Genomic DNA, 57,671 nt, shown 5'->3' with positions numbered 1-57,671 from the left:
GGCTTCGGTCGGTCAGGCGCTGAAGGCGATCGAGCGCGCGGTGCCGGGCTTCGCGCTGCTCGACATCAACCTCGGCGCGGAGAGCAGCCTGCCGGTCGGGCTCCGGCTGAAGGAGCTCGGCGTGCCCTTCATGTTCGCCACCGGCTATGGCGAGCGCGCGCCGATTCCGCCCGAGCTGTCCGACGCGCCGATCATTCAGAAGCCGTACACGCGCGAGCTGGTCGAGAAGGCGTTGACGAAGATGATGAAGTGAGCGGGGCGCGGCGTGTGGTCGATGTGCGCGTCATGTTCGCGACGGCCATGGCGAGCGTACGTCGATGAAGCGGCGAGTTTGTCCGACGCCGTCGTACACGCGTGGGACCGTCGAGAGTCATTGACTTAGATCAAGTGAGGCGCACGCGCATCAATCTCTGGACTACGCCTTGCGGTGATTGGCATTCAGGATTTCAGTCTTGGGTTTTCTCACATCCGCGTGTTGTCTCGAATGGCACAGCACGCGTGTCGTCGTCGTATCAACGCGAATTCCCACTGTTGCTGCGACAAAACAGCCCAAAAATATTGGAACGCATCCAAAGGACACCGCTGTTCTAACATTGTTTCGACAAATGGAACCTCCGCAGCCTTATTCCGAACGAAGTCATCGCCGAAACGGCGCAGCGGGGGCGCGTTGAATCGTCGGAGGTGTGATGACGAATCGAACGACGAGTTTGTTGCCGCGCGTTGCTGTCGCCGTGCTGGCGGGAGTGGCTGCGGCGACAATCGAGTTTACACCGGCATCGGCTGCTGACGAATGCCTTGCAAAGCCTGCGGGAACGCCGGCGGGGAAGCACTGGTTCTATCGCATCGATCGCGCGACGAAGAAGCAGTGCTGGTATCTGCGCGACGACGATCGCGAGGCGAAGGGCGCGTCGCTCGTCACGCGCAAGCTTGCCTCGCAGAAGGAACGGGCTCAGCTCTCGTCGACCGCGGCCAATGCACGTGCCGAGATCCAATCGTCGTCCAAGGACGCCGCCGATGAGGTGAAGGTCGTGTCCTCGACACCGACCGCCGCGCCGTCTGTGCCGGCGACGTCTGCGTTTCCGTCGGTTGCCGCATTTCCGGCCGCGCCAGCGCCCGTCGCGTCAGCGCCGGCGGCGCCCGACCCGGTCGGTGCGGCCGTGAACGAATCTGCTGTTGCGACGCGTTGGCCCGACCAGTCCGGCACGCGGCCGGCAGCGGTGGAGCCCGCCGCGCCCCGCGCGTCCTCCTACACGCTCGCGGCCGCCAGTGACACGAGCGCCGCGGAAGCGGCTGCTCCCGCGACGCCGGCGCTGGCCGCTGCGGATGCCTCGCCGGCCGTGACGATCGGCATGTCCGGGGATGATGCGTCCAGGACGCGGATGTTTGCGTTCCTCGGCGCAGTCGCGATTGCGGGCTTCTCGATTAGCGTGCTGTTTGCGCGCGCCCGGGGCAGGCGGCAGCTTCGCATCGAGCCGGTGGCCGCCCGGCGCGTCACGCGTTGGCCGGCGGAGCCCGAGCTCGATCGCATGCACCTGCCGCCGGTGGACAGCTACTATCCGGCCCTGGCGGGACGCAGGGGTAAATCGTCGCAGTCCACCGCGCAGGTCTCGGTCGTGCCGCGCGACGACGTTCGCTACGACGAGCAGTACGAGGTCGAAGACCTGCTGGCGCGCTATTCCGGACAGGAGCGCCGGAATTCGTGAGCGTCAGGCGGCGGACATCTCGGAGCGGATCTCGGCGCGCAACTCGTCGATCAGCCTGAGGCCGCCCTTGGTCTCGACGTGCCAGAAGGTCCAGCCGTTACAGGCCGGCAGACCTTGCGCCACCGCGCCGATGCGGTGGATCGAACCGACCTTGTCACCCAGCATGATGGCCCCATCGGCGCGCACCAGCGCGCCGTGGCGGCGCTTGGAGTCGACGAGCTTGGTGCCGGGCGCGATCATGCCGCGCTCGATCAGCTCCGAGAAGGCGACGCGCGGCGCTTCGCGCGCCGTCATGAACGGTGCCAGCGTTGCCTCCGGCAGCGGCTCGACCGCGGCGATGCGCTGCTCTGCTGCCTTCGCATAGACCTTGTCGCGCTCGAAGCCGATGTAGCGGCGGCCGAGGCGTTTTGCCACGGCTCCGGTCGTGCCGGTGCCGTTGAACGGATCGATCACCAGATCGCCGGGTTTCGAGGATGATAGCAGCACCCGCGCCAGCAGGCCTTCCGGCTTCTGCGTCGGATGAATTTTCTTGCCATCGCCATCCTTCAGCCGTTCCTCGCCCGTGCACAGCGGAATGAGCCAGTCCGAGCGCGCCTGGACGTCCTCGTTGGCGGCCTTCAGCACTTCGTAGTTGAACGTGTAGCCCTTCGCCTTCTCGTCCCGCGCGGCCCAGATCATGGTCTCGTGCGCGTTGGTGAAGCGGCGGCCGCGGAAGTTCGGCATCGGGTTGGACTTGCGCCAGACGATGTCGTTGAGGATCCAGAAGCCGAGATCCTGCATGATCGCGCCGACGCGGAAGATGTTGTGATAGGAGCCGATCACCCAGATCGTTGCGCTCGGCTTCATCAGGCGGCGCGCGGCGAGCAGCCAAGCGCGCGTGAAGTCGTCATAGGCGGAGAACGAGGAGAACTTGTCCCAATCGTCGTCGACCGCATCGACCTGCGATTCGTCGGGACGCTTGAGCTCGCCCTTGAGCTGCAGATTGTAGGGAGGATCTGCAAACACCAGGTCGACCGATGCGCCTGGCAGTTTCGACATCTCGGCGACGCAGTCGCCGACGATGATTCGTTGCTCTTCGAGGGTCTGAAATTTAGTGCGGGGCGCCCTTGCAGACGCCCCGCGACGCGACTCTACCATGACTCAAGAACTCTGACTCAGGCGACGCTGTCGGCGACGCGGGACCTAACAACCGACTGCCCACACATTGACCCGGCAAAGTAAAAATGGACTTAACCCGGAAAATTATTCGCATCGATGCGCACGCTTTCATCACGCGCACCAGCGACGAATTCCGTTCGTCGATGCACGATGGTCTCTGCGCAAGACGCCGATTGCGATGGGTTTTTCGCGCCGGTCGCGCGCGAGCGCAGCCGATCGAGGTTCGGCGCGGGCCGGTTTTTTTGGCGGCGCTAGGCAAAATTTGCCGGCCGGGTTATTGATTAACACAGTGGAAATTTTACCTGTTTGCCGCGTTAGGCATTTCGCGCAGAGCCGCGCAAGAATCGTGAGGAAAGGCCGCCCATGCGTTACGATGATTTCCGTCGCAGCGACGACATCGACGACCGTCGCGACGAAGGCGGCGGGATGGGCGGTGGTATGGGTCTGCCGATCGGCGGCGGCGGCCTCGGCATCGGCACCATCATCGTGCTCGGCCTGATCGGCTATGCCTTCGGCATCGATCCGCGCATCCTGATCGGCGGCGCCGAGATGCTGAGCCATGGCGGCGCGCCGACCCAGCAGGCGGACCGGCGCTCGCCGGGCCGGACGGGCGCACCCAAGGACGAGATGGGCGACATGATCTCCGGCGTGCTCGGCGAGATCGACGACCGCTGGAGCGAGATCTTCCAGGCCAGCGGCCAGAATTATACCGGGCCCAAGATCGTGCTGTTTCGCAACAGCACCAATGGCGGCCGCTGCGGCATGGCGCAGTCTGCGATGGGACCGTTCTACTGTCCGCCGGACCGGCAGATCTTCCTCGACACCAACTTCTTCCGCGAGGTCGAGACGCGCTTCCGGGGCTGCTCGGGCAGCGCCTGCAAGTTCACCGCGGCCTACATCATTGCGCACGAGGCCGGGCACCACATCCAGAACCTGCTCGGCATCCTGCCGCGCGTGACGCGGATGCAGCAGCAGTCGGACAACAAGGCCGAAGCCAACGCGCTGCAGGTCAAGGTCGAGCTGCAGGCCGACTGCCTGTCCGGGGTCTGGGTCAATCGCGAGGCCAAGAAGCGTCCGGGCTTCCTCGAGGAGGGCGACATCGACGCCGCGCTGACGACGGCCTCGGCGATCGGCGACGACACCTTGCAGCGGAAGGCGACCGGACGCGTGGTGCCGGATTCGTTCACCCATGGCTCCGCCGCGCAGCGCAAGCGCTGGTTCATGATCGGCTACCAGCAGGGCACGGTGCAGGCCTGCAATACGTTCAGCGCCAGTTCGCTGTAGGGAGACGCGATGATGGCGATCGACGAGAGCAAGAGCTTCATTCCCCTCAACATCGCCGTGCTGACGGTGTCCGACACGCGTTCGCTTGCCGACGACAAGTCCGGCACCACCCTGAGTGACCGCCTGACCGCTGTCGGCCATAGGCTCGCGGCGCGCGAGATCGTCACCGACGACGTCGAGAAGATCCGCGCGGTGGTGAAGTCGTGGATCGCCGATCCCGGCGTCGACGTCGTCATCACCACCGGCGGCACCGGCTTCACCGGCCGTGACGTCACGCCGGAAGCGATCGAGCCGCTGTTCGAGAAGCGCATGGACGGCTTCTCGATCGCCTTCCACATGCTGAGCCACGCCAAGATCGGGACGTCGACGATCCAGAGCCGGGCCACGGCCGGCGTCGCCGGCGCGACCTACATCTTCTGCCTGCCGGGATCACCGGGGGCCTGCCGTGACGGCTGGGACGGCATCCTCGCCGCCCAGCTCGACTACCGCACGCGGCCCTGCAACTTCGTCGAGATCATGCCGCGGCTCGACGAGCATCTGCGCCGGTCCAAGGCGCAGGGCGCGACGGCGTAGGACCCCGGCACGACGACGCGCCGCGCGTCCATCGCACGTCTCACTTCGTTGGTACGATCTCGAAAGCGCCGCCGCCTTCGATCGCCGCGCCAATGAGGCCGCCCATCATGCTGGCGGCGAAATTCTGTCCGCGCGGTCCCACGACCATTCGATAGGTCTTGCCGGGCACGGCGGTGAAACGAATGTTCGACGAGCCCGGCGAGGACCATGTCGATACGGTGATTGTCGTGGCGCCCGGCGCAATCGGGCCGCTGTAGCTCTCGCCGCGGCCGAGGCTTGCCACCTTGGCGCCGTTGATCTCGATCGCCGCGGGCGCCGCCAGATAGAGGAAATCGGCCGTGCGCGTAATCGCGACCGTTGCGCGTCCTTTGGGCGCGGCGTGAGCCGCCGTCCCAGCCGCGACCCCCAACAAGCCTGCCAGCGCGGCAAGCGCCGCAAGCTTCGATCGCACCATCGATTCCATCACTACTGATACCCGCCCCGTTTGGCGGGATACTACCGACGCGCGGGAACTTCGCAATCGGCATGCGCAACGTGTTGTGGGGGTGATCTCGGCCTACCGGCGGTTGCTGCAACCCGGGCGGTGCGGGCTACAGCTCGAGCCGCCATGTCTCGCCCGTCAGTGGGACGCCGAACATGGCGTGCGGCTCCTCGGCGATCTTGCGAAACCCGGCGCGGGCATAGATGTCGCGCGCGGCGGTGAGAATGCTTTGCGTCCACAGCTCGATCGTCCTGTAGTTCTTCTCGCGGGCGAAGCGGATGCATTGTTCGGTCAGGGCCCGGCCGACGCCGAGACCGCGGGCCTTCTTCTCGACCAGCAGCAGCCGCAGCTTGGCGGCCTCGTCGCTGCCCTTGACCAGGAAGATCGAGCCGACCGGCTCACCCGCAAGCTCGGCGATCCAGCAGTGCTCGCGCGCCGGGTCGTAGCTCCTGATGAACTGCGCGCCGATCTCGGCGACCAACGCCTCGAACGAGACGTCCCAGCCATATTCCTCGGCGTAGACGGCGCCGTGCCGTGAGACCACCCAGCCGATGTCGCCCGGGCGATGGCTGCGCAGCAGCACCGGGGAGCGGCCCGGCTGCTGCGGCTCCAGGGCGGTCTCGATCGTCGTCATTGCACCGACCAGCCGGTCGCGCACGGATGGCGCCAGCGACGCCAGCATGGCCGCGATCTCCTTCTGCGAGCTGCGGTCGAGCCTGGCATAGGCCTGTCGTCCCTTGGCGGTGAGCCCGAGCTGCTGCTGCCTGCGATCGGTCGGCAATGGTGTGCGGGTGATCAGGCCCTGCTCGTCGAAACTCTGGACGATGCGGCTGAGATAGCCGGCATCGAGGCCGAGCGAGAGACCGATCTCCTTGGCCGAGATGGCGTCGTACTGCGCCAGCTCATAGAGCACACGCGCTTCGGCCAGCGAGAACGGACTGTCGAGCAGATGCTGGTCCAGCGCGCCGAGCTTCCTCGTGTAGAAGCGGTTGAACGCGCGAACGGCGGCGACCTGGCCGTCGGATGGGGCAGGAATCATGTGGCACCTCCAATACTTGCCATTGTCAATCAATTGATTGACTTTGGCAAGTATCGTCCCGATGCTAGACCATGACAATCCGGCTGCGCAGCATGGTCCGCGAGGAGCGGCCGAGCTGACGCAACAGGCGCGTCTCGGCACGCTTTCGATCGGGCTGGTAGCCGCCGACCTGCCGGTAATGATCGCGGGCGATCAGCAGGCCCTGGTCGCCGAGCGGTCCGACCAGGGCCCGAGCGACCGATCGCATCCGCTCGCGCAGACTGATCGCAGCGTAAGGAGACCTGGCGTAACGGAAAACGCCGGCGCGGGGCTGGCCGGCGGCGGCGACGCTCTGGACGAACTGCCTGGTTTCGTCGATCCAGCCGGGATCGAGCATCGCGCCAGCGGGCAGAAACATCAGCCAGGGCGCCCGCGCGTTCGCGGCCCCTGCCGCGAGCGCTGCGGCCTGGGAGCCCTCGAACTTCATGAAGTGGCAGCCGGCGACGTCCGCGACACGCTCGATCACGCTGGAATCGGGCGAGCGATCGACCAGCAGCACCTCGGTGACGACACCGGCCGCGGCGCCTGGCACCAGCGCGGACAGGGTGGCCACGGCGGTCTGCTCGACACCTTCGGTCGGGATGATCACGCTCAGCATGAACTTGGCATCGTTATCTGTCGCGCCTCCAGCATGACTGTTATCATCTTGTCATAGCCAAATCAGCCCGCTGCGCTGCGGAATTTTGCAGCACGTAGCGGGTCGCGCACGTTCGGGCAACGCCGAACGATTGCTATTTCAAGGTGCCGCGTTGCTGGAGCTCGCGCTTGGCTGGTTCAGTCGCCCGCCTGTGTCGGCGTGGTGTCGCCGGCGCTGTTCGGCCAGACCCAGTCGCGGATCGCCGGCATGTCCTCGCCATGCGCCCGGATGTAGCGGGTATGCTCGATCAGCGCATCGCGAAATTTCTGCTTCACATGGGCCGCGGACACGCTGAGGCCGGGCACGCGTTCGATCGCCTCGATGGCGAGGTGGAAACGGTCGAGCTCGTTGAGCACGACCATGTCGAACGGCGTCGTCGTGGTGCCTTCCTCGATGAAGCCGCGCACATGCATGCCGGCATGGTTGGTGCGGCTGTAGGTGAGGCGATGGATCAGATACGGATAGCCGTGATAGGCGAAGATCACTGGCTTGTTGGCGGTGAACAGGCTGTCGAAGTCGCGGTCGCTGAGGCCATGCGGATGGTCCTGCTTCGGCTGCAGGGTCATGAGATCGACGACGTTGACGACGCGGATCTTCAGGTCGGGCAATTCCTTGCGCAGGAGGTCGACGGCTGCGAGCGTTTCCAGGGTCGGGACGTCTCCGGCGCAGGCCATCACCACGTCGGGCTCTTCGTCGGCGGGCTCGGTGCCGGCCCAAGACCAGATGCCGATGCCGGCGTCGCAATGCGTGGCGGCGTCCTGCATCGACAGCCATTGCGGCGCGGGCTGCTTGCCGGCGACGATGACGTTGATGCGGTCGTAGGTGCGCAGGCAATGGTCGGCGATCCACAACAGCGTGTTGGCGTCCGGTGGGAAGTAGATGCGGACGATATCCGCCTTCTTGTTGGCGACGAGGTCGACGAAGCCGGGATCCTGATGGCTGAATCCGTTATGGTCCTGCCGCCAGACATGCGAGGTCAAGAGATAGTTCAGCGACGCGATCGGGCGCCGCCACGGCAGCTCGCGTGACACCTTCAGCCATTTGGCATGCTGGTTGAACATCGAATCGATGATGTGGATGAAGGCCTCGTAGCAGGAGAACAGGCCATGGCGGCCGGTGAGCAGATAGCCTTCGAGCCAGCCCTGGCAGAGATGCTCGCTCAGCACCTCCATGACGCGGCCGTCATGCGCCAGATGGACGTCATAGGGCTCGATGCCCTCCATCCACACGCGCTCGGTGACCTCGAACACCGCATCGAGCCGGTTCGACGCCGTTTCGTCGGGACCCATGATGCGGAAGTTTCGGGTCTTCGCATTCAGCGTGATCACGTCGCGCAGGAACTTGCCGAGCTCGCGCGTCGCTTCAGCGATGGTCTGGCCTGGTGAGGACACCTCGATCGCGAAAGCTTGATAGTCCGGCAGCTTGAGCTCGCGCTTGAGCAGACCGCCATTGGCATGCGGATTGGCGCCCAGGCGTCGCTGCCCTTTGGGCGCCAGCGCCTGCAACTCCGGCCTGAGGCGGCCATGGGCGTCGAACAGCGTCTCCGGCTCGTAGCTCTTCAGCCAGGCTTCGAGCAGCGCGAGATGCTCCGGCTTGCTGCGGGGGTTGGCAATCGGCACCTGATGGGCGCGCCAGAAGCCTTCGACCTTGAGGCCATCGACCTCCTTCGGCCCGGTCCAGCCCTTCGGGCTGCGCAACACGATCATCGGCCAGCGCGGGCGTTGGATCGTTGCATCCGGCTGACGCGCATTCTGCTGGATGGAGCGGATGCTCGCGAGCGCAACATCGAGCGCGTCCGCCATCTGCCGATGCATCGCCTTCGGCTCCGCGCCTTCGACGAACAGCGGCTCGTATCCGTAACCTTCAAACAGGCATTTGATCTCGGCATCGCCCATGCGGCCGAGCACGGTGGGATTGGCGATCTTGTAGCCGTTGAGATGCAGGATCGGCAGCACCGCGCCGTCATGGGCCGGGTTCAGGAACTTGTTCGAATGCCAGGAGGCGGCGAGAGGGCCGGTCTCGGCCTCGCCGTCGCCGACCACGCAAGCCACGATCAAATCGGGATTGTCGAACGCCGCACCATAGGCGTGGACCAGCGCGTAGCCGAGTTCACCGCCTTCATGGATCGAGCCCGGCGTCTCAGGCGCGGCATGGCTCGGGATGCCGCCGGGGAAGGAGAACTGCCGGAACAGCTTGCGCAGGCCATCGGCATCGCGCGTGATCTCCGGATAGATCTCGCTGTAGGTGCCTTCGAGATAGGTGTTGGCGACCATGCCCGGACCGCCATGGCCGGGGCCGCAGATGTAGATGACGCTGAGATCCTGCGCCTCGATGGCGCGGTTGAGATGGGCATAGATGAAGTTCAGGCCGGGCGTCGTCCCCCAGTGGCCGAGCAGGCGCGGCTTGATGTGCTCCGGTTTCAGCGGCTCGTGCAGCAGCGGATTGTCCAGCAGATAGATCTGCCCCACCGAGAGATAATTCGCCGCCCGCCAGTAGCGATCGAGCAGGTCAAGATCGTCGGCCGGGGTGGTCTGTTGGGGAGAAGTGATCTGCATGGGACCTCGCTTGCCTTCCGCTTCGCGCCTGCGGGATACTGTATGAGAGTAACGCCGCACCGTCCTGTTCCAGCGCAGCTGCAGGATAGAACGGGAATGTGATGGCTGGCCTTGCGCCCGTGCAGAGCATGCGTGCGCTTTTGTTCTATTTTGTTCTTGTAATGTTCTGTTTGCGTGCTATGTCTTGGCCATGAGCCGAGCATCTTCACATGCCCTCAAGCGCCCGCCGGTCCCGGTGCCCTCCGAGCCGGCGGGCGCGCCTTCGTCAGGTCCTGGGAAGGACTTTCCCGAACTCGCGGTCGCCATCGAACGGGGCCGGCGCCGCGGCCGGGGTGCCCAATCCAACGCGAGCGGTCGCTACGAGGCGGAGGCCCGCGTTGTCTTCGATGATGGCTGGCAGAGCCTCGAGGAGCTGCCGCCGTTCAAGACGACGGTCGCGACCGACACCTCGCGCAAGGTCATCACCCGCAACGACTCGCCGGACATCGGTTTCGATCGCTCGATCAATCCGTATCGGGGCTGCGAGCACGGCTGTGTCTACTGCTTCGCGCGGCCGACCCATGCGTTTCTCGGGCTGTCGCCTGGTCTCGACTTCGAATCCAAGCTGTTCGTGAAGCCGGATGCGCCCGCGCTTCTGGAGAAGGAGCTCGCGGCCAGCGGCTACGATCCGCGGATGATCGCGATCGGCACCAACACCGATCCCTATCAGCCGATCGAGCGCGAGCGGAAGATCATGCGCGGCATCCTCGAGGTGCTGGAAAAGGTTGGCCATCCCGTCGGGATCGTCACGAAGTCGGCGCTGGTGATGCGTGATGCCGACATCCTGGCGCGGATGGCCAAGAAGAACCTGGCGAAGGTCGCGATCTCCGTGACCACGCTGGATCCGAAGCTGGCGCGCACGATGGAGCCGCGGGCCTCGACGCCGTCGAAGCGGCTGGAGGCGCTGCAGGCGCTGTCCAAGGCTGGCATTCCGACCACGGTGATGGTGGCGCCGGTGATCCCGGCGCTCAACGACAGCGAGATTGAGCGCATTCTCGATGCCGCCGCCCATGCCGGCGTCAAGGAAGCGGCCTATGTGCTGCTGCGGCTGCCGCTCGAGGTGCGCGACCTGTTCCGGGAATGGCTGCTCGAGCATTATCCCGACCGCTACCGCCACGTCTTCACCCTGATCCGCGACATGCGCGGCGGCCGCGATTACGACTCGCAATGGGGCACGCGAATGAAGGGGACAGGCCCGATGGCCTGGATGATCGGCCGCCGCTTCGAGATCGCCTGCGAGAAGCTCGGGCTGAACAAGCGCCGGACCAAGCTGACGACCGATCATTTCGTCCGGCCGAAGGGCGGCGGCCAGCAGCTCAGCCTGTTCTGAAGCGTGCGGAGAGTAAGTGGAGAGTAGGTGATGAGCGCACAAGCGAGCGTTCCGCGGTTCACCGTCATCACACTCGGTGTGTCCGAGATGCGGCGGAGCATCGCCTTCTATACATTGCTCGGCTTCGTCCGAAAATTCCGCGCGACCGGCGAGGCCGTGGCATTCTTCGAGACCGGCGGGACGGTGCTGGCGCTGTACCCGTGGGGCGCGCTCGCCGATGACGCGGGCGTGCCAGACGCACCGCGCCCCCAGGCGTTCCGAGGCGTGACGCTGGCATGGAACTGCCGCTCGGAGGCTGAGGTCGATGCGGCGCTCGCGTCGGCGGTGGAGAAAGGCGCGATGCTGCTGAGACCGGCGCAACGGACCGACTATGGCGGTTATAGCGGCTATTTCTCCGATCCGGACGGTCATGTCTGGGAAGTGGTGGTCGCGCCGGGGATTGATGTCGGCGAGGATGATCGAGTGCATCTGCCGGCGTAGTCGGTCGCCGGCAGGGGGCGAATAGCGGGGAATTGAGGCCCGTTCGGGTTGCGCCGCCGCCAGCCGTTTCGCACCATGGCGGCCATGATTCGCGATCAGTCAAAGAAGCCGGGCAGGGCGAAAGCAGCGAGCCGTGCCGTGGCGAAGAGCGCCCCTGCAAAGGCCGCGACCAAGCCTGCTGCCCCGGGTGCTGCCGGCAAGTCGGGCGCCAAGCTCGGCAAGGGCGTCATCGCGGTGGCGCCGCCGAGCTTCCGGCGTGAGCGCGCGCTGTTGAAGCAGGGGGTCTGGCCGGTCGCGGGCTGCGACGAGGCGGGACGGGGGCCGCTGGCCGGTCCGGTGGTCGCTGCGGCCGTGATTCTCGATCCTGCGCGCATCCCCAGGGGTCTCGATGATTCCAAGCGCCTGAGCGCGGAGCAGCGCGAGGCGCTGTTCGACAAGATCTGCAAGACGTCGGCGTTTGCGGTGGCCGTCGCATCGCCGGCGCGAATCGATCGCGACAACATCCTGCGTGCCTCGCTCTGGGCGCTGTCGCGCGCCGTGAGGGCGCTGCCCGAGGCGCCGAAGCACGTCTTCGTCGACGGCCGCGACCGCATCGACGTCGATTGCGGCTGCGAGGCGGTGATTGGCGGCGATGGTCTGGTGATGTCGATTGCGGCCGCCTCGATCGTCGCCAAGGTCACGCGCGACCGGCTGATGTGCGCGCTGGCGCAGGATTGCCCGGGTTACGGCTTCGAGCAGCACAAGGGCTATGCTGTGCCGGAGCATCTCGCCGCGTTGGACCGGCTCGGCCCCTCGGTGCATCATCGCAGCCTGTTCGCGCCTGTCGTCGCCGCCCGGCGCAAGCATCAGCCGTGGACCGATGTGCCGGAGCCGGATCTTTTCGCGGAGGTGACCGTGGTGACATCCACCGAAATCTCGTTCGAGGTCTGATGCAGGTTGCCTCGCGGGCGCCGCGGTCTTAATAGTTTTGGTCAGCCAGCCAGCACGAAGTGTCACCCCTCGCAGCAGGGGCGGTGTTGTGCGCCCCGATCGTGCGGTATCGATTGCGGGCGTCGGACAGCGAGGCTGCTGCGGATGAGCGACGGTCCTGCCGGCCTCCTCGACGTCCTCAGCGATTCAGCCAAGCGATCCAGCCGTTCATGCGTTTCACGTCACTGGTTGTCGAACTGATCCGCGCAAGGCCGCGGCTGGTCGTCGTCATCGTGGTGCTGTGCCAGGCCCTGATGTGGCTCGGCGTGGCCATGCTGTTCTATCGCAGTCCACCCGGCCAGCTTGCCACCACCATCGCGTTCGGACGCGAGTACCAGGTCGGCACCGATCTCGGCCCGCCGCTGTCGTTCTGGCTGTCGGACATCGCCTATCGCCTCGCCGGCAACCACCTGTTCGGCGTCTACGTGCTGGCCGTGCTGTGCTCGGCCCTGGGTCTGTGGGTGATGTATCTCCTGGCGGGGGCGATCGTCGGCGGCCAGCAGGCGGTGCTCGCCGTGCTGCTGACCATGACCATCACCGCGTTCGGTGCACCCACGCTGGAATTCGGTCCGGAGGTGCTGGCGCGTCCGCTCTGGGCGCTGCTGCTGCTCCATAGCTGGCGGATTCTCGGCGAGGGCCGGCGCAACGCCTGGTTTGCCTGGTCGATCGAGGCCGGCCTGCTGCTGCTGACCACCTCGGCCGCGGCGGGCCTGCTGCTGCTGATCGCCGGCTTCGTGGTCTCCACCGCGCAGGGCCGCCGGGTGCTGCGCTCGTTCGATCCGCTGTTCGCGCTGCTGGTGGTGCTGGCGCTGGCGCTGCCCTACCTCATCTTCGTGCTGCGCGCCGACAGCGTCGGGCTGCCGGCGCTGCCCGTTCTCGCCGAGCTCTCGGTGCGCGCCTGGCATTGGCTCGCCTTGGCTGGCGGGGCGCTGCTGGCGATCTCGGCCATGGTGCTGCTGGTGCTGCTCGACGCCAGCTGGATCAGCCGCAGCGAGACCGACGCCCCGATCATCTACCGCCGTTCGGTCCCGCCGCTCGCCCGCGACTTCGTCTATTGCTTCGCGATCGCACCGGCCCTGGCGGGCAGCCTGATCTCCGGCCTGTTCGGTCTGCCCACGGTGTTCGGCGGCGTCGCCGTCACCTTGACGATGGTCGGCCTCGCGCTGGTGGTCGCGTCCGGCGATCTGATCTATCTGCGCCGTCAGCGGCTGCTGCGCACGGTGTGGGCGGCTGCGGTCGCTGCACCCGCGGTTTTCGTTGCCGGCAGCGCCGTGATTCAGCCCGTGATCGGCGAGGGCGAGGTCGCGACGTCGATGCCGGCCCGCGACATCGCCCGCTTCTTCGTCGAGAGTTTTGAGCGCCGTACCAACCAGCGGCTGCAGGCGGTCGCCGGCGATCCGCAACTCGCCAGCCTGGTCGCGCTCGGTCGCCGCCGCGCGCATCTGTTCCTCGATGCCACCCCGCAGCGGACGCCCTGGGTCACGCCGGCGAAATTCGCCGAGAGCGGCGGCGTCGTGGTGTGGCGCGCCTCCGACACGGTCGGCACCCCACCGCCTGACATCGCCCAGCGCTTTCCCGGGCTGGTGCCGGAGGTGCCGCGCAGCTTCGACTGGCTGATCAACGGCCGCCAGCCGGTGCTGCGCATCGGCTGGGCCATCGTGCGGCCGAGGGGGCCTTAGCGCTTTCCATGCGAGCCGTCATTGCGGGGAGCGAAGCGACGAAGCAATCCAGGGCTGCGCGCGTGACTCTGGATTGCTTCGCTGCGCCGCTGCGCTCGCAATGACGGAAGCGAATTGGGTCCTCAGACCGCTATCACCGTCGCGATTGCGCGCAGATCCTGCCAGGACAGCCGCTTGTAGGACGGCGAGCGCAACAGATAGGCCGGATGGAAGGTCGCGATCGCGCGGATCGTCCGCTTGCCGGTGTCGTAGTCGCGCCATTTGCCGCGCACGCGCATGATGCCCTCGGTCGTACCGAGCAGCGACTGGGTCGAGGGATTGCCGAGCGTCACCAGCACATCGGGATCGACCAGCTCGATCTGGCGGCGAATGAACGGCAGGCAGATCTGCGTCTCCTGCGGCGTTGGCGTACGGTTGCCGGGCGGGCGCCAGGGAATGACATTGGCGATGTAGACCTTGCTGCGGTCGAGCCCGATCGCGCCGATCATGCGGTCGAGCAGCTTGCCGGAGCGGCCGACGAATGGCAGGCCCTCGATGTCCTCGTCGCGGCCGGGCGCCTCGCCGACCAGCATGATGCGCGCCTGCGGATTGCCGTCGGCGAACACCAGCCGCGACGCCGTCTGCTTCAGCGCGCAGCCGTCGAAAGTCTCCAGGAGCTCGCGCAGCGCCTCCAGCGTCGGCGCCGTCCGCGCCGCCTCGCGGGCCGAGGCGACGGCCGCTTCCGGCGGAGGCGGCGGTTCTCCGCGCGGCGGAATGATCGCTGGCGCGGCCGGCCGGCCGGGCTGCGCCGCCACTTGACGGGCGGCGGGAGTCGCGGCGGGAAACGAAACCGCCTCGGGCTCGACCAGCCGGTTGATCGGCTCGTCGGCCAAGGCGCAATCGACCCCGGCCTCCAGATAGAAGGCGAGCAGTTGCCGGACGTCGGGGAGGGGCTCGGGGGTCATCATGATCGATCGCCGCGGCAGTGTACGCTGCCTCGGCGCATGGCGGAATGCATTTCGGTGGTTGTCCTGCCCCGAAAAATCGGAAACAAGAGTTTGGAATAACCCAAAAAGGGACGGAACGCCCTAGTGTTCCGGCGCCAGCCGTCGCTCCCCCTCCGGACCAGTCTTCAGCGAACGGTCAACGCCTTCAGGAACCCTAGTTAAGTCATTGTTGCCATTGCAGCTCCGGGTTTGACCTTTGCACGCGCCAGGGGGCGGCAGAGGTCGGGTCCCCTGCACCGGCCGGGCCTGAGATCGAGAGAGATGAGCACCGAAGAATTACCTCCGCGCGAATCCATGGAGTTCGACGTCGTCATCGTCGGCGCCGGCCCCTCGGGCCTGTCCGCCGCGATCCGGCTGAAGCAGCTCAATGCCGACCTCAACATCGTCGTGGTCGAGAAGGGCTCCGAGGTCGGCGCGCACATTCTGTCCGGTGCGGTGATCGATCCGGCGGCGCTCGACAAGCTCATCCCCGACTGGCGCTCGGACGACGATTGCCCGCTGAAGACCCAGGTCAAGGTCGACAAGTTCTTCTGGATGACCGAGAGCAGCGCGATCTCGCTGCCCGGCTTCGCGATGCCGCCGCTGATGGACAACCATCACTGCTACATCGGTTCGCTCGGCAATGTCTGCCGTTGGCTGTCGCGCAAGGCCGAGGCGCTCGGCGTCGAGATCTATCCGGGCTTCGCGGCCACCGAGGTGCTCTATGACGAGCAGGGCGCGGTGCGCGGCATCGCCACCGGCGACATGGGCATCGGCAAGGACGGCAAGCCGAAATCCTCGTTCACGCGCGGCATGGAGCTGCTCGGCAAGTACACGCTGTTCGCGGAAGGCGCGCGCGGCAGCCTGTCCAAGCAGCTGATCGCGAAATTCGCATTGGACGCCAAGAGCGAGCCGGCGAAATTCGGCATCGGCCTCAAGGAGGTCTGGCAGATCGATCCTGCCAAGCACCAGAAGGGGCTGATCCAGCATTCCTTCGGCTGGCCGCTCGACATGAAGACCGGCGGCGGCTCGTTCCTGTATCACTACGACGACAATCTCGTCGCAGTCGGTTTCGTCGTCCACCTGAACTACGACGATCCCTATCTGTCGCCGTTCGAGGAATTCCAGCGCTTCAAGACGCACCCGTCGATCCGCGGCGTGTTCGAAGGCGGCAAGCGCCTCGCCTACGGCGCACGCGCCATCACCGAAGGCGGCTATCAGTCGGTGCCGCGGCTGTCGTTCGCCGGCGGCGCGCTGATCGGCTGCGCGGCGGGCTTCGTCAACGTGCCGCGCATCAAGGGCGTGCACAATGCGATGGGCAGCGCGATGCTCGCGGCCGAGCACGTCAATGCCGCGCTCGCATCCGGCCGCGCCAATGACGAGCTGGTCAGTTACGAGAACGCCTGGCGCGGCTCGCCAGTCGGCGAGGATCTGTTCAAGGTCCGCAACGTCAAGCCGCTATGGTCGAAGTTCGGCACCGTGCTCGGCGTCGCGCTCGGCGGCTTCGACATGTGGTGCAACACCCTTGGCTTCTCGCTGTTCGGCACTCAGTCGCACGTCAAGCCCGATCGCGCGACGCTTGATCCGGCCAAGGCGCATCAGCCGAAGCCTGCGATGAAGCCGGATGGCAAGCTGACCTTCGACCGGCTGTCCTCGGTGTTCCTGTCCAACACCAATCACGAGGAAGACCAGCCGGTGCATCTGAAGGTCGCCGACATGGCGCTGCAGAAGAGCTCCGAGCACGACGTCTATGCCGGACCGTCCAACCGCTATTGCCCTGCGGGCGTCTACGAATGGGTCGAGGAGGGCGCCACCCCGCGCTTTGTGATCAACGCGCAGAACTGCGTCCACTGCAAGACCTGCGACGTCAAGGATCCCAACGGCAACATCACCTGGGTTCCTCCGGAAGGCGGCGGTGGGCCGAACTACGAGGCGATGTAGCCTCGCATAACGCACGATCGCGTGAGTCGGCTGCTCCGGGGAGGGCAGCCGGCCACGATACGGCCATACTGGCGCGGTTTGACGCAGGTCACCTTCGCCAAAGGGGCTCCCGGCTGACCCGAATATCCTGCAAATCCTTGCGGTTGGCCGCCAAACGCGGCATTGTCGGCGCCTTGAAGAGCTGCCGATCGGGGTCGTGTCCGTACCGATCCGTCATTTCCAACAACCAGAGCGCACCGTGATGTTGTCAATTCGCAATCGCTGGACCGCAATTGCCGTTTCTGCCTTGCTGCTCCCCGGTGCCGTCCTGGCCCAGACGCCGGATCATCCTGCGGATAACGCCGCGAAGTTTCCGACCAGCGTCGATCTGAAGTCGCTCACCACATCGGGCAGCTATCTGGCGGCCCGCCACGCCAGCGTCGAGCGCGACGCGGCCTCGGCGGCGGCGTTCTACCGCTCGGCGCTACGTAGCGACCCGAAGAACAACGAGCTGCTCGACCGCGCCTTCATCTCCTCGGTCGCCGATGGCGACATCGACGAGGCCGTGAAGCTGGCCGAGCGCGTGCTCACGATCGACAAGGCGAACCGCATCGCGCGCCTCGTGGTCGGCGTGCAGGACATCAAGCAGAAGAAATACACAGCCGCCCAGACCAACATCAACCAGTCGGTGCGCGGGCCGATCACCGATCTCGTCGCCACCTTGCTGTCGGCGTGGGCCGCGGCCGGTGCGGGCGATTCGAAGACCGCCGTCGCCAATATCGACAAGCTGACTGGTCCCGAATGGTATCCGCTGTTCAAGGACCTCCATGCCGGCATGATCCTGGAGCTGGCCGGCAAGGAGAAGGACGCCGGCACGCGGTTCGAGCGCGCCTACAAGCTCGACGATTCGATGCTGCGCATCACCGAGGCCTATGCGCATTGGCTGTCGCGCAACAAGGATGCGGCCGCCGCGACCGCGATCTATGAAGCCTTCGACAAGAAGCTCGCGCGCCATCCGCTGGTGCAGGAGGGCCTGCGCGAGACCAAGGCCGGCAAGAAGCTGCCGTCGCTGGTCGATTCGGCGCAGGCCGGCGCCGCCGAGGCGCTGTACGGCATCGGCGCCACTTTGAGCCGCCGTGGCGGCGAGGATCTGGCGCTGGTCTATCTGCAGCTCGCGCTGCATCTGCAGCCGAATCATCCGCTGGCGCTGCTGTCGCTCGCCGATCTCTACGAGACCGTGAAGAAGCCGCAGATGGCGATCAAGGTCTATGAGCGGGTGCCGGCGAGCTCGCCGTTGAAGCGCAATGCGCAGATCCAGCTCGCCACCGATCTCGACAGCGCCGACCGCAGCGACGAGGCGATCAAGATCCTCAAGGACGTCATTGCGCAGGATCCGAAGGATCTCGAGGCGATCATGGCGCTCGGCAACATCGAGCGCGGCCGCAAGAAGTTCGCCGATTGCGCCAAGACCTATTCGCTCGGCGTCGATTCGCTGCCGGTGAACAATGAAAAGGCCAACAGCGTCTATTACTACTACCGCGGCATCTGCCTGGAGCGCTCCAAGCAGTGGCCGAAGGCTGAGGCCGACATGCGCAAGGCCCTCGAGCTGCAGCCCGACCAGCCGCATGTGCTGAACTATCTCGGCTATTCCTGGATCGACCAGGGCATCAATCTCGACGAAGGCATGAAGATGATCAAGCGTGCCGTCGAGCAGAGGCCGGACGATGGCTACATCGTCGACTCGCTCGGCTGGGCCTATTACCGCATCGGCAATTACGAGGAGGCGGTCAAGAACCTCGAGCGCGCTATCGACCTCAAGCCCGAGGATCCGACCATCAACGACCATCTCGGCGACGCCTATTGGCGCATCGGCCGCAAGCTGGAAGCCAAGTTCCAGTGGGCCCATGCCCGCGACCTGAAGCCCGAGGCCGAGGAACTGCCGAAGATCGAGGCCAAGATCCAGAACGGCCTGACTGATGATCCGGCACCCGCTGCGGCCAGCAACGACACCAAGGATACGCCGTCCGACGCCAAGAAGGACGACGGCAAGGGCGGCTAGGTCGTCCTGATTACGATGTGAGAGCCATCACGGGCTCCTCGGCTTGCCGGGGAGCCCGGATGATTTTGATGAAGGGTGTGGCGGTTGCCGGCCACGTTCGCTTCGGCCTCGGGCCGCGGCGAGTTGGCATCTGAGCTCCACCACCGAACATGCTGGGGGCATTGCGCCGATGTTGGCGTCCACGGTCACCGGCGCGCTGCAGGAGCAGGGGCGCGCCAAGGTCAATCTGACCCTGCGGGTCGTCGGCCGCCGGGTCGACGGCTATCATGATCTCGAAAGCGTCGTCGCCTTTGCGGATTGCGCGGACCAGCTCACGCTGGTGCCGGGGCCGGAGCTGAGGCTGACCACGACCGGACCTCTGGCAGAGGCCTGTGGCGAGACCACGGACAATCTGGTGCTGAAGGCGGCGCGTCTGCTGGCGGAGGCCGTTCCCGGCCTGAAGCTCGGCGCGTTCACGCTGGAGAAGGTGTTGCCGGTCGCCGCCGGCATCGGCGGCGGCTCGGCCGATGCCGCAGCGGCGCTGCGGTTGCTGGCGAAGCTGAACGGCCTGTCGCTGGACGATCCGCGCCTCACTGCGGTTGCCTTGAAAACCGGCGCCGACGTGCCGGTTTGCGTCCCCTCGCGCGCCTGCACCATGACCGGCGTCGGCGAGAACCTGCAGCCGCTTGCGCTTCCCGTCCTGCCCTGCGTGATGATCAATCCGCGGGTGCCGGTCGCGACCAAGGACGTGTTCCAGGCGCTCGGCCTGAAGCCTGGCGAGCTGCTGGTCGGCGTGACCGATGTCCTCACGGCGCCGTCCTGGCCGCAGGCCGGCGCGTCGGTCGGAGACTGGGTCGCTGCACTCGATCAGGTGAAGAACGATCTGGAGCCGCCCGCCCTGAAGGTGCAGTCGATCATCGGCACGGTGCTCGACGCGCTGCGCGCGAGTTCAGGCGTCCTGCTCGCTCGCATGTCCGGCTCCGGCGCGACCTGCTTTGCGATCTATGGCAACGTCGCGGATGCAAGGGCCGCCGGCGCTGCGATCGCAGCCGCGCACCCTGAATGGTGGGTGCATGCGGGGACGCTGAGCTAGTTTGCTGGCTCGGCCCCCGTTGCGAGCGAAGCATCGAGACTCTTTGCTGCGGCCCTGGATCGCGTCGTCGCTACGCTCCTCGCGATGCCGGCGCGCTGATGATTCGTAGGGTGGGCAAAGGCGCAGCCTGGCTGCAGCCCGGCACAAGGTTGTGGCGGTGCCGTGCCCACCGTCTGACCGCGGGGTACGACGCCCGATGGTGGGCACGGCGCCATTGCAGCGTGATTTGTCGCATCGGCTGGGCAGGGCGCCTTTGCCCACCCTACAGAACTTGCTTGGGTGACGGTCTCTCTGCAGACGGACGAACTAATGCGACCGCGCCAGGCAGAACGCCACCACCTGCTCCAGTGCCGCCTTCATCGGTGACGCCGGAAACAGCGCCAGCGCGTCGACGGCCATGGCGCCATAGTGATGCGCGCGGCTGATCGTGTCCTCCAGGGCGCGGTGCTTGTTCATCAGCCCGATCGCATGGTCGAGATCATGATCGCTGATCTCGCCGCGCTCCAGCGCCTTGATCCAGAAGGCACGCTCGCTGTCGCTGCCGCGGCGGAACGCGAGCACCACCGGCAGCGTGATCTTGCCCTCGCGGAAATCGTCGCCGACATTCTTGCCGAGCTTGGCGGCCTTGCCGCCATAGTCGAGCACGTCGTCGACGAGCTGGAAGGCGATGCCGAGATTCATGCCGAAAGACCGGGATGCGGCCTGCTCGGCCTTGGGACGGTCGGCGAGCACCGGGCCGACCTCACAGGCGGCAGCGAACAGTTCCGCCGTCTTGCCGCGGATCACGGCGAGATATTCGTCCTCGGTGGTTGCGGTGTTCTTGGCGGCGGCAAGCTGCATCACCTCGCCTTCGGCAATCGTGGCTGCGGCGGCCGAGAGAATGTCGAGCGCGCGTAGCGAGCCGACCTCGACCATCATGCGGAACGCCTGGCCGAGCAGGAAGTCGCCGACCAGTACGCTGGCCTCGTTGCCCCACAGCATGCGCGCCGACAATTTGCCGCGGCGCATTTCGCTCTCGTCAACCACGTCGTCATGGAGCAGCGTCGCCGTATGCATGAACTCGACGGCCGCGGCGAGCTTGACGTGACCATCGCCGGTGTAGTCGGTGAGATGCGCCATCGCCAGCGTCAGCATCGGCCGCAGCCGCTTGCCGCCGGAGGAGATCAGGTGGTTTGCGACCTCCGGGATCATCGTGACGTCCGAGCCGGTGCGCGACAAAATCGTAGCGTTGACCCGTTCCATGTCGGCTGCGACCAGCGCGACCAGCCCATCGATGGAGGCTCCCGATGGACTCTCGAAAGGTACGATAACCGCCACTCTGGTCTCCGATTTTGCTATGCTCGAAACGACAATAGAAACTGCGGCCGCAGGCGGCAAGGGCAGACACGGAACCTTGACCCGAGCCGTCTTGACCCGAGCCTTCTTGACCCAAGCCCGCATGGAGACATAACGATTGAAGGAATTGGTTCGGACCAATGATATCGTGCTGGTTTCGGCGATAGGGGCGCTGCTCGACGGCGCCGACATCCATCACCTCGTGCTCGATCAGAACATGAGCGTCATCGAAGGCTCGCTCGGCATCCTGCCGCGCAGGATCCTCGTGCACGAGGACGACAATCTCCAGGCTCGGCGGCTTCTCACCGACGCCGGTCTGGCGCATGAACTGCGCCCTGATGAGTGACGCTGTCGACATTTCCGAGGATGCGGTGCTCGGCGGCCAATTGCGGCTGCGGCAGCCCACGACGGGCCATCGTGCCGGCCACGATGCAATCCTGCTGGCGGCGGCGACGGCCGCGCGTTCGGGCGATCGCGTGGTCGATCTCGGTGCCGGCGTAGGGACGGCCGGGCTGGCCTTGGCCCGGCGCGTCGGCGGTCTCAGCTTGACGCTGGTCGAGCGCGAGCCGGATCTGGCGTGCCTCGCGCGCGACAACGCACGCGCCAATGCCTTGCCGGCGGAGGTCGTGGTGCTGGACATCGCCGCGGACGCGGCCGCTTTCGCTGCCGCAGGGCTCGGGCCCGACAGTGTCGACGTCGTGCTGATGAATCCGCCGTTCCACGATGCCGCGCGCCACCGCGCCTCGCCCGACGCCGCGCGCGCGACCGCGCACATGGCAACGGCGACGACGTTGGAGATCTGGACGCATGCCGCGCGGCGGATGCTGAAATCCGGTGGCGTGCTGACCTTGATCTGGCGGGCCGATGGTTTGAGCGAGGTTGTCGCGGCGCTGGCGCGTGGCTTCGGCAGTCTTGCCGTTCAACCGGTTCACGGCCAAGCGGGCAGACCGGCGATCCGTATCCTGGTCAGGGCTGTTAAGGGAGGGCGGGCGCCGACCCAGATTCTTGCCGGAGTGGTGCTGAATGAGGCGGCAGGCGTGCCGAATGACGAGGCCGTGCGTGTGCTGTCGGGCCAGGGGGCGCTGGCTTTGAGCACCCCCTGAACGGTTGATCGAGGTCGGGCGTTATTGCGTCTGAGCTTCTGACTGGCGTTCGGTTACCGTCGTGAAACGGATCGCAGTCAATAGAGTACCGATCAGCAGCATCAACAGGTAGACCTTCATGTATTCCTCCGCCGCACTCTGCACCTTGGCTCGCCGTGCGATTGCCCAGGAGATTGCAAGGCTCGTTCCAGCCCTTTGAATGGCAGCGGCGCGATAAAAAGTGGTTAATCCGAGGTAACAGGATGGTGGACAATTTGACACAACCCAGCGATGCGGCCGGGCTCTTCGATCGCCTGAAGGCGCTGCTTCCGGCGCGGCTGCGCGGCGTACCGGTGGTGCCGGTCGTCCGCCTGTCCGGCGTGATCGGCGCAGTGACGCCGCTGCGGCCGGGGCTGACGCTTGCGGGCGTCGCCAAGGTGCTGGAGCGCGCCTTCTCCATGCGCAACGCCAAGGCCGTGGCGCTGGTGATCAATTCGCCCGGCGGCTCGCCGGTGCAGTCGCGCCAGATCTATCTGCGCATCCGCCAGCTCGCCGCGGAGAAGAAGCTGCCGGTGCTCGTGTTCGTCGAGGACGTCGCGGCCTCCGGCGGCTACATGATCGCCTGCGCCGGCGACGAGATCTTCTGCGATCCCTCCTCGATCCTCGGCTCGATCGGCGTGGTCGGCGGCTCGTTCGGGCTGCAGGACCTGATCAAGAAGATCGGCATCGAGCGCCGGCTGTATACGGCCGGCGAGCACAAGGCGATGCTCGATCCGTTCCTGCCGGAGAATCCCGACGACGTGGCGCGGCTGAAGAAGATCCAGCGCGAGATCCACGCGCTGTTCATCTCGCTGGTCAAGGAGAGCCGCGCGACCCGGCTGAAGGGCGCCGACGATGTGTTGTTCACCGGCGAGTACTGGGCCGGCGACAGCGCCGTCACGCTGGGGCTGGCGGACGCCATCGGCGACCTGCGCGCGGTGCTGCGCACCCGCTTCGGCGACAAGGTCGCAACGCCTGTCGTGGCGCCGGCGGCCGGCCTGTTGTCGGGTCTGCTCGGCCGCCGCGCCGCGGGCGCCGGCAGCCTGGGATTCGGCTGGACGGGGCTGGCCGAGGAGCTGATCTCCGCGGCCGAAACCCGGGCGATCTGGGCCCGTTTCGGGTTCTAGACTGGAGGTCGCGCCATTTCGCCCCTCGCAATCCGGATTGCGGGGGGAACCGGGATCGGCGACAATGGGAATCGGGGTGGCTCTGTTCATGAACGAGGATCGACCAATGCCGCCGTTCGTTGCTTTCGCGGGTATGCTGGGCGGGCTTGCCGTGGTTCGCTGGGCCTACAAGGCCGCTCAGAAGATCAACCGGGAGCTCGAAGAGGCGCGACTGTCGCGCGTCGCCGAGGCCGCGCAGACAGCCGAGATCAAGACTCTGCGCCGCGATCCCGTCACGGGCGCCTACCGGCCGGGCTGACGCGAGCCGCTGATCTTCGAACGACGGCACGTCGCCGCCGTTCGGAGACGGAGACCCTATTGCCTTGATTCCTGATGTCCCCGCCGATACGGTCCGCGCGCTTTTCCGACGCCTGCGAAAGACCGATACCGACGATGGACTCGCTACCTCCGCACATGCGCCCCGAACGTTCGTTCCAGGGCTTCATCCTGGCCCTGCAGCGGTTCTGGGCCGAGCAGGGCTGCGTGATCCTGCAGCCCTACGACATGGAGATGGGCGCCGGCACCTTCCACCCGGCGACGACCCTGCGCGCGCTTGGGCCGAAGTCGTGGAATGCCGCCTATGTGCAGCCGTCGCGGCGGCCGAAGGACGGCCGCTACGGCGAGAATCCGAACCGGATGCAGCACTACTACCAGTTCCAGGTGATCATGAAGCCGTCGCCGCCGAACCTTCAGGAGCTGTACCTGAAGTCGCTCGGCGCCATCGGCATCGACGCCGCCGTGCACGACATCCGCTTCGTCGAGGACGACTGGGAGAGCCCGACGCTCGGCGCCTGGGGTCTCGGCTGGGAGTGCTGGTGCGACGGCATGGAGGTGTCGCAGTTCACCTATTTCCAGCAGGTCGCGGGCTTCGAATGCGCGCCGGTCGCGGGCGAGCTCACCTATGGCCTCGAGCGCCTGGCGATGTACGTGCAGGGCGTCGACCGCGTCTACGACCTCAACTTCAACGGCCGCGACGGCGACGCCAAGGTGACCTATGGCGACGTCTTCCTGCAGGCCGAGCGGGAATACTCCCGGCACAATTTCGAGCATGCCGACACCGACATGCTGTTCGAGCAGTTCAAGATGGCCGAGGGCGCCTGCCGCAAATATCTCGATGCCGGTTGGCGCGAGGGCAATCGTCGGGAGCACCTGATGGCGCTGCCGGCCTACGACCAGTGCATCAAGGCGAGCCACGTGTTCAACCTGCTCGATGCGCGCGGCGTGATCTCCGTCACCGAGCGCCAGAGCTACATCCTGCGCGTCCGCGAGCTCGCCAAAGCCTGCGGCGAAGCCTGGCTGCATACGGAGGCGGGCGGGGCGGGGGCTGGTTAGAGCTTCGCGGCTCGGACGCTTCATCATTCCTGGAGCGGGAGGGGCGCTCGGGAAAATAATTCCTCATTCGCATCGAGATTTGTCTTGCAGCTCAACCTCGCAACACACGCGGTGCCTCTGCCCCCCTCCCCCTTGCGGGGAGGGGTCGGGGGTGGGGGTCCCCAGGCGAGATGCCTGATGGGTCTCCACGGCCTTGTACGTGGTCGCACATGGTCGTTTGCCGACAATGATGATCTCGGCTGTGCCAACGATGCTCCCCACGACCTTCAGCGCGCGCTGACCCCCACCCCCAACCCCTCCCCGCAAGGGGGAGGGGAGTGCAGCACCGCCAGCCCTGCGAACGAGTTCTAAATATGCCCGACCTCCTTCTCGAACTGTTCTCCGAAGAAATCCCTGCGCGCATGCAGGCCAAGGCGGCGGAGGATCTGCGCCGCATGGTCACCGACAAGCTGGTCGCCGAGGGTCTCGTCTATGAGGGCGCCAAGGCGTTCGCGACGCCGCGCCGGCTGGCGCTGACCGTGCACGGCATCCCAGCGCGACAGGCTGATCTCAAGGAGGAGCGGAAGGGCCCGCGCGTCGGCGGCGCCGATGCGGCGATCCAGGGTTTTCTCAAGGCCACCGGCCTGTCCTCGATCGAGGAAGCCACGATCCAGCGCGATCCGAAAAAGGGCGACTTCTACGTCGCGCTGATCGAGAAGCCCGGCCGTGCCACGCTCGACGTGCTCGCCGAGATGCTGCCGGTGATCGTGCGCACGTTCCCCTGGCCGAAATCGATGCGCTGGGGCAAGCGCTCGGAAAGGCCCGGCGCGTTGAACTGGGTGCGGCCGCTGCATGCGATCACCGCCACGTTCGGCCTTGAGACCGAGGAGCCGGACGTCATCGGCTTCGCCGTCGACGGCATCGAGGCGGGACAGACCACCTACGGCCATCGCTTCATGGCGCCCGCGCCAATCTCGGTGCGGCGTTTCGAGGACTATGAGGCCAAGCTTCTCGACGCCAAGGTCGTGCTCGATCCTGACCGCCGCAAGGACACCATCGTCACCGACGCCAAGCAGCTCGCGTTTGCGCAAGGCTATGAGCTGGTCGAGGACCCCGTGCTGCTCGACGAAGTCGCGGGCCTGGTCGAATGGCCGGTGGTGCTGATGGGCTCGTTCGATCCGGAGTACCTCAAGGTCCCCGGCGAGGTGATCCGCGCCACCATCCGCAACAACCAGAAATGCTTCGTGGTGCGCGATCCCAAGACCGGCGGGCTGGCGCCAAAGTTCATCCTGACCGCGAACATCGAGGCGACCGACGGCGGCAAGACCATCATCGCCGGCAACGAGCGCGTCATCCGCGCCCGGCTGTCGGACGCGAAGTTCTTCTATGAGACGGACCTGAAGACGAAGCTCGAGGACCGGCTGCCGAAGTTCGAGCAGATCGTGTTCCACGAGAAGCTCGGCACACAGGCCGCGCGCATCGCGCGGATCGAGAAGCTCGCCGCCGAGATCGCGCCGCTGGTCGGTGCCGATGCCACGAAGACCGCGCGTGCGGCGAAGCTCGCCAAGACGGACCTCCTGACCGAAGTGGTCGGCGAATTTCCGGAAGTGCAAGGCCTGATGGGCAAGTACTACGCGCTGGCCCAGGGCGAGGATGCGTCCGTCGCCGCCGCCTGCGAGGAGCACTACAAGCCGCAGGGGCCGGGTGATCGCGTGCCGACGGATCCGGTGAGTGTCGCCGTGGCGCTTGCCGACAAGCTCGACACGCTGGTCGGCTTTTGGGCTATCGACGAAAAGCCGACGGGCTCGAAGGACCCGTATGCGTTGCGCCGTGCAGCGCTGGGCGTGATACGACTTGTCGTCGAAAATGGTCTTAGGCTAAAATTGATAGACGCATGCCGGGCAGCTCATCGGCAAGTATCGTCACGAATCTTCCGGTTCAGCTCAGCTAATTTTCGGGCTCATTTTGCGACGCTCGAAGGATTGTTTGAGCCAGCGATCGCCGACAAAATTCTTGAAGCTCGCGAAGAAAGCTTTGAGAAGGCAGTGGAGCTGTTCCATTTCGAAAAAGGATCGGCAGATTGTATCAATCTGCTCACCTTCTTCGCCGACCGCCTCAAGGTGCAACTGCGCGAGCAGGGCGCGCGCCACGATCTCGTCGACGCCGTGTTCGCGCTCGGCGGCCAGGACGATCTGCTGATGGTCGTCCGCCGCGTCGAGGCGCTCGGAAAATTCCTCGAGACCGACGACGGCAAGAACCTGCTCGCCGGCACCAAACGCGCGTCCAACATCCTCGCGATCGAGGAGAAGAAGGACAAGCGCAAGTTCGACGGCACGCCGGATGCTGCACTCTACAAGCTCGATGAGGAGAAGGCGCTGGCGAAGGCGATCGGCGAGGTCGCGGCGGACGCCGGCGCTGCCGTCGCCAAGGAGGACTTTGCCGCCGCGATGCACGCGATGGCGAAGCTGCGGCCGGCGGTCGATGCGTTCTTCGACAAGGTGAAGGTCAACGATGACGACGCCAAGATCCGCGAGAACCGGCTGAAGCTCTTGAACGAGATCCGCAGCGCGACGCGTGCGGTGGCCGACTTCTCAAAAATCGAGGGCTGATCGCCCTATCGCAACGTAGGGTGGGCAAAGGCGCTGCCGTGCTATCCCCACGTCCCGCGATCGCAATGGCGCCGTGCCCACCGTCTCGCAGCGGAGTTGCTGCCGAATGGTGGGCACGCTGCCGCCTTCGGCGGCCGCTTTGCCCATCCTACAAGTTACGCGCCAATAAAAATTAGCCCTACCCGGCGGGGGGAACCGGGCAGGGCCTTTTACATCTGGCCGCTTGCGGGGGCGTTGGCGACCAAATGCAGCTCTATAACTATTCAACGACCTGAATGATCCGCCGCGATCGCGGTTCGACCAAGACAGTTTCGCCGTTGACCACGGTGTAGCGATAAGGTGTCGCACCGAAGCGCTGCGGAACGTCGTAATATGTAACACCGGACTCTGGCAGCACGGTGCCAACAACGACGCGATCGGGGATCACATAGTTGGGAACACGCTCGCGCACGACATATTCGCGAAACTCCGGCCGTCGCTCGACCGTGATCACTGGAGCGTCCTCCTCGACCACGACGCTGCGCCCGACGCCCGTCGTGTAGGATTGCGCCTGTGCGGCCGCCGGAATCACGAGTGCGGCCACGAGGGCAGCAAGGGTGAGATGGGTTCGCATGGGACGGGACTCCTGAGCTGGTGATCGCTGAGAGAAACCGGCGCGTGCCGGCACCTGCTTCCCAATGCCGGCAACAGGTCATCGTTCCGCGCAGGGCGACGTGGAACCGGCGGCATTTTTGCGGCAGATTCAGCGGTGGGGGAACCGGAACTCGTGCCGTGCGTCTCCTATTCCGCCACGATGGGCCAGGATAAAGTCCGGCCAAATCGAATCGCCCCAGCCTCGTCCTTCAATCATTCAGAGCTTGTCGATGACCCTGACCGTTGCCCATATCTCGCCGATCATGTCCGTGATCGCCGGCGTCCTGATCCTGATCATGCCGCGCCTGCTGAACCTGATCGTCGCGATCTTCCTCATCCTGAACGGCCTGATCGGCATGGGCCTGCTGAAGTGGCTGCACTTCTAGTCCCCAGGTTCTAGTCCCAAGGTCGGGAACCCCCGAGCTTGCGCCGCGGCGCCCAAAGTGGTGTAAGGCGCGCGATTTCTCCTCCCATTTGCGGATCGAAGCACCTCATGGCCAAAGCGGTAGCGAAGTCTAAGAAAGTTACAGCGAAATCAAAGCCTTCCAAGCCGGGCAAGGCCAAGACCGCAGCACTCGCTCCACCGCGCAAGGCGCTCAAGACGGCGTCGAAGCCCGTCGCCAAGGCCCCGGCCAAGGTCGCGCCCAGGTCTGCACCGAAAGCGCCAGTGAAAACCGCTCCGAAGAAGCCGGCCAAGACGGCTGCCAAGCCGGTCGCCAAGGCTGTGAAGGCGTCGGCTGCGAAGGCCCCGGCCAAGAGCGCGGTCACCGCGATCAAGCCGAACAAGTGGGTCTACACCTTCGGTGACGGTAAGGCCGAAGGCAAAGCCGGCCTGCGCGACCTGCTCGGCGGCAAGGGCGCCAATCTGGCCGAGATGGCCAATCTCGGCCTGCCGGTGCCTCCGGGCTTCACCATTCCGACCTCGGTCTGCACCTACTTCTACGCCAACGACAAGACCTATCCGAAGGAGCTGCAGTCGCAGGTCGACAAGGCGCTCGACTACATCGGCAAATTGACCGGCAAGAAGTTCGGCGATCCGGAGAACCCGCTGCTGGTCTCGGTGCGCTCCGGCGCCCGCGCCTCGATGCCGGGCATGATGGACACCGTGCTCAATCTCGGTCTCAACGACCAGACGGTGGAAGCGCTGGCACAGCTGTCCGGCGATCGCCGCTTCGCCTTCGACAGCTATCGCCGCTTCATCACGATGTATTCGGATGTCGTGCTCGGCTTCGAGCACCATCATTTCGAGGACATCCTCGACAGCTTCAAGGACACCCAGGGCTATCAGCTCGACACCGACCTGAGCTCCGAGGACTGGGAGATGCTGGTCGGCAAGTACAAGGACGCGGTCGCGCACGAGACCGGCAAGGACTTCCCGCAGGACCCGCATGACCAGTTGTGGGGCGCGATCGGCGCCGTCTTCTCATCCTGGATGAACACGCGCGCGGTGACCTATCGCAAGCTGCACGACATTCCGGAATCCTGGGGCACCGCCGTCAACGTCCAGGCCATGGTGTTCGGCAACATGGGCGACACCTCGGCCACCGGCGTCGCCTTCACGCGCAATCCCTCGACCGGCGAGAGCAAGCTCTACGGCGAGTTCCTGATCAACGCGCAGGGCGAGGACGTCGTCGCCGGCATCCGCACCCCGCAGGACATCACCGAGGACGCGCGTCGGGAGTCCGGCTCGGACCGGCCGTCGATGGAAGTCGCGATGCCCGACGCCTTCCACGAGCTGATCCGCATCTACACGCTGCTCGAGAAGCACTACCGTGACATGCAGGACATGGAGTTCACGGTCGAGCGCGGCAAGCTGTGGATGCTGCAGACCCGCAGCGGCAAGCGCACCGCCAAGGCGGCGCTGCGCATCGCGGTCGAGCTTGCAAATGAGGGCCTGATCTCGCAGAGCGACGCCGTGCTCCGCGTCGATCCGGCCTCGCTCGATCAGCTCCTGCATCCGACCATCGATCCCTCCGCCAAGCGCGACGTGGTCGCCACCGGCCTGCCGGCCTCGCCGGGCGCTGCATCCGGCGAGATCGTGTTCTCCTCGGACGAGGCCACCAAGCTGCAGGCCGACGGTCGCAAGGTGATCCTGGTCCGCATCGAGACCTCGCCGGAGGACATCCACGGCATGCACGCCGCCGAGGGCATCCTCACCACCCGCGGCGGCATGACCTCGCACGCCGCCGTCGTCGCGCGCGGCATGGGCAAGCCCTGCGTGTCCGGCTGCGGCACCATCCGCGTCGACTACGGCCGCGGCACGATGAGCATCGGCTCCCGCACCTTCAAGACCGGCGACGTCATCACCATCGACGGCTCCGTTGGCCAGGTGCTGGCCGGCCGCATGCCGATGATCGAGCCGGAGTTGTCCGGCGAGTTCGGCACCCTGATGGGCTGGGCGGATGCCGTGCGTGAGACCGGCGTGCGCGTCAATGCCGATACGCCGGAGGATGCGCGCACCGCGATCAAGTTCGGCGCCGAGGGCATTGGCCTGTGCCGCACCGAGCACATGTTCTTTGAGGAGACGCGCATCCGCACGGTGCGCGAGATGATTCTCTCCGAGGATGAGCAGGAGCGTCGCGCCGCGCTCGCCAAGCTGCTGCCGATGCAGCGCGCCGACTTCGTCGAGCTGTTCGAGATCATGAAGGGCCTGCCGGTCACGATCCGCCTGCTCGATCCGCCGCTGCACGAGTTCCTGCCGCACACCCAGGCCGAGGTCGAGGAAGTCGCCCGCGCGATGAACACCGATCCGCGGCGCCTGGCCGACCGCGCCCGCGAGCTGTCGGAGTTCAACCCGATGCTCGGCTTCCGCGGCTGTCGTCTCGCGATCGCCTATCCGGAGATCGCCGAGATGCAGGCGCGCGCGATCTTCGAGGCGGCGGTCGAGGCCGAGAAGCGCACCGGCGAGGCCGTCGGCCTCGAGGTGATGGTGCCGCTGATCGCGACCAAGGCGGAGTTCGACCTGGTCAAGGCGCGCATCGACGCGATGGCGCAGGCCGTGATCCGCGAGACCGGCGCCAAGCTGGAGTACCAGGTCGGCACCATGATCGAGCTGCCGCGCGCAGCGCTGATGGCCGGCCAGATCGCGGAGGCCGCCGAGTTCTTCTCGTTCGGCACCAACGATCTGACGCAGACGACCTACGGCATCAGCCGCGACGACGCCGGCAGCTTCCTCGGCGCCTACGTCGCCAAGGGCATTCTCGAGATCGATCCGTTCATCTCGATCGACCGCGAGGGCGTCGGCGAACTGGTCAAGATCGGCGTCGAGCGCGGCCGCGCCACGCGACCCAACCTCAAGGTCGGCATCTGCGGCGAGCATGGCGGCGATCCCGCCTCGGTCGCGTTCTGCCACAAGGTCGGCATGAACTACGTGTCGTGCTCGCCCTACCGCGTGCCGATCGCGCGCCTCGCCGCTGCGCAATCCGCGCTCGGCAAGGAGATCGCGAGCCAGGCCTGATCCTGCTGCGATCGATCTGATCTGACGAAGGCCGGCACATGTTGCCGGCCTTTTTCATTGGTGAGGGTTCGTCGCGATGCGGCGCGCACGTGACGCAAGGTGCACTTCTTCTCCACCACTGCCGTCATTCCGGGGGCGCTCCGGAATGACGAGTGGAGAGAGCGAACGTCGCAGGCCGATGGAACACTCCGCCTCATGATGTGCAGATGATTTTCATTCACCGCATCTGTTGACTGAATGTTCACCCGTTCTCGTCGGTGCGCCATTTACCACGCATATCGATCGCTCGGCGCTCTGCAACTTCCCCGCTTGCCTGTTTCACAATTGCAACGCGGATTAACTCCTCGGCAACCTAAACCCGATACGAAGAGAGAAGATCGAATTGCACGGAAGCACTGTTGTTCGGTCGATCCAGTAAGCGTTGCGTTGAGCGTATCGATGTTAGTTCTGCGTCCCGATCCGAAGGGCGCGCGATTTGCGTCCTTCGGACTCGGTCTCTGCGTCTTCGCTCTGATGCCGACAGAGACCGGGTATCAAGACATCGCTTCTCTGCTCGCCCGCCAGCCGGGCGTCGCCGAACGCTGGCAGAAGCGTGTGTTCTCGGCTGCGGCCTCCATTCAGCTCGCCACCTATAGTTTCGGTCGTCCGATCGGAACCTCGGCGCCGCAGGCGGTGAGCATCCGCCTCGCAAGCCTCGATGGGCGCGATCTCGACATCACCGGATCGACGCCGCGCAATCCGGCGCTGCAGGTTCCGCCACGCTATCAGGCCTCCGACTTCCCCAAGGTCGATCGCACGCTGAAGGGCGATCGTCTCGTCGTGCGCCCCCCGACGCCGTCGGCGCAGCCGACCGAATCGGCCGCGCCCGTCGAGCCTGCGCCCTCCGAGCCTGCACCCACGCCCTCGACGCAACCCAATTCGAACTCCTCGGTGTTCGGCGCCAAGACGACGGAAGCACCGGCGCAGGCGCCACTCCCGCAGCGTTCTGCACTCGATCCCGAATTGCAGGAGGCGCTGAGCGCGCCGCCGCTCGTGCAGTACGACGCGGCGAAGTCCGAGATCCAGCCATCGGGCGAGCTGAAGCCTGCAGCCGACCAAATTCTGGCAGATGGCGCCGTCAGCTATGACGGCCTCAACATCAAGACGTCCAATCTCTATTTCGGCACGTCGTCGCTGGGCGTTGCCGCCGGAACCATGGAGACATGGCTGCCGGGCGAGGCGCCGCTGATCGTGATGCCGGATCCGGACCTCAAGCCGATGGCGGTGCTGTCACATCCGGCCGACGATGCCGCCAAGGCCGGTGATGGCGGCGAGAGCATCGCGCCGAAAGGCGAGGTCAACACCGACAATCAGCGCGACAGGACTCCGGCCGAACGGTTGAGCCTCACGGACGAGAAGGCGCGCTTCAAGTCCGAGAAGTGCCTTGCCGAAGCGATCTATTTCGAATCCCGCGGCGAGGCGGTGCGCGGCCAGATGGCCGTGGCGCAGGTCGTGCTGAACCGGGCGTTCTCCGGCTATTATCCGACGACGGTGTGCGGCGTCGTCTACCAGAACAAATACCGCCACTTCGCCTGCCAGTTCACCTTCGCCTGCGACAACAATCCGGATGTGATCCGCGAGCCCGAGATGTGGGATCGCGCCAAGAAGATCGCGAAGGCCATGCTGGACGGGCTGATCTGGCTGCCGGAGGTGGGCAAGTCGACCCACTATCATGCCTATTGGGTGCGGCCGTCCTGGGTCGCCGAGATGAAGCGCATGTACAAGTTCGGCGTTCACACCTTCTACCGGCCGAAGAAATGGGGCGACGGCAGCGACGCGCCGAGCTGGGGCACGCCGCAGCAGACCGCGGCCATTTCGGCCGAGCTCACCGAGGCCGCCAAGAGCGAGGCCGAGAGCAATCCGAACTGGACGCGGCGCTAATCATCTAGCGACGCGTCGCATTCCACTCGAGAAAGCGGCGATACAACTCGGTCTGGCGCGCCTGGTCCGGCGGCGTTGCGGCCGCCGGCTTTGCCGTGACAGGAATGCGCGGGGACGGTGCGGCGGCCGCGACCGGCTTCGACGGTTTAACGGTGGCCGTAGTGGCCGCCGGAATCCGTGTCGTCCCATCGAGCCATTCCTGCGCGGCCCGGAACCTGGTCCAGCCGGCGACCGGCGCGCGCGGCGCCATCTCCTGCCATTTCGGATGGAAGGGAGGCCGCTGCAGCTGCGACATGCGCGAGAACAGCGACTCGACCAGCAGCGACAGCCGGCGATCGCGGTCGCTTCCCGGCTGCCAATTATACGACGCCAGGATTGCCTCTGCTGCGATCGTTTCCACCGACTCGGAATTGGAGATCAGGTTGGGGTAGTCGTCCGCGGTGAGCTTGGATGGAAGGTAATCCTCGCGCAAGGTCTTGTCGTAGCCGACCGGGACGAGATGCAGATTGGCATCCGTGATCTGGCTGAGCCAGGGCACCGGCTTGCCGTCGACCGCAATCATCGCGTCGATCTCCCCCTTGCGCAACATTTCGAGCGCGATGCGCGGCTCGATATAGAGCAGATGCGGCTTGATCTCGAGCCGCTCGAACACGTTGATCGCGGTCACGAAGGTGCTGCCGTCCGGCAGGTCGACCGCAACGGTCTTGCCGTCGAGCTCCCGCATGGTGCGGATCGATCGCGGTGCCAGAACATGCATTTCCTCGTTGAACATCTTGGTGACGTAGACGAGCTGATTGCGGATGTTGCTCGCGAAGTCCTTGCGTTCGAGATAGGACAGCGTGTCCTTGCGCACGATTCCCACGTCGACGCCCTTGAGCATGAGGATGTCGGCCACCGCCTGAACCGAGCCGCTGCCGAGGACCGGCATGACCCGCAGGTTGATGCCGTCATTGAGGACCGAGGCGACGTCGGCGCCCATCTGGGAATAGGTGCTGCCATACGAGCCCGTCATCAGGCTCACCGTATTGGCGTTGAGCTGGCTCGCGAGGTCCCGCTTGGCCGACGCATAGCGGAAGATCGCCTTGAAGGAATCGCTGACCGCACCCGGGTCGATTCCGCTGCGCACCGGCCCGAACCGTTCCCAATGGCCATCGACGAAACGCTTCATCTGCATCTGCTCGATCGGCGCGTGGTCGCTGGCGCTGGTATTGGCGACGATCCCGGGAATCAACATGGGAATTGGCGTCCCCTTCAAGGAACGCGCCTGCCTCATGATGTTGTCGCGGGAGAAGTCGTCGCCGCAATTGCGCAGGACCGCAACCATCAGGTTGGCAAGCGCGTAGCCCACGATTCCCAAGCTGTTGTTCTTGCTGATTGCAGGCGCGTAGCGATCCATGAACGCGGACCACTCGGCGAAGCCGGGATCGCCGCCCTGCACACCGCCCTCGTACAGGATGGTGGCGGAAAGCAGTCCTTCCGCGTTCTGCAGGCCTGCAGGCTGCAGCACGGTGGCAACCGAATCCGAAACCGTGGGGATGATGTGCTCGGGTCTCCAGCCGAGCTCGGCGAGGCGGCGGATCGCGAGCACCGTGAATTTCGGGGTGCTGACGTCGACCAGGATGTTGGCTCCGGCGGTCTTCAGCTTCGCGATCTGCTGATTGATGTCGGCATCGGTGACCGCGTAAGCCGCTTCCGCGACGATCGGCAGCTTGCCGCCGAGCCCGTCCTTCAAACCCTTCAGATAGTCCTTGCCGAACTCGTCGTCTTGATAAAGTACACCGATGCGCGTGCCACCGGCATGTTGCTCGAGCAGATATTGCGCGTGAATATGAGCTTCAATCTGGTAGCTGGGTTGCGCTCCCATGGTCCAAGGATAGTCGCGAGGCTGATCCCAGATCGAGGCGCCGGAGCCGACGAACAATTGCGGTATCTTGTTCGCGTTGAGATAAGGCCGCACCGCCGCGCTGGTCGCTGTTCCAACGCTCGCAAAGATGACGTCGACCTTGTCTTCCTCCACCAGCCGTCGTGTCAGCTCCACCGTCTTCTGCGGATTATAGCCGTCGTCATAGGAGATGTAGGTGATCTTGCGGCCCCTGATCCCGCCCTCGTCATTCACCTTCTGGAAATAGGCGGAGATGACCTTGCTCACGCTGCCGTAGGCGGCGGCCGGCCCGCTGTAGGGCGTCGTATTGCCGATCCGGATCTCGCCCTCGGCAGCACGCGCCAGGCCTGGCACGGCGGCAAGCACGAGGAGCAACGCCACGGTCGGAGAACCCGGCGCGCCAAGCAGCCGAGGACCACGGGGCGCCGACGACAAGGCCGGTTGCAACAGACGATCAAACATTCCCATCATGGACCTCATCACGCAACACAACACTTTGCGGGGACGCGCGTCGCCCGCACGACACCATCGACCAGGATCCGGCGGTCCGCGCCCCGCCGCAATTCCTGCGCAGCGACCGGCGTGAGACCGCGCTGGATCACCCGGTTTCGAAGCTCGGGTCACTCGAGCCGCCGTCGAGCCTCGAGTGACCCGAGTTCGGCGGCTCTCGCGTACCAGGCGTGGGCCTTGGCCGGATCGGGCGCGACGCCAACGGCTTTCAGGTTGGACAAGATCGCGGGGTCATAGGTGCCGGCCAGCGTCAGTGATGCTTCGGCGTCCGCTTCCGCGACATGCGCCAGGATCAGGCGGGCACTCGCAACGTCGCCCGCGCCGATGAGATCGCGTCCGCGCTTCAGCATTTCGCTGATCTCGTTCTTGGTCAGCGCAGACGCGGCCGCCGGTGCAGGGCTCCTGGTCGCGATGGTCCGAGATGCTTTCGGCGGAATTGACTGCGGGGTCTCGCCTCCGCCCGGAGCCGGCTTGACGATCGGGACCGACGCCACGATCGAATCGGCCCGTCCGATCGTGTGCGCCGCGGCGTCCAGCGATGCTTGGCCGTCATCGGATTTCGATTTCCCCGCTGTCCCGAAGTTTCGGGGAGACGATGAAGCGGTCGCTTCAGACTTCGTAACTGTTTCAATGTTCGGAGCCTGCATGATGCGCACCGCAAAGAACGCGAGGCACGCAAGCGCGGCCACTGCGGCACCGAACCGGAAAACAGAATCGAATTCGAGCCGTTCGGGCGGAGGTGGAGGCATCACGACGGGATCGAGTGAAGGGATCTGCCAGGATCGGTCCGCTTCTGCTGGCGCCATTGGCATCGGCGCATCGTCAACCGCTGAAGCGGTTTGCCACCACGGCCGGGAGAGATCGGTGGCCGCATCCTCATCAGGCGCAGACGTCGCATGCGCGAGGCTGTTGGACAAAGCGGCAGGCTTTGCCGGGCGCCAACGTTCGCTCTGCGCATCACCCACGGTGATCCGCGATCCGCTACTCCGCAATAAGGAACTCATCCTCAACTACTCCTGCGGACACGCGCCATCGCGTCGCCCCGCAACACTCCCTGGACCGTTTGGCGCCTTTCTGCTCGGCGACTCGGCTTCCAAACCGGCGGCGAGACCGATGACCGAATCTATGGCCATGCCAAGCGGTGAATCGGCGATCTGGCAGCCGTAATTCCCATTTCCTCGTCAGCAGGACGGACAAAACGCGCGCTACTACTTGAGCACCGCTAAATTTCGACCATCTCTTTTTCTTATTTGTACAGGTTCTGCGGTTCTTTTGCCGAAATCATGGCGAACCTGTCCAGCCATTTAGTTGGTGCTGGTAAATGCCGTCGGCGCCGGGGCGCACGAGATAATGCGGCGGCGTCTGGCCGAGAACGATCTGAAGCCATGGCGCAGGAGCATGTGGCGTATCCCCACAGATCGATGCGAATTAGTCGCGCGCGTAGAGGATGTGCTCGATCCGTGCGGCGATTCGCATCAGCGTCAGCCGGTGATCTGCTTCGACGAAATGCCTCGTCCAACTCATTGGCGAGGGCCGCTCAGATCGTGCGCGTGATGAGGACGAGCACCAGCGCAACGGTACGGCCGATTTGTTCGTCCAGCGCCCGCGGATCAATGGATGCACGCGGCCGACACGGCACGCACTAATTACATCGTGCCTGCTCCCAAATACCGGCGAGGCAGCAAATAACAACGAGTCGTAATATCTGTATTGGGCGACGATGGCTGCTTCGTCATGAGCACCGTCATTCCGGGACAAGGCCGCAGGCCCTGAACCCGGAATGACGGTGGTCACGAATGACGGTGAAAACGCGACTGCCGAGCTCCGTCGTGACGCAGTCGGATCAGCTCTTGCTACGCGCTCAACGGCCGCGACTGCCGCGCCGTCGGCCGTGCCGCGAGCTCGTCGGCGATCTCGCGGGCAGCGGCCAATGTGGTCATCGTCCGCTGCGCGAAACTCGGATTCTCCGCGGGGCAGTCGGCGCGGCAATGCGCACCGCGGCTCTCGCGCCGGCTCCAGGCCGCGGTGGCAATCAGCAGCGCGGCGCTCGCCATGTTGCGCAGCCTCGGGCTGCCGGCGTCGCGCTCCATCCTGGCAATCGCGGCGATGGCCTCCGCCAGCCGCTCCTCGTCGCGGATGACGCCGAGCTGCGCCGTCATCGTCTCGCGCAGCGAGCTCGCCGCAGCGCCGGCACAGGGGCCGGCCGGATCGGCGAACGCAATGTCCTGTAGCGTGGAGGGCGCGGTGAACGTCCGGCCGGAGATATCCGCGGCGATCCGCTGGGCGAACACCAGCGCGGCGAGCAGCGCGTTGCCGGCGATGTGGTTGGCGCCGTCCGTTGCCGTCGCGGCGACTTCACCCGCCGCCCAAAGCCCCTCGATCGAGCTGCGGCCCTGCGCGTCGACCGCGATCCCGCCCATGTGGAAATGCGCCGCCGGCGCCACCGGAATCGGCTGCCGGGTCGGATCGAGCCCCGCGGCGGTACAGGCCCGGTGCAGCATCGGATAGCGTTCGGCGACGTCGTCGTCGAGCACGTCGCGTGCGTCGAGAAAGGCGCCGCGTCCGGCGATGATCTCGGCCATCACGCCGCGCGCCACCGTGTCGCGCGGGGCAAGATCGACCAGCGGATGGCGCGGCAGCATGAAGCGCTGGCCGCGCCGGTTGACCAGGATGGCGCCGGCGCCGCGCAGGCTCTCGCTCACCACCGGCGCCGGATCGTGACCGGTCATCATCGCGGTCGGATGGAACTGGACGAACTCCGGATCGGCAATCACCGCGCCAGCGCGCGCGGCGATGGCGAGGCCGATGCCGGTGGCGTGCGGCGGATTGGTGGTCGCGGCGAACAGACGGCCGATGCCGCCGGTGGCCAGCACGATTGCCGGCGCCGCGATCAGCACCGGCGCGGCCGCATCGTCGTCGGTCGGCCGCAGTTGCAGGCCACGCACCGCGCCGTCTTCCGTCAGCAGCGCGTCGGCGACATGGCCCTCGATGATGCGGATCGAGGGCGTTGCGCGCACGGCTTGAGACAGCGCGGTGATGATCGCCTGTCCGGTGAAGTCTCCGCGAACGCTGAGAATCCGTCGCGCGGTGTGCGCAGCCGCACGAGACGTCGCCAGCCTGCCGCTGTGATCACGATCGAAAGCCACGCCGAGGCGGACCAGGTCCTCGATTGCAGCCGAAGCGTCGCGCGCGAGCGCCAGCGCAGCCGTCGCGTCGACCAGGCCGCCACCCGCAGCGATCATGTCGGCGGCATGTGTATCGGGGCTGTCGCCGGATGACACCGCTGCCGCGATGTCGGCCTGCATCGTCGCGCCGAACGACGCCTCACCCAATGCGGTCGCGGAGATCAGCGTGACCGGCTGCGGTGCGAGCTTCAGCGCGCAGAACAGCCCGGCAACTCCGGCACCAACGATCACGACGCGGCCGGATGTCTCGATCTGATCGTGGTCCATGTGATGTCCAAATTCCACATTCCGTGCGCATGTGTACCGCGGTACCTGTTAGTTCTTCTTCAGAGACTTCCTTCGCTGTTTATCGGTGTTTGGCGACAAATAGCGGCTGTTCTGAAGGTCACTCTCGCACAGGATGAATCGTCGTTTGCGACTCGCGCATCAGGACGTTTCGCGCCGGGACAAGGACGCATGAGCGAGTTCCGCCGCGGGAACTCGCTTCGGATGACACGTGCTCATGGCTGGCCGCCGCATCGAAATTTTTCATGGCTGGGTTCCGCTTTTGAGCTTGGGAGTTCAATGCAGATGCATTAATCGGAAGGGCGCGGCGGACAGCGACCGCGGCAGGGGAGGACACGGATGTCGGTACAGGCAGGCGATCTCGGCACGGCCTCCCGCAGCCAGAGCTGGCGGACGCCGGTCGTCATCATCGTGTGCGGCTGCGCGATTGCGCTGCTGAGCTTCGGTCCGCGCTCCAGCCTCGGCTTCTTCGTGCAGCCGATGAGCCGTGAATTCGCCTGGGGACGCGACGTGTTCGCGCTTGCGGTGGCGGTGCAGAACCTGTTGTGGGGGCTCGGTCAGCCGCTCGCCGGCGCGATCGCCGATCGTTTCGGCGTGATGCGCGTGATCTGTGTCGGCGCGCTGCTCTATGCCGGCGGCCTGCTGATGATGCGCTATTCCAGCTCGCCTCTGTCGCTGAACATCGGCGCCGGCGTGCTGGTCGGCTTCGGCCTGTCGGGCTGCTCGTTCAATCTCATCCTGTCGGCGTTCAGCAAGCTGTTGCCGCCGGAGCGCCGTGGTGTCGCGCTCGGCGCCGGCACGGCGGCCGGCTCGCTCGGCCAGTTCCTGTTCGCTCCCTTCGGCGTCGCGCTGATCGACCAGTTCGGCTGGCAGAGCGCGCTGATGGTGTTCGCGACGCTGATGCTGTTCATCGTGCCGCTGTCGCTCGCCGTGGCGACGCCGCCGGCGGCCGAGGCCAAGCCGTCGGAGGCCGAGCAGCAGTCGTTCACGACCGCGCTGATGGAGGCGTTTGGACACCGCTCCTACGTGCTGCTGGTGCTCGGCTTCTTCACCTGCGGCTTCCAACTCGCCTTCATCACCGTGCACCTGCCGGCGTTCCTGGTCGATCGTGGCCTGTCGGCGCAGGTTGGCGGCTGGGTGATCGCGGCGATCGGCCTGTTCAACATCATCGGCTCGCTCAGTGTCGGCTGGCTGCAGAGCCGGCTGCCGAAGCGCTACATCCTGTCCTTCATCTATTTCACCCGTGCGCTGGCGACGCTCGCCTTCATCTCGTTCCCGGTCACGGCGGCCTCCGCGATCGCCTTCGGCGCGGTCTCCGGGCTCGCCTGGCTCTCCACGGTGCCGCCGACCTCGTCGCTGGTCGCGATCATGTTCGGCACCCGCTGGCTCGCCACGCTCTACGGCTTCGCCTTCGTCAGCCACCAGGTCGGCGGCTTCCTCGGCGTCTGGCTCGGCGGCATCGTGTTCGAGCGCTACGGTTCCTATACGCCGATCTGGTGGCTCTCGATCCTGTTCGGCGTGCTGTCGGCGCTGATCAACCTGCCGATCGTCGAGAAGCCGGTCGCGCGTGCCGTTCCCGCGACCTGAGTTGCGCGGCCGACCCGATCGGCTAAACATGGCGTGAGACAAAGAAAGCGCAGGGAGTGCCGCTGTGGGAACGTTCAAGGCGATCCGGATCGACAAGGCGGACAAGGGAACGACCGCGACGCTGACGCAGTTCGATGAAGCCGAGCTGATGGACGGTGACGTCACGGTCAAGGTCGAGTGGTCGGCGCTGAACTACAAGGACGGGCTGGCGCTGACCGGCAAGGCGCCGGTGGTCCGGCGCTTCCCGATGATCGCGGGGATCGATTTTGCCGGCACGGTCGAGCAGTCCAGCCATCCCGCCTGGAAGCCGGGCGATGCCGTGATCTGTACCGGCTGGGGCATGGGCGAGACCCATCTCGGCGCCTATGCCGAGAAGGCGCGGGTCAAGGGCGATTGGCTCGTCGGCCTGCCACAGGGCCTGTCGGCCCGGGATGCCATGGCCATCGGCACCGCCGGCTTCACGGCGATGCTGGCCGTGCTGGCCCTGGAGAAGCACGGGCTGACGCCGGCCAGCGGGGCAGTGGTGGTGACGGGCGCGGCCGGCGGCGTCGGCTCGGTGGCGACGGCGGTGCTCGCCAAGCTCGGCTACCACGTGATCGCCTCGACCGGCCGCCTGGCCGAAGCCGACTATCTCAAGTCGCTCGGTGCCGCCGAAATCATCGACCGCAACGAGCTGTCCGGGCCGGCCAAGCCGCTGGCGAAGGAGCGCTGGGCGGGCGGCATCGACAGCGTCGGCTCGCATACGCTCGCCAACCTGCTGGCGATGACCCAATATGGCGGTGCCATCGCCGCCTGTGGTCTCGCTGCCGGCATGGATTTGCCATCGTCGGTGGCGCCATTCATTTTGCGCGGCGTATCCCTCCTCGGCATCGATTCGGTGATGTGCCCGCTGCCGGCGCGCAAGGCGGCCTGGCAGCGCCTCGCCACTGATTTGGATCGCGCAAAACTAGCTGAAATCACTCACGAAATTTCCTTGGACCAAGTGGCGTCGCTGGGGCTGCAGATTCTCGCGGGCCAGGTCCGCGGCCGTACGGTGGTAAGAATATCCTGAGGATGTTCAGACTTTTCAAACCATGCTGCTCCATTGTTGCCATGGTTGGTATGGTAAGCATGGGGTAAAGATACCGCCTTACCCGCTGCGTTGGGTTAAGTGGGAGTTTGATGCATGCTCGCGCGTATATTGCTGGGGACCGTGACCGCCGGTGCCGTGATTGCTCCTGCGGTTGCGGGTTCGATGACAGCCGACGAGGCCCGCAAATTCGTCGCCGGAAAGGTGTTCGCCTTCACCTGCGTCGACGGCACCCGTGGCGCGGGCCGCATCCTCGACGACATGGGCGCGGCGGGCGCGGTGCAGTTCTCCGGCTCTGGCCCGGTGCGTCATATCCGCCTGCCCGGCAACACCCTGCAGATTCGCGGCCAGAACGTTTGCGCTGCCATCAAGGGCATGCCGTTCGAGCCGTGCTTCAACCTCGACAAGAAGGACGACCGCAGCTTCCGCGGCTCGGTCTCCGGGCTCGGCGCCTTCGCCTATTGCGACTTCCAGCATCAGGGCGGAGCCACCATGCTGATGGCGCGCGCCGTGGCGCGGCCGCGCGCCGCGCGCGCTGCTGTTCCCGCTGCCGACGGCTTGCACACCGAAGTGGCGGCGCGGGTCGAGACCCCGCGGGTGGAGCGCAGCAAGGTAGAACCCCTGAAGGCGGATCCTGCGAAGGCCGCCAAGGCGGAAAGCGCGAAGCCCGAAACCGCCAAGCCCGAAACCGCCAAGGCCGAAAACGCGAAGACCGAAATTACCAGATCCGATAACGCGAAGTCGGATGCGGCGCCGGAGCTGCGTCGCTCGACCGATTAGTTGTTAGTTCACCGACTATTGAAAAACCAGTCCCCTATTAACATAGAGCAATATTTTAAGCTGACCGCACGTTAGTGGTCATTGCGCCGTAGTCGTACGGAATCTTAAATTCATGCCTCGGTAGTGACTCGTGTGCAGTTTGCAACCAGGGGGGTGGCCCACGAGAAAGGGTCGTTATGTCGCTTTATTTCTTCCGAATCAGCCAGGGCCGCTATTCTGGCGCTGCTGATCAGCCTTATGAATTCGCCAACCGGGAAACCGCCTGGAACGAGCTGACGGCTGTCTGCTCCGACCTGATCGGTGGCATCTCGAAGTCGTTGCAGCAGGGGGCCGAGTGGCAGATGGAGCTGCTCGACGAAGCCAAGCAGCCAGTGTTCCGGATCCGCCTGATGTCCGAAGCGGTCGGCTGAGTTCCAACTGTCCGGGTGATTGCGCCGCTGGCCATCGGATTCGAGGTCCGGTGCGCCGTGGCGCCAATCCGCTGAGGGCGTGTTCTCCGTCCGTCACACTTCTCGCGCTCAGACGGCGTTTGTGATGTTGCCGAACGCAGTTCGTGGTTTTGCTTCCACACGATCCGTCAACGGTATCGGGAGATCCGGTGCCTCGGGCGCCGGTTCAGGAGCACCGCGCCGTCCCTGAGGGCCATCATTTTACGCGCATTGTCAGTAATCTTACGGTTCCAGCATTAACCTCCGATAAGCCTGTTTCGCGCCCAATGAGGTCGTCAGAGACGACATGCGGGTTCGGAATTTTCGGAGCCCTCTGATCCTCTGACCTCGACCGCGCAGCGCAGCGCAGACCTGGATGTTCGGGCCGTCTCTGGCGCTGGCAGAACGCGGCCGAACCACGCAGTCAGCTGGGGTCCTCCGTGTCAACAATGTCCATTCGTACGAAGATCATTTCGGTCATCGCCTTCATGCTCTTCACCATGTGCGGGCTCGGCGTGCTCGCCGTCACCAGCATGCAGTCGATCAACGTCAACACGGTCGACATCGCCACCAACTGGTTGCCAAGCGTGCGCGCGATCGGCGAGCTGCGCGCCGACATCAACCTGCTGCGCATCGCCTTGCGCGCGCATGTGATGTCGGAGACGGCCGAGGCCAAGCAGGCCGCGGAGAAGCGCGTCAACGGAATCCTTGAGACGATCAACAAGGACCGCAAGACCTACGAGCCGATGATCACCTCGGCCGAGGAACGCGCGATCTACAACAACTGGGTGCAGTCCTGGGAGAAGTACGTCGTCGCCGTCAAGCAGGTGATGGACGAATCCAACAAGAGCGTCGGAAAGATCCCGCACGAAGCCACCGAAATGCTGGAAAAATCGGCCGCGGCGATCGCGCGCGACGCCGACAAGTATTTCATCCAGGACATCGAGTTCAACAACAAGGGCGCCGACAACGCGACGCGGCAGGCCGCCGAGAGCTTCACGCGTGCGATCTGGCTGGTGGTGTCGATCATTGCCGCGGCCGTCATTGGCGGCATCGCCATCGGTTTCTATCTCGTGCAGAACGTCTCGTCGGGCATTGCGTCGATCATCAAGCCGATGCAGGAGCTCGCCAAGGGCGATCTCGGCGCGGAGGTGACGCATCGCGGCGAGCCGACCGAGATCGGCGCCATGGCCGATACGCTGCAGGTGTTCAAGGAAGCGCTGATCGCCAAGAAGGAGGCCGACGAGCTCGCGGCCCACGATGCCGAGGTCAAGATCGAACGCGGCCGGCGCGTCGACAATATCACCCGCCAGTTCGAGGCGACCATCGGCGAGATCGTGCAGACGGTGTCGTCGGCCTCGACCGAGCTCGAGCATTCCGCCGGCGCGCTGTCATCCACCGCGACGCGTTCGCAGGAGATCTCGACCGCGGTTGCGGCTGCTTCGGAGGAGGCTTCGACCAACGTGCAGTCGGTCGCGTCCGCGACGGAGGAGCTATCGTCGTCGATCACCGAGATCAGCCGCCAGGTGCAGGAATCGGCCCGCATGGCCACCGAGGCCGTCGACCAGGCGCGCATGACCAACGATCGCGTGAGCGAGCTGAGCAAGGCCGCGGCGCGGATCGGCGACGTCGTCGAACTGATCAACACGATCGCCGGCCAGACCAATCTGCTGGCGCTGAATGCGACCATCGAGGCCGCTCGTGCCGGCGAGGCCGGCCGCGGCTTCGCGGTCGTCGCCTCCGAAGTGAAGGCGCTGGCCGAGCAGACCGCCAAGGCGACCGACGAGATCGGCCAGCAGGTGTCCGGCATCCAGGCGGCGACACAGGAATCGGTCGGCGCCATCCGGGCGATCTCCACGACCATCGAGCGGCTGTCGGAAATCTCGTCGGCGATCGCGGCGGCCGTGGAAGAGCAGGGTGCCGCCACGCAGGAGATTTCGCGCAACGTCCAGCAGGCATCGGAGGGCACGCAGCAGGTTTCTGTGAACGTCGTCGACGTGCAGCGCGGCGCGACGGAAACCGGAACGGCCTCCACGCACGTGCTGGCCGCGGCGCAATCGCTGGCCTCGGACAGCGACCGGCTGAAGCGTGAGGTGGCGTCGTTCCTGGAGTCGGTGCGCGCGGCCTAATCCGACATGGCGCTACGCCGCCGGCTGAGCCGGCGGCGCCTGCTGCTGCCGTCGGAACAGCACCTTCTGGTACAGCCAGCCGATCGCGACCAACACCAGCCCGAGCCCGATGAACGACAGCGCGCGCCACACGCCGGTCAGCGCCGACATGTCGATCAGGAAGGCCTTCAGGATCGTCAGCGCGATCACGATGGCGGACGCCAGACGGGCGCGTTGCGACTGCACGATGATTCCGATCCCGAGCAGCACCACGCCGAAGGCGAGCCAGGCGATCGAATAGGTGTACTGCTCGGCCGCGCTGGTCGGCCCTGCCGTCAGATCGGGGCCGTGATAGATCCTGCGGATCTCGAGGCTGACATAGGACAGCGCCAGGATCAGTGCGCCCGCGGCCAGCGTATTGCCATAGGCCGGCGGACGGCGGCCTGCGACCGCGTAGGACAACAGCAGCATCAGCACCGCCGGGAACGCATAGGCCAGGATCAGGATGTTGAGCAGGCCGCCCTTGATCGCGACATCCGAGATCATCGGATTCTCGAGCAGCAGCAGCCCGAGCACGGTGGCGCCGCCGGCAAAGCCGGTCAGGATCACGGCGCTGATGTTGTGCACGATGCTGCCGCTGCGCTCCCGCAGCCGCTCCAGCCCGATCGCCAGCGCCAGGGCCACGCAGACGTCGAGTCCCACTTCGGCGAGCGATGGCACCGCCAGCATGTCGCCGTCATTGACGGCGTGGCGGATCTCCAGGAAGGCGAGCAGGGTCGTGAACAGGATGGCGGCGGCCTCCACCGCGCGCAGCGGCGCGTCGTCGCCATGGCGGCGCATCAGATAGCTCGCGCTCCAGAACGACGCCGCCGGCACGCCATAGCCCCACAGCAGCCAGTTGACGATCGGCGTGGTGCCGACATCGGCGCCGACGATGCGGGGATCATAGCCGATGCGCAGCACCACGAGCCCGGCAAGGACGGCCGCGAGCGTGCGCAGGAACGGGATCGGCCGGCTCTCGAAGATCCAGGCGGTGCCGAGCGACATCAGCGCCAGCGCGATCGTCAGCCAGCCCTTCTCCAGCGCGAAGGTCAGCGCCAGCGCCAGCGCGGCCAGCGTGCCGGTGGCGAACAATGCGATCGAGGCACTGAGGCCCGGACGCTCCTCGCGCCGGGTCAGCGCCTCGGTGGCGACGGCAAACGCGGCGGCGAGCACGACGGCGACGATCGCGAACGGAATCGAGCGGTCGAGATGGGCGATGCGCGCATAGAGCGCGACAAGAAGCGCCAGCGGCGTGAACACGCCGGCCGCCGACCACACCACCGGCACGACCGCGTTGTGCGAGCGGCCCTGCGCCAGGAAGCCGGCGCCGCCGAAGCCCAGCGCGAAGATCGCCGCCGTCACCAGATGCGACGTGACCGACGCGCCGAGCGGGTTCGGCCCCATCCCGGGCAGCGCGCCGCCGGGCAGCACCAGCAGGTCCGGATTGTCGCGCAGCGCCCATTCGGCGAACACGAGGAACACGGTCGCAGCGGCGGCGGCCACCGCGCCGACGGCGCTCGGCGCGCGCCAGGCGACCGCGAGCGTCGCCGCGACCAGCACCGTGAAGCCGATCAGCGCCAGGCCGTCATGGAAGCTCGCCAGCACGACCAGCATGGCGCCGAGCAGATAAACCGCCAGGCCGACGGATGAGATCGGCTCGACCTCGTCGTTCTCGGCGGCGGGTCCGAACATGAAGCCGCAGACCACGATCAGCGCGGCCAGCGCGAAACCAACAGCGACGTGGAAGACATGCGGCGCCACCGTCTCGACGCCCGCGTCGAGTCCGGGCAAGGTCCACAGGAACGACAGCCCGATCGTGGTCATCGCGAGCCAGCGCCACAGCCGCACGCGGGCCAGCGCAAAGGCGGCGGCGGTGACGATGGCGAGGTAGATGTAGAGCGCCCAGTAGTTCGGCTCGCCAGTCGACACCAGCACCGGCGTCGTGAATGCGGCGACGAGGCCGAGCCCGGCCAGCGCCGGGCCGTGCAGCAGCGCCGCCGCCAGCGTGCCCAGCGCGACGATGCCGAGCAGCACGAAGGCGATCGCGGGCGGCAGGAACTCATACAGCGCGTAGGCCGCGTAGATCGTGGCGAAGGCGACCGCCGTGCCGGCCGCGGTCAGGATCGCCGGAATGTTGGCGATCGGCAGCGCTGCGATCTGCGAGATGCTCTCCTTGCGCCGGGTCCATTCGCCGGCCGCAAGCAGCGCGGCGGCGAACAGCGCGCCGAGTGCGACGCGCACCTCGGGGCCGACGAGGCCGGCCTCGATCGAGTAGCGCACCATGAAGAAGCCGCCGAGCGCCAAGGTCAGCCCGCCGATCCACACCACCCAGCGGGTGCCGATGCGCTCCTCGAAGCCGGCCGCAGGCTGCGGCACAGGGGGCGGGGACGCGAGCGGCGGCGGCTGTTCGGCCGCGTCGTCGCTCGCCATCGCCGCGGGCTGGAGAGCAGGCTCGGTCAGCTCCGGCAATGGCGGCGGCATTGGCGGGGCTTCAGCGGGCTCCTGAAGCGGGCTGAGCGGCGGCGCGACCACCGGCGCAGCCGCGATCGGGCGTGCCGCCTCGAGCTTGGCCAGCCGGGCCTGCACCTCGGCCAGGCGATCGGAAATCCGGCGCGCGAAGGCGAGCGCGGCGAACGCGACCAGCAGCGCGATCCAATCCAGGGGCCAATCGAACATCACGCGGGGAATCCTCAATCGATGGGCGCCGGTGGGCGTCAGGGGTGGAACGCGCCGGCCTGCGGGTGGACCGCTGGCGCAGCGAATCGGCCGACGGCCCGCGGCGCGTCGCCCGATGGCCGTCGTTCCCTCTGTGTCAAACCGTGGAACATAAGTTCAAAGCGCACCGGTACTCGGCTCCGCCGCGTCGCAACTCAGTCCAGATCGATCCGGAACGGCGCGCTGTCGACCATCATGGCGCCGGGCCCGATCGCGTCCAGCGCGCGCACCATGCGCCCCTGGCGGCCCAGTGCCCTGTCGGCCAGGCTGACGATCAGCCGGTTCGGCGAGGCGATCGGCGAGGCCTGGCGGATCGCCCAGGCGATATCGAGCTCGTCGCGATTGGGGTTGAGCGCGCAGGCCGTGGCGAAGGCGCTCGCGGTGGAGCGGCTGATGCCGGCATAGCAGTGGATCACCAGCGGCGCCGCACGATCCCAGCCGCGCACGAATTCCAGCACCTGGGCGACGTGATCCTCGCTCGGCGCCATGAAGCCCGGAAGCTGCTCGGTGATGTCGTCGACCGAGACCCGCAGATGGTTTTCGGGGCGGATCGTCTCCGGCCGCTTCACCTGCTCGACATTGGCCATGATGGTCAGCACGTGGCTGGCGCCGGTCAGGCGCACGGTCTCGGGCAGGGCGGCGAGTGAGCAGACGTGGATCATGGCGAGCCTTTGGAGGCCCGATTATACGAATGGGGGCACAAGGGCAAAAGCGGGATTTGGATGTCTGCTGTCGGGCTGGCGCATATATGCGCCGACAGCCCTCAGCGCGTGTTCTTGAGCTGCCGCAGCTCCTGGCGAACCAGATGGGCCTTGCCTTCGATCTCCGCGTTCAGCCGCTCGAGATGGTCGAGGAGCCGCTCACGGTTCTGGGGGGCGATCTCGACCGGTTTCTCGGACCAGGGCCGGCGCACGAACAGGGCCACAATGGCGACGGCCAAGGCGGTCAGAAGCGGAAAGCTCAGGGCAACGAGCTGGTGCATGGTCATCGAAGACCTCCCAGGATCCACTGACCCAGCAAATGTATGAGCACTCCGGTGATAATGCAAACGACGCCCGACCCGTAGATCAAGCCCGCGGGGGTGCTGGGCGGCAGCACCCCATAGACGAACTGGGCAAGCGGCACGAACGTTCCAGCGGTGACGATGGCCGTCGCCAGCGTGTTGACCCAGTTGGCCGCCAGCTTCAGCCGTTCGTTGCGGCGTTCGTCCGGCGTCAGCGGCATCTCAGCACGACCCCAGCACCGCGTGGAAACGGGTCAGGAACTGCTTTTCGGCCTTGGCCGCGCTCCAGGGCGTCAGATAGTCCGTCACGGTGGCGTCCGGCAGGCCGGGGTCGCGACCGAACAGCTTCTTCGCCTCGCTTTCCGAGAAGCCGGCCAGCCGGGTCGCCTCCAGAAAAGCGGCGCCGCGGTCGGCCGCCTTGATCTGGCGCTCGATCTCAGGAGCAATCTCGGCCGGCAGGCCGAAGCGGATGTGGATGGCGCCGAGCAGCCGCTTCTCGACGCTCTTGTAGCCGTCGCCGAGCACCGCCTTGAACGGCGAGATCATGTCGCCGATGACGTATTCCGGCGCATCGTGCAGCAGCGCGGCGAGCCGCAGCCGGGCATCGATGTTCGGCTTGCGCGCGCGCATCACCGTCTCGACCAGCAGCGTGTGCTGCGCGACCGAGAAGATGTGCGCACCGGTGGTCTGGCCATTCCAGCGCGCGACACGCGCGAGCCCGTGGGCGATGTCGGCGATCTCGACATCGAGCGGCGAGGGATCGATGAGGTTGAGCCGCCGGCCGGACAGCATGCGCTGCCAGACGCGGTCGTGCCCGCTCGGGGCCTTGTCAGTCGTCATTTGGGAGGCTTGAGGCGTGGGGTGCGGCGCTTGCCGCTGCAGGTCTCGTGGCAGAAGCAGGTGACGAGATGGTCGTTGACCATCCCGGTCGCCTGCATGAAGGCGTAGACGATCGTGGGACCGACGAACTTGAAGCCGCGCGAGGCCAGCTCCTTGGAAATCTTGATCGACAGCGGTGTCGAGGCCGGCACGCTCGCGGTGGTCTTGAACTGATTGACCTTGGGCGCCCCGTCCATGAAGTTCCACAGCAGCTTCGAGAAGCCGGGACCCTTGTCCTGGATGTCGAGCCAGGATTTCGCGCTGAGAATCGTCCCTTCGATCTTGGCGCGGTTGCGCACGATGCCGGCATCGTTCATCAGCGCGTGGATCTTCTTGTCGGTGTAACCAGCGATCTTCTCCGGCTGGAAATCGTCGAAGGCGCGGCGGAAATTGTCACGCTTGCGCAGGATCGTGATCCACGACAGCCCGGCCTGGAAGCCGTCGAGGATCAGCTTCTCGAACAGCGCGCGGTCGTCATATTCCGGCACGCCCCACTCGGTGTCGTGATAGGCGACATAGAGCGGATCGCTGCCCGGCCAGGGGCAGCGCGTCAGGCCATCGGGATGGACGACAGCAGCGCGACCCATGAGACCGGCTCAGGCGACCGTCTGCTTCGGCGCGCCCTGCAGCGCGTCGGGATCAGCGATGCGCAGAACGAGGCCGCCGGCGGTAAGCGGCGTTCCCGCCTCCAACGCCTCGGCGGCGCGGTCGATGCGCAGCAGCGCCATGCCCCTCTGCGCGGCGGCCGAGCCCATGGTGCCGACGGACTTGTCGCCGGCCAGAATCGGCGTGCCCGGCTCGGGACCCGGCCCGTCGAGCAGCACCTTCGCCGCGCGCGTGCGCGTGGTGCCGCGATGATGCATGCGGCTCACCACCTCCTGGCCGACATAGCAGCCCTTGCCGATGTCGACGCCGTGCAGCCGGTCCATGTTGGTCTCGTGCGGGAAGGCATCGCCATACGTGAAGTCGAGCCCGCCGCGCGGCACGCTGCAGTCGATACGATGCGCCTCATAGGCGTCGGTCTCGACGATCTCGGCCCCGAGCCGTGCGGCGATCTCCGCGAGCGCCTCCTGCGGCGCAATGACGCGCGCGCCGAGGCGCTCATGACGCGGATCGGCGAAGCTCGGCTCCGGCGTGGCGCCGATGGCGCCATCCCAGACCGCGATCACGCCGAGCTCTCCGGAGCGATTGCTGACCGCGACCTTGGCCCTGAGCTTGTAGAGGTTGAGCTTGTCGGTGAGCGCCTGCGCCAGCGCGCGCGGACAGTCGAGCAGGAAGCGCTCGCCGGCGTCGGTCGCCGGCACCTGCGCCACCAGGAAATCAACGATGATCTTGCCCTGCGGCGTCAGCAGCGCGCCGAACCGGGCATCGCCGGGCGTGAGCTTGGTGACGTCGGTGGTGAAGAGACCGTTGAGGAACTTGCGTGCATCGTCGCCGCTGACCTGGACCACGCCCCGGTCGTCGAGAAACGTCGCCTTCATCCGAAAAACCTCTTGCGACAGGCCGCACTGAAACGTAAGCCGCCCAGGCATAAACCACAAGGCTGAAACGCCGCCGCGCGGTGGCTTCATTCTAAAGATCGAGACTCGCGTGCCACCGGAGGCCAGCAAATGGGCAGGCGCGCAGCATGATCGATCTGTCTTGGGGCGGTCAGGAGAATGAAATCCTATGAGGGCTTCATGAGCGCGCGCTTCGACGTCATTCTGAAATCCGGCACCGTGGTCAATCAGGACGGCGAGGGCGTCCGCGACATCGGCATTTCAGGCGGACGTATTGTCGAGATCGGCGATCTCGGCACAGCCTCGGCCGCCGAGATCATCGACTGCAAGGGCCTGCACGTGCTGCCCGGCGTGATCGACACCCAGGTGCATTTCCGCGAGCCTGGTCTCACTCACAAGGAGGACCTCGAAACCGGCTCGCGCAGCGCCGTGATGGGCGGCGTCACCGCCGTGTTCGAGATGCCCAACACCAATCCGCTGACGGTGACCGAAGAGGCGTTCGCCGCCAAGGTCGCTGCCGGCCGCCATCGCATGCATTGCGATTTCGCCTTCTTCATCGGCGGCACCCGCGAGAATGTCGAGCAGCTTCCGGTGTTGGAGCGCGCCGAGGGCTGCGCCGGCGTGAAGGTGTTCGTCGGCTCCTCCACCGGCTCGCTGCTGGTCGAGGACGACGACAGCCTGCGCCGCATCTTCCAGGTGATCCGCCGCCGTGCCGCGTTCCACGCCGAGGACGAGTACCGCCTCAACGAGCGCAAGGACCTGCGCGTCGAGAACGATCCGCGCTCACACCCGGTGTGGCGCGACGAAGAGGCGGCGCTGCGCGCCACGCAACGTCTCGTCACCCTCGCGCACGAGACCGGCAAGCGCATCCACGTGCTGCACATCTCCACCAAGGAGGAGATCGTGTATCTGCGCGACCACAAGGACGTCGCCACCGTCGAGGCGACGCCGCATCATCTCACCTTGGCGGCGCCGGAGTGCTACGAGCGGCTCGGCACCTACGCGCAGATGAATCCGCCGGTGCGATCAGTCGATCATCGCGACGTGATCTGGTGGGGCGTCCACCAGGGCATCGTCGACATCTTAGGCTCCGACCACGCGCCGCACACCGCGGAGGAGAAGTCCAAGACCTATCCGGCCTCGCCCTCCGGCATGACCGGCGTGCAGACGCTGGTGCCGATCATGCTCGACCACGTCAATGCCGGCCGGCTGTCGCTGCAACGTTTCGTCGACCTCACCAGCGCCGGCCCCGCCCGCATCTACAACATCGCCCGCAAGGGCCGCATCGCCGCCGGCTACGACGCCGACCTCACCATCGTGGACCTGAAGCGCAGCGAGACCATCACCAACGAATGGGTCGCCTCGAAAGCCGGCTGGACGCCCTATGATGGCCTACGCGTCACCGGCTGGCCGGTCGGCACGTTCGTCCGCGGCCAGCGCGTGATGTGGCAGGGCGAGCTGCTGACGCCAGCGACCGGCGAGCCGGTGCGGTTCATGGAGACGCTGCGGCCGTAACGGCGCTACGCGTTAGTTTGCTCCGTCATTGCGAGCGCAGCGACGCAATCCAGAGTCCTTGCGCGGCCCTGGATTGCTTCGTCGCTCTGCTCCTCGCAATGACGCGGAGCGGGCATCACGCCTGGCCGTCGTTCACGCGAACAGCTTGTCGATGTCGTCCTGGGAAATCGCCACGCCGGGCCGCTTCGGGCCCTCCAGCAAGTCTGGGACGCTCGAGGGGGCAGCAAGCTCGGTGGCCAGCCGCGCCAGCTCCTCTTTTCCCCAGATGCGGACGAGCTTGTTGATGTGGTCCTCCATGAACTGCAGCGACTTGACCACCCGCGTGATCCGCTGCCCTGTGAGGTCCTGGAACGCGCACGCCTCGAACACCTTGTTCGTGCTGTCGACGATCTCGTCGCTGACCGCCGCGGCCGTCGGGTCTTTGACGCTCTGCAACTTCGCGACGCTGGCGCCGATCGCCTCCATGCTTTCGAGGATCGCGTTCCCGGCCACCTCCGTATTCTCGACGATCGCGTCGAGGGTGTCGGTCATCGTCGCGAAACTGCCCTTGCCGTCGCCTTGAAGAGCGGCGAGTTCGCGCCGCATGCTGCTAATCTGGCCGAACATCTCGACCAGGTAGGTTTTCAGCAACCTCTCTTCTTCCGGCGCAATCATCAGAAATCCCCGACTTTTCCTTAACGTTTCCTTACCAATTCTTCACGCGGCAGTTGCAAACCCCGGCCTGCGCTTCTGTGAAGGCATTTCGGATTTCGCTTCGGCGGTGACCGGCTCGCGACGCGGCTATCGAGATTTCGCGTAAGCTCGAAACGGCACTGTGGTCAGGTAGGTGAAGATCAGCGACCTATTTTTGCCCGTTTTCGTTAAGGGCGCATGTTCATTCCCGTCAAAGCCTTCAAATTGCTTTGTGAAGAGTTTCCGAGCGACATGGCTGCCGAGGGGGGCCGTCGGGCAGTGCTCGGTCTGCTGTCGGTTTCCGCGACGCCGGGACGGCCCTTTGAGCCTGGATGAGCGAGCGGGCGTCACGACAGGAGGCAGGCGGCGTCGGCCGGCCAAAATGAATGCGAATGTCCGCTGCCAGGGACGACGCGGGCGTGGGGGAGAAATTCCAGTACGCCGCCTCTTGACCCAGAGCTCTCTACTGACCGCGATCGTCGATCGACTTGCGTTTTGCCGAGCAACATTTTTGCCGGCACCCGATGGTTCCGCTCTCGGGGACGACCTGACGTCTGCAATCCCAGGAATCGCTAGGCCGCCTGTGACCCCAACCATCGTTCGGTCCACGGCCAGGCGCACCGCATCGGCGAGGCGCTGACGAAGCCGGATATTTCGACTATCCTGCCATCCGGACCATCAAGGCGGGGCAGGACGGGGTCCAGGAGGGGACATCGATGAGCACAGTAAGAAGCGCGCTGGCCCAGAAGAATGGCGCCCTGATCCATGTTCGTTCCGACGACATGGTCGTCGAAGCCTTGCGCCAGATGCGCGACAACCGGGTCCGGTCGGTGCTCGTCATCGACGACGGCGCGCTGGTCGGCATCGTGACCCAGGGGGACTGCGCCATCAAAGTGCTGCTGCCCGGGCTCGACGCCAAGCAGACGCCGGTGGGTCAGGTGATGACGGGCAACCCGGTGACGGTCAAGCCGGATCACCGGCTGGACAGTTGCATGGCGATGATGGCTCAACGTGGCTTTCGCCATCTGCCGGTGCTGGACGCGGGCAAGGTCGTGGGCGTGATCTCGGTCGGAGACGTCGTCAAGAACATCATCCGGGACTTGGAGCACAACGTGGACGACCTGATGGGCTACATCATGAAGGACGGCCCCGGGGGCTGACGGACGAACGTGGTGCCGTCGCTCTCCGCCGATATCTGCTTGTGACCCATCTCGGACCTTTCCGCCCGGCCCCGCGACGTCCGCTGTCGGGGTGCACCGGAAGTTAACGACCGTGGAAGCGCAGGGGCCGCTTGTGACCCGAGGCCGACGTTGTTCGCGGTGCATGGTCAGCCCAGGAATGTGGTCAGGTCTGACGCGCTAATGCCTTCTCTCGCCCCGCGCGTCGTTGCCATTCTGATGAAGAACTAGATGGGAGATCTGCCCGGCGTCCGTCGAGAAAAACTCCAACTGGGCGTCAACGACTTTCGCGAAGAACTTGCTCTGCGACTCGGGAAATAGCCGGATTTTGCGTTGATAGGTCGCTTGCGACATCAGTTGCCCATTCTCCAGAGTGATGGTGATCGAGAACGTCGGCGTAAAGTCATAGACGCCAGTGTATGTCGCGAGAATAGCGGGATCGACCTCTACGCTCGTGCGGACGATCGGATGAAAATCCGGCCAGCCGTAGACCGAAGCGATGCTGCGCAAGATCTCGGTCGCTAGTAGCTGGCCGCCTTGCGCGTTGGTCATGATGACCGCTCCATCGCCACTATGCTGATAGGCGACGAGCACCGCTTCGAAACCCTCGTCGATACCACCGTGCGAAAAGAAGGGATTTTCCTGCGAGCCCCCGATCGGAAAACCCAAACCGTGATTGCCTTGACCGGCAACGAGCATCTGCTTGGTCATCTCAGTCGAAAGCACTCGATTTGAATCGCCCAGCAGCGAACGCTGAATCTCGATCGCGTATCGCGCGAGGTCAGTCGGCGTCGTCCAAAGTCCTGCAGCCGCCATTTCCGGATAGATGTGGGACCCGCCCTCTACAGGAGCGCCGTTTGCCTTGTAGGGCGTCGCAGCGCTGGAGCGCAGTTCCACCGGCAGCGGCTGTTCGTAGGTACTGCGGGTCATGCCGATAGGCGCAAGCACTGTGTCATGCATGAGCTTAGGGAACGGTTGATGCGAGACGTCGAGCAGCAACTGCTGCATCACCGTGTAGCCACCGCCGGAGTATTTCCAACGGCTTCCCGGAGCAGCCTCCAGGCGAACGGGGGCGGTGTTGGCTGGCTTCTCTCCATCTAGGACTTGGACGAGCGAGGGAATCGGAGCACCCGCCGAGTAGCCCGGGAATCCGTGCACCGTGAGCCCGGCAGTGTGACTGAGCAACTCACGCAGCGTAACCACGGCGCCTGGCGCAGCTGCGCTTGCGGGGATCTTCCACGAGGTCAGTGCCTGATTGACGTCCGAGTCGAGCGCCAGCTTGCCTTGCTCGACGAGATGAAGCGCAGCCATCGCCGCGACCGGCTTGCTGATGCTACCGGCCTGGAACAGGGTATCGGCCGTCACGGGGCCGCCCCCGAGTTGTGCGACGCCAAATCCCTGCGCCCATTCGACGGCGCCATTATGGATCACCGCAATGCTGACGCCCGGCACTCGATCAGCGGCCATGCGGTCCGGGAGCCTTTGACAAATGTGAGGATCGTCCTTCTCCACCACCTTCGTCCTGAGGCACGCGCAGACATCATCGATTCGACGCTGGATTTCGGGCGAGATCATCCCCTGAGCCTCAATCTTTTCTGATCGCCACAACAGTACGCCGAGACACAGTAGAGCGGTCAGCAAGCAAAACCGTATCACAATCATCGGTTGATACCTCTAGGCAGCCGACGTTAACGTAGCTCGATCCCTCAACACGAGACAAATGTCCGCTTGTGGCCCTGGCTGTGTGAAAAGGCCCATAACGGATCTGGTCGCCGGCTCGCGTGAAGGTCTGCTTCTGATGCTCAACCGGAAGCAGGGGCCTGGGAACAGCGCTCCGACACGGCTGTATCTTGTGGTCTTCTTAGGGTTGAGGAAACCGGTTCGCGCTATTCGCCTGTGACCTTCAAGACGGTACGGCTGGCCCCAAGGATAATGTCTGGTGTACTTCATCGCCTTTGTGATCGTGGTCGTCTTGACTGCCGTGGTGTCGCTTCGCCGATCCATGACTCTATCACGGAACGCTCGGGGGGCTGGCCCGGCCCAGCGGCTGGCAGCGCGGCGGCGGGCGCTTTGGCCTGTATTCTGCGCGGCAATTTTTGAGTTTGGGTTGATTGGACTTAGTCATGTTCAAGACAACCAGGACCTTGGTCCCTCCGTGACGATCCATCTCATGGCGCTTACGGCCGCTTTTATCGGCGGCTGGTTTCTTGGCGTCATCGGCGGAATGGATTGGGACTGAAGCGCCGCAATCAACGCAAGGACAACAAAGCCCGTCGGGCGAATCAGTCGCGCGATCTTGTTTGCAACGCCGTCGTTCGGGCTCGCCGCAACTACACGAAACGCCTGTGCCGAAACGGCAATTTTGCGCATTGTCTCAACGTGATCGCGCCCGCAGCACCTTCCGGGCGAAAGATTTAATTTTCGTTTTTCCAGAATACGTGTCTATCCTCCACCCATCCCGCCTCAACGAGAGGGGCGTACGCGCGGTCGTCACGAGACGCGAGGCGGGCAGGCGGTGGACGTGTCGGGTTGCAGCGTGGCTTTGGCTGCGCGGACGGACAACCTTCGATGCGGACGTGAAGTCGCGTGGTCCTGGCCTCCCGATGCCGAGGTCAAGCCTGAGCGTGATGCGAGAGCATCGGCGCAGGCGATGGGGGCAATCAAGCCGGTCCCCAGGGAGAGCGCGAAAGAAGCGTTAAAACCATCGCGCAGGGAAGGCTGGGCGGTGGATTCAATTGGTCGTCGCAACACTCGATGAGGAGATTGCGATGGGCATTCGAAAGAAACGGTCAACGCGGGG

Annotated in this window: 48 protein-coding genes (1 of these 48 running past the window's edge); 28 read left to right on the top strand and 20 right to left on the bottom strand. The window is 65.6% G+C overall.

Annotated elements, in window-relative coordinates; translation table 11 throughout:
* Together QX121_RS29555 and QX121_RS29550 are read left to right on the top strand one after the other, a co-directional pair.
* On the top strand, nt 1–253 hold the final stretch of the coding sequence (locus tag QX121_RS29555) for an HWE histidine kinase domain-containing protein (protein ID WP_315813712.1). The gene continues 2,282 nt to the left of window position 1, outside the view; the window shows 253 of its 2,535 coding nt (coding positions 2,283–2,535); its start codon lies beyond the left edge, outside the window; its stop codon occupies nt 251–253.
* A gap of 433 nt (nt 254–686) precedes the next feature.
* Nucleotides 687–1,703: a hypothetical protein gene (locus QX121_RS29550; protein ID WP_315782134.1), complete on the top strand. Its 1,017-nt coding sequence runs from the start codon at nt 687–689 to the stop codon at nt 1,701–1,703.
* Between the two features lie 3 nt (nt 1,704–1,706).
* Here QX121_RS29550 and QX121_RS29545 read toward each other — a convergent pair whose 3' ends face one another.
* Complete coding sequence (locus QX121_RS29545) at nt 1,707–2,840, bottom strand: site-specific DNA-methyltransferase (protein ID WP_315776165.1); 1,134 nt, start codon at nt 2,838–2,840, stop codon at nt 1,707–1,709.
* 384 nt (nt 2,841–3,224) lie between these two features.
* Here QX121_RS29545 and QX121_RS29540 point away from each other — a divergent pair, with 384 nt between their 5' ends.
* Together QX121_RS29540 and moaB are read left to right on the top strand one after the other, a co-directional pair.
* Nucleotides 3,225–4,145, top strand: coding sequence for a neutral zinc metallopeptidase (locus QX121_RS29540; RefSeq protein ID WP_315739946.1), 921 nt, complete (start codon nt 3,225–3,227; stop codon nt 4,143–4,145).
* Between the two features lie 9 nt (nt 4,146–4,154).
* Nucleotides 4,155–4,718 (top strand): molybdenum cofactor biosynthesis protein B, encoded by a 564-nt coding sequence (moaB, locus tag QX121_RS29535; protein WP_315813711.1) that lies wholly within the window; start codon nt 4,155–4,157, stop codon nt 4,716–4,718.
* 40 nt (nt 4,719–4,758) lie between these two features.
* Here moaB and QX121_RS29530 read toward each other — a convergent pair whose 3' ends face one another.
* The 4 genes from QX121_RS29530 to QX121_RS29515 form a co-directional block, all read right to left on the bottom strand.
* A complete protein-coding gene (locus QX121_RS29530; protein WP_315757052.1) occupies nt 4,759–5,172 on the bottom strand; it encodes a hypothetical protein in 414 nt (137 codons plus the stop codon).
* A gap of 136 nt (nt 5,173–5,308) precedes the next feature.
* Nucleotides 5,309–6,238 (bottom strand): helix-turn-helix domain-containing GNAT family N-acetyltransferase, encoded by a 930-nt coding sequence (locus tag QX121_RS29525; protein ID WP_315813710.1) that lies wholly within the window; start codon nt 6,236–6,238, stop codon nt 5,309–5,311.
* A gap of 64 nt (nt 6,239–6,302) precedes the next feature.
* Nucleotides 6,303–6,875, bottom strand: a complete 573-nt coding sequence (locus tag QX121_RS29520) for a glycosyl transferase (protein ID WP_315739950.1) — start codon at nt 6,873–6,875, stop codon at nt 6,303–6,305.
* A gap of 176 nt (nt 6,876–7,051) precedes the next feature.
* Entirely contained in the window at nt 7,052–9,469 is a 2,418-nt protein-coding gene (locus QX121_RS29515; RefSeq protein ID WP_315813709.1) for a phosphoketolase family protein, read from the bottom strand.
* A gap of 190 nt (nt 9,470–9,659) precedes the next feature.
* On the opposite strand from QX121_RS29515, the gene QX121_RS29510 reads away from it, so the two are divergent.
* The 4 genes from QX121_RS29510 (at nt 9,660) to QX121_RS29495 (ending at nt 13,966) form a co-directional block, all read left to right on the top strand.
* Nucleotides 9,660–10,838 (top strand): PA0069 family radical SAM protein, encoded by a 1,179-nt coding sequence (locus tag QX121_RS29510; protein ID WP_315773972.1) that lies wholly within the window; start codon nt 9,660–9,662, stop codon nt 10,836–10,838.
* Nucleotides 10,839–10,868: 30 nt separating this feature from the next.
* Entirely contained in the window at nt 10,869–11,318 is a 450-nt protein-coding gene (locus QX121_RS29505) for a VOC family protein (protein WP_315757057.1), read from the top strand.
* Nucleotides 11,319–11,393: 75 nt separating this feature from the next.
* Nucleotides 11,394–12,248 carry a ribonuclease HII gene (locus tag QX121_RS29500; protein ID WP_315813708.1) on the top strand — a complete coding sequence of 285 codons (855 nt, stop codon included), beginning with the start codon at nt 11,394–11,396 and terminating at the stop codon, nt 12,246–12,248.
* Between the two features lie 209 nt (nt 12,249–12,457).
* Nucleotides 12,458–13,966 (top strand): glycosyltransferase family 39 protein, encoded by a 1,509-nt coding sequence (locus QX121_RS29495; RefSeq protein ID WP_315739955.1) that lies wholly within the window; start codon nt 12,458–12,460, stop codon nt 13,964–13,966.
* 122 nt (nt 13,967–14,088) lie between these two features.
* Here the strand turns inward: QX121_RS29495 and QX121_RS29490 are convergent, their stop codons facing one another.
* A complete protein-coding gene (locus tag QX121_RS29490) occupies nt 14,089–14,910 on the bottom strand; it encodes a uracil-DNA glycosylase (RefSeq protein ID WP_315757113.1) in 822 nt (273 codons plus the stop codon).
* A gap of 303 nt (nt 14,911–15,213) precedes the next feature.
* Here QX121_RS29490 and QX121_RS29485 point away from each other — a divergent pair, with 303 nt between their 5' ends.
* From QX121_RS29485 to QX121_RS29475, 3 genes are all read left to right on the top strand, one after another.
* Nucleotides 15,214–16,872, top strand: a complete 1,659-nt coding sequence (locus QX121_RS29485; protein ID WP_315757060.1) for an electron transfer flavoprotein-ubiquinone oxidoreductase — start codon at nt 15,214–15,216, stop codon at nt 16,870–16,872.
* A 241-nt stretch (nt 16,873–17,113) separates the two neighbouring features.
* Nucleotides 17,114–18,910 carry a tetratricopeptide repeat protein gene (locus tag QX121_RS29480; RefSeq protein WP_315773965.1) on the top strand — a complete coding sequence of 599 codons (1,797 nt, stop codon included), beginning with the start codon at nt 17,114–17,116 and terminating at the stop codon, nt 18,908–18,910.
* A 169-nt stretch (nt 18,911–19,079) separates the two neighbouring features.
* Entirely contained in the window at nt 19,080–19,982 is a 903-nt protein-coding gene (locus tag QX121_RS29475) for a 4-(cytidine 5'-diphospho)-2-C-methyl-D-erythritol kinase (protein ID WP_315813707.1), read from the top strand.
* A 306-nt stretch (nt 19,983–20,288) separates the two neighbouring features.
* On the opposite strand, the gene QX121_RS29470 is transcribed toward QX121_RS29475, so the two are convergent.
* Complete coding sequence (locus QX121_RS29470; RefSeq protein ID WP_315739959.1) at nt 20,289–21,299, bottom strand: polyprenyl synthetase family protein; 1,011 nt, start codon at nt 21,297–21,299, stop codon at nt 20,289–20,291.
* A gap of 136 nt (nt 21,300–21,435) precedes the next feature.
* Here QX121_RS29470 and QX121_RS29465 point away from each other — a divergent pair, with 136 nt between their 5' ends.
* The 6 genes from QX121_RS29465 (at nt 21,436) to glyS (ending at nt 27,524) form a co-directional block, all read left to right on the top strand.
* A complete protein-coding gene (locus QX121_RS29465) occupies nt 21,436–21,663 on the top strand; it encodes a DUF2007 domain-containing protein (protein WP_315739960.1) in 228 nt (75 codons plus the stop codon).
* The gene (locus QX121_RS29460; RefSeq protein ID WP_315813706.1) at nt 21,656–22,420 is read left to right on the top strand and encodes a tRNA1(Val) (adenine(37)-N6)-methyltransferase; all 765 of its coding nucleotides are present in this window, start codon (nt 21,656–21,658) and stop codon (nt 22,418–22,420) included. Before QX121_RS29465 ends, QX121_RS29460 begins: the two co-directional genes overlap by 8 nt.
* Before the next feature lie 242 nt (nt 22,421–22,662).
* On the top strand, nt 22,663–23,565 hold the full coding sequence (locus QX121_RS29455) for a S49 family peptidase (RefSeq protein ID WP_315813705.1): 903 nt from the start codon (nt 22,663–22,665) through the stop codon (nt 23,563–23,565).
* A gap of 106 nt (nt 23,566–23,671) precedes the next feature.
* Complete coding sequence (locus QX121_RS29450) at nt 23,672–23,863, top strand: hypothetical protein (RefSeq protein WP_315739963.1); 192 nt, start codon at nt 23,672–23,674, stop codon at nt 23,861–23,863.
* A gap of 134 nt (nt 23,864–23,997) precedes the next feature.
* On the top strand, nt 23,998–24,936 hold the full coding sequence (locus QX121_RS29445) for a glycine--tRNA ligase subunit alpha (RefSeq protein ID WP_315813704.1): 939 nt from the start codon (nt 23,998–24,000) through the stop codon (nt 24,934–24,936).
* A gap of 353 nt (nt 24,937–25,289) precedes the next feature.
* The gene (glyS, locus tag QX121_RS29440; RefSeq protein WP_315813703.1) at nt 25,290–27,524 is read left to right on the top strand and encodes a glycine--tRNA ligase subunit beta; all 2,235 of its coding nucleotides are present in this window, start codon (nt 25,290–25,292) and stop codon (nt 27,522–27,524) included.
* A 259-nt stretch (nt 27,525–27,783) separates the two neighbouring features.
* On the opposite strand, the gene QX121_RS29435 is transcribed toward glyS, so the two are convergent.
* A complete protein-coding gene (locus QX121_RS29435) occupies nt 27,784–28,137 on the bottom strand; it encodes a DUF1236 domain-containing protein (RefSeq protein ID WP_315717233.1) in 354 nt (117 codons plus the stop codon).
* A gap of 250 nt (nt 28,138–28,387) precedes the next feature.
* Between QX121_RS29435 and QX121_RS29430 the strand changes: the two genes are divergently transcribed.
* The 3 genes from QX121_RS29430 to QX121_RS29420 all read left to right on the top strand — a co-directional run bounded on the left by QX121_RS29430 (nt 28,388) and on the right by QX121_RS29420 (nt 33,534).
* Entirely contained in the window at nt 28,388–28,543 is a 156-nt protein-coding gene (locus tag QX121_RS29430) for a DUF3096 domain-containing protein (RefSeq protein ID WP_012042558.1), read from the top strand.
* A gap of 107 nt (nt 28,544–28,650) precedes the next feature.
* Complete coding sequence (ppdK, locus tag QX121_RS29425) at nt 28,651–31,614, top strand: pyruvate, phosphate dikinase (RefSeq protein WP_315813702.1); 2,964 nt, start codon at nt 28,651–28,653, stop codon at nt 31,612–31,614.
* 438 nt (nt 31,615–32,052) lie between these two features.
* Nucleotides 32,053–33,534 carry a cell wall hydrolase gene (locus QX121_RS29420; RefSeq protein ID WP_315776176.1) on the top strand — a complete coding sequence of 494 codons (1,482 nt, stop codon included), beginning with the start codon at nt 32,053–32,055 and terminating at the stop codon, nt 33,532–33,534.
* Nucleotides 33,535–33,538: 4 nt separating this feature from the next.
* Here QX121_RS29420 and QX121_RS29415 read toward each other — a convergent pair whose 3' ends face one another.
* From QX121_RS29415 to QX121_RS29405, 3 genes are all read right to left on the bottom strand, one after another.
* Nucleotides 33,539–35,884 (bottom strand): ABC transporter substrate-binding protein, encoded by a 2,346-nt coding sequence (locus tag QX121_RS29415; protein ID WP_315757114.1) that lies wholly within the window; start codon nt 35,882–35,884, stop codon nt 33,539–33,541.
* Nucleotides 35,885–36,036: 152 nt separating this feature from the next.
* Nucleotides 36,037–36,930, bottom strand: coding sequence for an SEL1-like repeat protein (locus QX121_RS29410; protein ID WP_315813701.1), 894 nt, complete (start codon nt 36,928–36,930; stop codon nt 36,037–36,039).
* Between the two features lie 849 nt (nt 36,931–37,779).
* The gene (locus tag QX121_RS29405) at nt 37,780–39,378 is read right to left on the bottom strand and encodes an L-aspartate oxidase (RefSeq protein ID WP_315813700.1); all 1,599 of its coding nucleotides are present in this window, start codon (nt 39,376–39,378) and stop codon (nt 37,780–37,782) included.
* 357 nt (nt 39,379–39,735) lie between these two features.
* On the opposite strand from QX121_RS29405, the gene QX121_RS29400 reads away from it, so the two are divergent.
* From QX121_RS29400 to QX121_RS29380, 5 genes are all read left to right on the top strand, one after another.
* Nucleotides 39,736–40,983, top strand: a complete 1,248-nt coding sequence (locus QX121_RS29400; RefSeq protein ID WP_315757070.1) for an MFS transporter — start codon at nt 39,736–39,738, stop codon at nt 40,981–40,983.
* A gap of 64 nt (nt 40,984–41,047) precedes the next feature.
* Complete coding sequence (locus QX121_RS29395) at nt 41,048–42,034, top strand: MDR family oxidoreductase (RefSeq protein WP_315813699.1); 987 nt, start codon at nt 41,048–41,050, stop codon at nt 42,032–42,034.
* A gap of 114 nt (nt 42,035–42,148) precedes the next feature.
* Entirely contained in the window at nt 42,149–42,832 is a 684-nt protein-coding gene (locus QX121_RS29390; RefSeq protein ID WP_315796872.1) for a hypothetical protein, read from the top strand.
* A 176-nt stretch (nt 42,833–43,008) separates the two neighbouring features.
* Complete coding sequence (locus QX121_RS29385; RefSeq protein ID WP_315739975.1) at nt 43,009–43,242, top strand: DUF6894 family protein; 234 nt, start codon at nt 43,009–43,011, stop codon at nt 43,240–43,242.
* 458 nt (nt 43,243–43,700) lie between these two features.
* Nucleotides 43,701–45,389, top strand: a complete 1,689-nt coding sequence (locus tag QX121_RS29380) for a methyl-accepting chemotaxis protein (RefSeq protein WP_315813698.1) — start codon at nt 43,701–43,703, stop codon at nt 45,387–45,389.
* A 12-nt stretch (nt 45,390–45,401) separates the two neighbouring features.
* On the opposite strand, the gene QX121_RS29375 is transcribed toward QX121_RS29380, so the two are convergent.
* The 7 genes from QX121_RS29375 to QX121_RS29345 all read right to left on the bottom strand — a co-directional run bounded on the left by QX121_RS29375 (nt 45,402) and on the right by QX121_RS29345 (nt 51,488).
* Nucleotides 45,402–48,086 carry a DUF2339 domain-containing protein gene (locus tag QX121_RS29375; protein ID WP_315813697.1) on the bottom strand — a complete coding sequence of 895 codons (2,685 nt, stop codon included), beginning with the start codon at nt 48,084–48,086 and terminating at the stop codon, nt 45,402–45,404.
* A gap of 194 nt (nt 48,087–48,280) precedes the next feature.
* Nucleotides 48,281–48,787 (bottom strand): tyrosine phosphatase family protein, encoded by a 507-nt coding sequence (locus tag QX121_RS29370; protein WP_315739978.1) that lies wholly within the window; start codon nt 48,785–48,787, stop codon nt 48,281–48,283.
* A gap of 101 nt (nt 48,788–48,888) precedes the next feature.
* Complete coding sequence (locus QX121_RS29365) at nt 48,889–49,113, bottom strand: hypothetical protein (RefSeq protein ID WP_315773945.1); 225 nt, start codon at nt 49,111–49,113, stop codon at nt 48,889–48,891.
* The gene (locus tag QX121_RS29360; protein ID WP_315717219.1) at nt 49,110–49,349 is read right to left on the bottom strand and encodes a hypothetical protein; all 240 of its coding nucleotides are present in this window, start codon (nt 49,347–49,349) and stop codon (nt 49,110–49,112) included. The genes QX121_RS29365 and QX121_RS29360 overlap by 4 nt, the downstream gene beginning before the upstream one ends.
* Before the next feature lies 1 nt (nt 49,350).
* The gene (locus tag QX121_RS29355) at nt 49,351–49,968 is read right to left on the bottom strand and encodes an HD family hydrolase (protein WP_315757075.1); all 618 of its coding nucleotides are present in this window, start codon (nt 49,966–49,968) and stop codon (nt 49,351–49,353) included.
* Nucleotides 49,965–50,594: a DNA-3-methyladenine glycosylase I gene (locus QX121_RS29350; RefSeq protein ID WP_315773940.1), complete on the bottom strand. Its 630-nt coding sequence runs from the start codon at nt 50,592–50,594 to the stop codon at nt 49,965–49,967. The genes QX121_RS29355 and QX121_RS29350 overlap by 4 nt, the downstream gene beginning before the upstream one ends.
* Before the next feature lie 9 nt (nt 50,595–50,603).
* Nucleotides 50,604–51,488 (bottom strand): folate-binding protein, encoded by an 885-nt coding sequence (locus QX121_RS29345; RefSeq protein WP_315813696.1) that lies wholly within the window; start codon nt 51,486–51,488, stop codon nt 50,604–50,606.
* A 198-nt stretch (nt 51,489–51,686) separates the two neighbouring features.
* Between QX121_RS29345 and QX121_RS29340 the strand changes: the two genes are divergently transcribed.
* On the top strand, nt 51,687–53,021 hold the full coding sequence (locus QX121_RS29340) for a dihydroorotase (protein ID WP_315773974.1): 1,335 nt from the start codon (nt 51,687–51,689) through the stop codon (nt 53,019–53,021).
* Between the two features lie 132 nt (nt 53,022–53,153).
* On the opposite strand, the gene QX121_RS29335 is transcribed toward QX121_RS29340, so the two are convergent.
* On the bottom strand, nt 53,154–53,675 hold the full coding sequence (locus QX121_RS29335; protein WP_315739983.1) for a protein phosphatase CheZ: 522 nt from the start codon (nt 53,673–53,675) through the stop codon (nt 53,154–53,156).
* 734 nt (nt 53,676–54,409) lie between these two features.
* Between QX121_RS29335 and QX121_RS29330 the strand changes: the two genes are divergently transcribed.
* Nucleotides 54,410–54,853, top strand: coding sequence for a CBS domain-containing protein (locus QX121_RS29330; RefSeq protein WP_315776186.1), 444 nt, complete (start codon nt 54,410–54,412; stop codon nt 54,851–54,853).
* 198 nt (nt 54,854–55,051) lie between these two features.
* On the opposite strand, the gene QX121_RS29325 is transcribed toward QX121_RS29330, so the two are convergent.
* Nucleotides 55,052–56,446, bottom strand: coding sequence for a serine hydrolase (locus QX121_RS29325; protein ID WP_315776187.1), 1,395 nt, complete (start codon nt 56,444–56,446; stop codon nt 55,052–55,054).
* Between the two features lie 364 nt (nt 56,447–56,810).
* Between QX121_RS29325 and QX121_RS29320 the strand changes: the two genes are divergently transcribed.
* Nucleotides 56,811–57,110: a hypothetical protein gene (locus QX121_RS29320; protein ID WP_315813695.1), complete on the top strand. Its 300-nt coding sequence runs from the start codon at nt 56,811–56,813 to the stop codon at nt 57,108–57,110.
* The last annotated feature ends 561 nt before the right edge of the window (nt 57,111–57,671 follow it).

Source organism: Bradyrhizobium sp. SZCCHNR2028, from assembly GCF_032380995.1.
Taxonomy (GTDB): Bacteria; Pseudomonadota; Alphaproteobacteria; order Rhizobiales; family Xanthobacteraceae; genus Bradyrhizobium.
The sequence above is the reverse complement of the archived record's forward strand: the minus strand, read 5'-3'. Positions and strand labels throughout refer to the sequence as shown.

Bases quoted from the DNA above. Each gene is read 5' to 3' on its own strand.
- QX121_RS29550 (WP_315782134.1), top strand. From the start codon at position 687: ATGACGAATCGAACGACGAGTTTGTTGCCGCGCGTTGCTGTCGCCGTG.
- QX121_RS29480 (WP_315773965.1), top strand. From the start codon at position 17,114: ATGTTGTCAATTCGCAATCGCTGGACCGCAATTGCCGTTTCTGCCTTG.
- QX121_RS29510 (WP_315773972.1), top strand. From the start codon at position 9,660: ATGAGCCGAGCATCTTCACATGCCCTCAAGCGCCCGCCGGTCCCGGTG.
- ppdK (WP_315813702.1), top strand. From the start codon at position 28,651: ATGGCCAAAGCGGTAGCGAAGTCTAAGAAAGTTACAGCGAAATCAAAG.
- QX121_RS29430 (WP_012042558.1), top strand. From the start codon at position 28,388: ATGACCCTGACCGTTGCCCATATCTCGCCGATCATGTCCGTGATCGCC.
- QX121_RS29460 (WP_315813706.1), top strand. From the start codon at position 21,656: ATGAGTGACGCTGTCGACATTTCCGAGGATGCGGTGCTCGGCGGCCAA.
- QX121_RS29385 (WP_315739975.1), top strand. From the start codon at position 43,009: ATGTCGCTTTATTTCTTCCGAATCAGCCAGGGCCGCTATTCTGGCGCT.
- QX121_RS29335 (WP_315739983.1), bottom strand. From the start codon at position 53,675: ATGATTGCGCCGGAAGAAGAGAGGTTGCTGAAAACCTACCTGGTCGAG.
- QX121_RS29390 (WP_315796872.1), top strand. From the start codon at position 42,149: ATGCTCGCGCGTATATTGCTGGGGACCGTGACCGCCGGTGCCGTGATT.
- QX121_RS29420 (WP_315776176.1), top strand. From the start codon at position 32,053: ATGTTAGTTCTGCGTCCCGATCCGAAGGGCGCGCGATTTGCGTCCTTC.
- QX121_RS29415 (WP_315757114.1), bottom strand. From the start codon at position 35,884: ATGGGAATGTTTGATCGTCTGTTGCAACCGGCCTTGTCGTCGGCGCCC.
- QX121_RS29530 (WP_315757052.1), bottom strand. From the start codon at position 5,172: ATGGTGCGATCGAAGCTTGCGGCGCTTGCCGCGCTGGCAGGCTTGTTG.
- QX121_RS29455 (WP_315813705.1), top strand. From the start codon at position 22,663: ATGGTGGACAATTTGACACAACCCAGCGATGCGGCCGGGCTCTTCGAT.
- QX121_RS29345 (WP_315813696.1), bottom strand. From the start codon at position 51,488: ATGAAGGCGACGTTTCTCGACGACCGGGGCGTGGTCCAGGTCAGCGGC.
- QX121_RS29360 (WP_315717219.1), bottom strand. From the start codon at position 49,349: ATGCCGCTGACGCCGGACGAACGCCGCAACGAACGGCTGAAGCTGGCG.
- QX121_RS29540 (WP_315739946.1), top strand. From the start codon at position 3,225: ATGCGTTACGATGATTTCCGTCGCAGCGACGACATCGACGACCGTCGC.
- QX121_RS29375 (WP_315813697.1), bottom strand. From the start codon at position 48,086: ATGTTCGATTGGCCCCTGGATTGGATCGCGCTGCTGGTCGCGTTCGCC.
- QX121_RS29495 (WP_315739955.1), top strand. From the start codon at position 12,458: ATGCGTTTCACGTCACTGGTTGTCGAACTGATCCGCGCAAGGCCGCGG.
- QX121_RS29365 (WP_315773945.1), bottom strand. From the start codon at position 49,113: ATGACCATGCACCAGCTCGTTGCCCTGAGCTTTCCGCTTCTGACCGCC.
- QX121_RS29405 (WP_315813700.1), bottom strand. From the start codon at position 39,378: ATGGACCACGATCAGATCGAGACATCCGGCCGCGTCGTGATCGTTGGT.
- QX121_RS29435 (WP_315717233.1), bottom strand. From the start codon at position 28,137: ATGCGAACCCATCTCACCCTTGCTGCCCTCGTGGCCGCACTCGTGATT.
- QX121_RS29330 (WP_315776186.1), top strand. From the start codon at position 54,410: ATGAGCACAGTAAGAAGCGCGCTGGCCCAGAAGAATGGCGCCCTGATC.
- QX121_RS29520 (WP_315739950.1), bottom strand. From the start codon at position 6,875: ATGCTGAGCGTGATCATCCCGACCGAAGGTGTCGAGCAGACCGCCGTG.
- QX121_RS29490 (WP_315757113.1), bottom strand. From the start codon at position 14,910: ATGACCCCCGAGCCCCTCCCCGACGTCCGGCAACTGCTCGCCTTCTAT.
- QX121_RS29355 (WP_315757075.1), bottom strand. From the start codon at position 49,968: ATGACGACTGACAAGGCCCCGAGCGGGCACGACCGCGTCTGGCAGCGC.
- QX121_RS29525 (WP_315813710.1), bottom strand. From the start codon at position 6,238: ATGATTCCTGCCCCATCCGACGGCCAGGTCGCCGCCGTTCGCGCGTTC.
- QX121_RS29340 (WP_315773974.1), top strand. From the start codon at position 51,687: ATGAGCGCGCGCTTCGACGTCATTCTGAAATCCGGCACCGTGGTCAAT.
- QX121_RS29325 (WP_315776187.1), bottom strand. From the start codon at position 56,446: ATGATCTCGCCCGAAATCCAGCGTCGAATCGATGATGTCTGCGCGTGC.
- QX121_RS29350 (WP_315773940.1), bottom strand. From the start codon at position 50,594: ATGGGTCGCGCTGCTGTCGTCCATCCCGATGGCCTGACGCGCTGCCCC.
- moaB (WP_315813711.1), top strand. From the start codon at position 4,155: ATGATGGCGATCGACGAGAGCAAGAGCTTCATTCCCCTCAACATCGCC.
- QX121_RS29450 (WP_315739963.1), top strand. From the start codon at position 23,672: ATGCCGCCGTTCGTTGCTTTCGCGGGTATGCTGGGCGGGCTTGCCGTG.
- QX121_RS29515 (WP_315813709.1), bottom strand. From the start codon at position 9,469: ATGCAGATCACTTCTCCCCAACAGACCACCCCGGCCGACGATCTTGAC.
- QX121_RS29400 (WP_315757070.1), top strand. From the start codon at position 39,736: ATGTCGGTACAGGCAGGCGATCTCGGCACGGCCTCCCGCAGCCAGAGC.
- QX121_RS29500 (WP_315813708.1), top strand. From the start codon at position 11,394: ATGGCGGCCATGATTCGCGATCAGTCAAAGAAGCCGGGCAGGGCGAAA.
- QX121_RS29370 (WP_315739978.1), bottom strand. From the start codon at position 48,787: ATGATCCACGTCTGCTCACTCGCCGCCCTGCCCGAGACCGTGCGCCTG.
- glyS (WP_315813703.1), top strand. From the start codon at position 25,290: ATGCCCGACCTCCTTCTCGAACTGTTCTCCGAAGAAATCCCTGCGCGC.
- QX121_RS29485 (WP_315757060.1), top strand. From the start codon at position 15,214: ATGAGCACCGAAGAATTACCTCCGCGCGAATCCATGGAGTTCGACGTC.
- QX121_RS29505 (WP_315757057.1), top strand. From the start codon at position 10,869: ATGAGCGCACAAGCGAGCGTTCCGCGGTTCACCGTCATCACACTCGGT.
- QX121_RS29410 (WP_315813701.1), bottom strand. From the start codon at position 36,930: ATGAGTTCCTTATTGCGGAGTAGCGGATCGCGGATCACCGTGGGTGAT.
- QX121_RS29475 (WP_315813707.1), top strand. From the start codon at position 19,080: ATGTTGGCGTCCACGGTCACCGGCGCGCTGCAGGAGCAGGGGCGCGCC.
- QX121_RS29545 (WP_315776165.1), bottom strand. From the start codon at position 2,840: ATGGTAGAGTCGCGTCGCGGGGCGTCTGCAAGGGCGCCCCGCACTAAA.
- QX121_RS29445 (WP_315813704.1), top strand. From the start codon at position 23,998: ATGGACTCGCTACCTCCGCACATGCGCCCCGAACGTTCGTTCCAGGGC.